This is a genomic window from Bowmanella denitrificans (assembly GCF_039522935.1).
In the GTDB taxonomy this organism is placed as follows: Bacteria; Pseudomonadota; Gammaproteobacteria; order Enterobacterales; family Alteromonadaceae; genus Bowmanella; species Bowmanella denitrificans.
In genome coordinates this window covers 1-51258 of record NZ_BAAAEI010000030.1, presented here as the reverse complement: position 1 = coordinate 51258, position 51258 = coordinate 1, and the positions used below count along the sequence as shown (strand labels likewise).

General features: G+C 51.4%; 44 protein-coding genes. 19 read left to right on the top strand and 25 right to left on the bottom strand.

Going from position 1 to position 51258, the window contains the following annotated elements; genetic code table 11:
- The first annotated feature begins 423 nt into the window (after positions 1–423).
- From ABD028_RS21265 to ABD028_RS21255, 3 genes are all read left to right on the top strand, one after another.
- Positions 424–1593 (top strand): Fic family protein, encoded by a 1170-nt coding sequence (locus tag ABD028_RS21265; RefSeq protein WP_343847389.1) that lies wholly within the window; start codon positions 424–426, stop codon positions 1591–1593.
- 330 nt (positions 1594–1923) lie between these two features.
- Positions 1924–2481, top strand: a complete 558-nt coding sequence (locus ABD028_RS21260) for a hypothetical protein (RefSeq protein ID WP_343847388.1) — start codon at positions 1924–1926, stop codon at positions 2479–2481.
- A 48-nt stretch (positions 2482–2529) separates the two neighbouring features.
- Positions 2530–2883, top strand: a complete 354-nt coding sequence (locus tag ABD028_RS21255; RefSeq protein ID WP_343847387.1) for a hypothetical protein — start codon at positions 2530–2532, stop codon at positions 2881–2883.
- Positions 2884–3197: 314 nt separating this feature from the next.
- On the opposite strand, the gene ABD028_RS21250 is transcribed toward ABD028_RS21255, so the two are convergent.
- Positions 3198–6125: a DEAD/DEAH box helicase family protein gene (locus ABD028_RS21250; protein ID WP_343847386.1), complete on the bottom strand. Its 2928-nt coding sequence runs from the start codon at positions 6123–6125 to the stop codon at positions 3198–3200.
- A gap of 3 nt (positions 6126–6128) precedes the next feature.
- Positions 6129–6710 (bottom strand): class I SAM-dependent methyltransferase, encoded by a 582-nt coding sequence (locus tag ABD028_RS21245; protein ID WP_343847385.1) that lies wholly within the window; start codon positions 6708–6710, stop codon positions 6129–6131.
- Positions 6711–6898: 188 nt separating this feature from the next.
- Between ABD028_RS21245 and ABD028_RS21240 the strand changes: the two genes are divergently transcribed.
- The 4 genes from ABD028_RS21240 to ABD028_RS21225 are packed head-to-tail and all read left to right on the top strand — an operon-like array spanning position 6899 to position 14062.
- Positions 6899–8374, top strand: a complete 1476-nt coding sequence (locus ABD028_RS21240; protein WP_343847384.1) for an ATP-binding protein — start codon at positions 6899–6901, stop codon at positions 8372–8374.
- A complete protein-coding gene (locus ABD028_RS21235; RefSeq protein WP_343847383.1) occupies positions 8371–11031 on the top strand; it encodes a Z1 domain-containing protein in 2661 nt (886 codons plus the stop codon). Before ABD028_RS21240 ends, ABD028_RS21235 begins: the two co-directional genes overlap by 4 nt.
- Positions 11021–11995: a PD-(D/E)XK motif protein gene (locus ABD028_RS21230; protein ID WP_343847382.1), complete on the top strand. Its 975-nt coding sequence runs from the start codon at positions 11021–11023 to the stop codon at positions 11993–11995. The genes ABD028_RS21235 and ABD028_RS21230 overlap by 11 nt, the downstream gene beginning before the upstream one ends.
- The gene (locus ABD028_RS21225; RefSeq protein WP_343847381.1) at positions 11996–14062 is read left to right on the top strand and encodes an AIPR family protein; all 2067 of its coding nucleotides are present in this window, start codon (positions 11996–11998) and stop codon (positions 14060–14062) included.
- A 12-nt stretch (positions 14063–14074) separates the two neighbouring features.
- On the opposite strand, the gene ABD028_RS21220 is transcribed toward ABD028_RS21225, so the two are convergent.
- On the bottom strand, positions 14075–14494 hold the full coding sequence (locus tag ABD028_RS21220) for a very short patch repair endonuclease (protein ID WP_343847390.1): 420 nt from the start codon (positions 14492–14494) through the stop codon (positions 14075–14077).
- A gap of 134 nt (positions 14495–14628) precedes the next feature.
- Here ABD028_RS21220 and ABD028_RS21215 point away from each other — a divergent pair, with 134 nt between their 5' ends.
- Together ABD028_RS21215 and ABD028_RS21210 are read left to right on the top strand one after the other, a co-directional pair.
- Positions 14629–16677 carry a DNA cytosine methyltransferase gene (locus ABD028_RS21215; protein ID WP_343847380.1) on the top strand — a complete coding sequence of 683 codons (2049 nt, stop codon included), beginning with the start codon at positions 14629–14631 and terminating at the stop codon, positions 16675–16677.
- A gap of 455 nt (positions 16678–17132) precedes the next feature.
- Positions 17133–17966 (top strand): nuclease-related domain-containing protein, encoded by an 834-nt coding sequence (locus tag ABD028_RS21210; protein WP_343847379.1) that lies wholly within the window; start codon positions 17133–17135, stop codon positions 17964–17966.
- 204 nt (positions 17967–18170) lie between these two features.
- On the opposite strand, the gene ABD028_RS21205 is transcribed toward ABD028_RS21210, so the two are convergent.
- The 10 genes from ABD028_RS21205 to ABD028_RS21160 form a co-directional block, all read right to left on the bottom strand.
- Positions 18171–18707: an RES family NAD+ phosphorylase gene (locus ABD028_RS21205; protein WP_343847378.1), complete on the bottom strand. Its 537-nt coding sequence runs from the start codon at positions 18705–18707 to the stop codon at positions 18171–18173.
- The gene (locus ABD028_RS21200; protein WP_343847377.1) at positions 18704–19081 is read right to left on the bottom strand and encodes a hypothetical protein; all 378 of its coding nucleotides are present in this window, start codon (positions 19079–19081) and stop codon (positions 18704–18706) included. Before ABD028_RS21200 ends, ABD028_RS21205 begins: the two co-directional genes overlap by 4 nt.
- 554 nt (positions 19082–19635) lie before the next feature.
- Positions 19636–20178: a DUF1569 domain-containing protein gene (locus ABD028_RS21195; protein WP_343847376.1), complete on the bottom strand. Its 543-nt coding sequence runs from the start codon at positions 20176–20178 to the stop codon at positions 19636–19638.
- 6 nt (positions 20179–20184) lie between these two features.
- Positions 20185–20841 carry a GntR family transcriptional regulator gene (locus ABD028_RS21190; protein ID WP_343847375.1) on the bottom strand — a complete coding sequence of 219 codons (657 nt, stop codon included), beginning with the start codon at positions 20839–20841 and terminating at the stop codon, positions 20185–20187.
- A 470-nt stretch (positions 20842–21311) separates the two neighbouring features.
- On the bottom strand, positions 21312–22766 hold the full coding sequence (locus ABD028_RS21185; protein ID WP_343847374.1) for an aldehyde dehydrogenase family protein: 1455 nt from the start codon (positions 22764–22766) through the stop codon (positions 21312–21314).
- A gap of 1 nt (position 22767) precedes the next feature.
- On the bottom strand, positions 22768–24393 hold the full coding sequence (locus ABD028_RS21180) for a thiamine pyrophosphate-binding protein (protein ID WP_343847373.1): 1626 nt from the start codon (positions 24391–24393) through the stop codon (positions 22768–22770).
- A gap of 23 nt (positions 24394–24416) precedes the next feature.
- Positions 24417–25238: an alpha/beta fold hydrolase gene (locus ABD028_RS21175; protein ID WP_343847372.1), complete on the bottom strand. Its 822-nt coding sequence runs from the start codon at positions 25236–25238 to the stop codon at positions 24417–24419.
- A gap of 12 nt (positions 25239–25250) precedes the next feature.
- Complete coding sequence (locus ABD028_RS21170) at positions 25251–25787, bottom strand: VOC family protein (protein ID WP_343847371.1); 537 nt, start codon at positions 25785–25787, stop codon at positions 25251–25253.
- A 16-nt stretch (positions 25788–25803) separates the two neighbouring features.
- On the bottom strand, positions 25804–26742 hold the full coding sequence (locus ABD028_RS21165; protein ID WP_343847370.1) for a fumarylacetoacetate hydrolase family protein: 939 nt from the start codon (positions 26740–26742) through the stop codon (positions 25804–25806).
- A gap of 161 nt (positions 26743–26903) precedes the next feature.
- Positions 26904–27728 carry a sulfite exporter TauE/SafE family protein gene (locus tag ABD028_RS21160; protein ID WP_343847369.1) on the bottom strand — a complete coding sequence of 275 codons (825 nt, stop codon included), beginning with the start codon at positions 27726–27728 and terminating at the stop codon, positions 26904–26906.
- A 112-nt stretch (positions 27729–27840) separates the two neighbouring features.
- Between ABD028_RS21160 and ABD028_RS21155 the strand changes: the two genes are divergently transcribed.
- Positions 27841–28512 carry a malonic semialdehyde reductase gene (locus tag ABD028_RS21155; protein ID WP_343847368.1) on the top strand — a complete coding sequence of 224 codons (672 nt, stop codon included), beginning with the start codon at positions 27841–27843 and terminating at the stop codon, positions 28510–28512.
- A gap of 49 nt (positions 28513–28561) precedes the next feature.
- Here the strand turns inward: ABD028_RS21155 and ABD028_RS21150 are convergent, their stop codons facing one another.
- The gene (locus ABD028_RS21150) at positions 28562–29341 is read right to left on the bottom strand and encodes a glutathione S-transferase family protein (protein WP_343847367.1); all 780 of its coding nucleotides are present in this window, start codon (positions 29339–29341) and stop codon (positions 28562–28564) included.
- A 181-nt stretch (positions 29342–29522) separates the two neighbouring features.
- Between ABD028_RS21150 and ABD028_RS21145 the strand changes: the two genes are divergently transcribed.
- Positions 29523–32177, top strand: coding sequence for a TonB-dependent receptor plug domain-containing protein (locus ABD028_RS21145; protein WP_343847366.1), 2655 nt, complete (start codon positions 29523–29525; stop codon positions 32175–32177).
- 47 nt (positions 32178–32224) lie between these two features.
- Here the strand turns inward: ABD028_RS21145 and ABD028_RS21140 are convergent, their stop codons facing one another.
- From ABD028_RS21140 to ABD028_RS21105, 8 genes are all read right to left on the bottom strand, one after another.
- Complete coding sequence (locus ABD028_RS21140; RefSeq protein WP_343847365.1) at positions 32225–32893, bottom strand: DUF4097 family beta strand repeat-containing protein; 669 nt, start codon at positions 32891–32893, stop codon at positions 32225–32227.
- A 298-nt stretch (positions 32894–33191) separates the two neighbouring features.
- A complete protein-coding gene (locus ABD028_RS21135) occupies positions 33192–34937 on the bottom strand; it encodes an LVIVD repeat-containing protein (RefSeq protein WP_343847364.1) in 1746 nt (581 codons plus the stop codon).
- 14 nt (positions 34938–34951) lie between these two features.
- Positions 34952–35947 carry an amidohydrolase family protein gene (locus tag ABD028_RS21130; RefSeq protein WP_343847363.1) on the bottom strand — a complete coding sequence of 332 codons (996 nt, stop codon included), beginning with the start codon at positions 35945–35947 and terminating at the stop codon, positions 34952–34954.
- 9 nt (positions 35948–35956) lie between these two features.
- Positions 35957–36472, bottom strand: a complete 516-nt coding sequence (locus tag ABD028_RS21125; protein WP_102797693.1) for a 3-hydroxyanthranilate 3,4-dioxygenase — start codon at positions 36470–36472, stop codon at positions 35957–35959.
- Position 36473: 1 nt separating this feature from the next.
- A complete protein-coding gene (locus ABD028_RS21120; RefSeq protein ID WP_343847362.1) occupies positions 36474–36917 on the bottom strand; it encodes a RidA family protein in 444 nt (147 codons plus the stop codon).
- Between the two features lies 1 nt (position 36918).
- Positions 36919–37701, bottom strand: coding sequence for a 2-keto-4-pentenoate hydratase (locus tag ABD028_RS21115; protein WP_343847361.1), 783 nt, complete (start codon positions 37699–37701; stop codon positions 36919–36921).
- Positions 37702–37710: 9 nt separating this feature from the next.
- Positions 37711–38508, bottom strand: coding sequence for a 2-keto-4-pentenoate hydratase (gene mhpD / locus ABD028_RS21110; protein ID WP_343847360.1), 798 nt, complete (start codon positions 38506–38508; stop codon positions 37711–37713).
- A 9-nt stretch (positions 38509–38517) separates the two neighbouring features.
- Complete coding sequence (locus tag ABD028_RS21105; RefSeq protein ID WP_102797696.1) at positions 38518–39978, bottom strand: 2-hydroxymuconic semialdehyde dehydrogenase; 1461 nt, start codon at positions 39976–39978, stop codon at positions 38518–38520.
- Positions 39979–40280: 302 nt separating this feature from the next.
- Between ABD028_RS21105 and ABD028_RS21100 the strand changes: the two genes are divergently transcribed.
- A complete protein-coding gene (locus ABD028_RS21100; protein ID WP_343847359.1) occupies positions 40281–41228 on the top strand; it encodes a LysR family transcriptional regulator in 948 nt (315 codons plus the stop codon).
- A 512-nt stretch (positions 41229–41740) separates the two neighbouring features.
- On the opposite strand, the gene ABD028_RS21095 is transcribed toward ABD028_RS21100, so the two are convergent.
- On the bottom strand, positions 41741–43972 hold the full coding sequence (locus tag ABD028_RS21095; protein ID WP_343847358.1) for a TonB-dependent receptor domain-containing protein: 2232 nt from the start codon (positions 43970–43972) through the stop codon (positions 41741–41743).
- Positions 43973–44162: 190 nt separating this feature from the next.
- On the opposite strand from ABD028_RS21095, the gene ABD028_RS21090 reads away from it, so the two are divergent.
- Positions 44163–45029, top strand: a complete 867-nt coding sequence (locus ABD028_RS21090; protein ID WP_343847357.1) for a kinase — start codon at positions 44163–44165, stop codon at positions 45027–45029.
- On the top strand, positions 45013–45666 hold the full coding sequence (locus ABD028_RS21085) for a UPF0149 family protein (protein ID WP_343847356.1): 654 nt from the start codon (positions 45013–45015) through the stop codon (positions 45664–45666). The genes ABD028_RS21090 and ABD028_RS21085 overlap by 17 nt, the downstream gene beginning before the upstream one ends.
- Here ABD028_RS21085 and ABD028_RS21080 read toward each other — a convergent pair.
- Positions 45638–46273, bottom strand: a complete 636-nt coding sequence (locus ABD028_RS21080; protein WP_102797701.1) for a response regulator transcription factor — start codon at positions 46271–46273, stop codon at positions 45638–45640. The genes ABD028_RS21085 and ABD028_RS21080 overlap by 29 nt on opposite strands.
- A 2-nt stretch (positions 46274–46275) precedes the next feature.
- Positions 46276–47412 carry a sensor histidine kinase gene (locus ABD028_RS21075; RefSeq protein WP_343847355.1) on the bottom strand — a complete coding sequence of 379 codons (1137 nt, stop codon included), beginning with the start codon at positions 47410–47412 and terminating at the stop codon, positions 46276–46278.
- 147 nt (positions 47413–47559) lie between these two features.
- Between ABD028_RS21075 and ABD028_RS21070 the strand changes: the two genes are divergently transcribed.
- The 5 genes from ABD028_RS21070 (at position 47560) to ABD028_RS21050 (ending at position 50936) form a co-directional block, all read left to right on the top strand.
- The gene (locus tag ABD028_RS21070) at positions 47560–48336 is read left to right on the top strand and encodes a MipA/OmpV family protein (protein WP_343847354.1); all 777 of its coding nucleotides are present in this window, start codon (positions 47560–47562) and stop codon (positions 48334–48336) included.
- Positions 48337–48338: 2 nt separating this feature from the next.
- A complete protein-coding gene (locus ABD028_RS21065) occupies positions 48339–48989 on the top strand; it encodes a hypothetical protein (RefSeq protein WP_343847353.1) in 651 nt (216 codons plus the stop codon).
- Positions 48990–49049: 60 nt separating this feature from the next.
- Positions 49050–49685, top strand: a complete 636-nt coding sequence (locus ABD028_RS21060) for a TonB family protein (protein WP_343847352.1) — start codon at positions 49050–49052, stop codon at positions 49683–49685.
- Positions 49686–49813: 128 nt separating this feature from the next.
- Positions 49814–50371: an RNA polymerase sigma factor gene (locus ABD028_RS21055; RefSeq protein ID WP_343847351.1), complete on the top strand. Its 558-nt coding sequence runs from the start codon at positions 49814–49816 to the stop codon at positions 50369–50371.
- A complete protein-coding gene (locus tag ABD028_RS21050) occupies positions 50361–50936 on the top strand; it encodes a hypothetical protein (RefSeq protein WP_343847350.1) in 576 nt (191 codons plus the stop codon). Before ABD028_RS21055 ends, ABD028_RS21050 begins: the two co-directional genes overlap by 11 nt.
- The last annotated feature ends 322 nt before the right edge of the window (positions 50937–51258 follow it).

The following is a 51258-nucleotide window of genomic DNA, read 5'->3' as shown; positions in this document are numbered from 1 at the left end:
AAACGAGTCAGAACGAAGATACTGGCGTAACTATAAACCTGTGGCCAATATGACTTGACCACTACACAATGCCACTACACCCACTCTGTGCTCTCCGTGCCTCTGTGGTTATTTGTATTCTGAATTAACGTTTTCACGGCAGAGCCGGTGAGGGAGGTTAGGTCTGATTCTGTAGCGGTTAGACTGGCTGTCTGTTATGAGCCGAATAAAACGATTATTCGGCTCACGATTTGGATATTGAAAGAGATGTAATTTACACCGCCTGACTCTATCCAGCATGACCACAAACACCTAAACCACTAATTTAAAGCATCTTTTCAACCACCTCACCCAATACAGCATAAAAATCCCACACACTGGCGCATGAGCCGAATATCCAGCATAATCGGCTCATAGCATTATCATTCGGATTTGGAGGCGGCAATGTATATCTGGGAGCAAGCCGACTGGCCTGATTTCCGCTGGGACAGCTCGGTTCTGAAACCGCTGCTGGATGAGGCTCGCTTGCTGCAAGGCAGATTAATCGGCCGCACCGAATCCGGCCCTGCCGGTATTTCACTTGAAGTAGAACTGGATGCACTCATTCAGAATGCTATTCGCACCAGCGAAATAGAAGGCGAACTGCTGGATACCGGCTCTGTACGCTCGTCCGTGGCGCGGCAGCTTGGGCTTGAACAGGCTGGTGTATCGGCTGGCGCCACTCCCGAATCCGAATCCCTGGTGGCATTGCTGCTGGAAGCCACCCATCAACCTGACCAACCATTGTCTGAAGAACTGTTGTGTCATTGGCAATCGCTGTTATTCCCCAACGGCGCAGGGTTGTTTGCCAACGTCCTGGTCGGCGAATTACGTGGCCAGCACCCCATGCAAGTCATCTCTGGTCGGCTGGACAAGCCACGAGTACATTTTCAGGCCCCTTCCCGGCAGGGATTGGAGGCTGAGCTGAGCGCCTTTATGCACTGGTTTAATCATCCACCAGCCACCTTAGACCCGTTACTCAGAGCTGGCATTGCACATCTGTGGCTACTCACCCTGCATCCCTTTGATGATGGTAACGGGCGGGTAACCCGCGCGGTTACCGACAGAGCGCTGGCCCAAGCTGAAGCGCAATCGATACGCTTTTACTCCCTAAGCGAAGCCATAATGGCCAAACGCAGTCAGTACTATGAACAACTGGAACAAACTCAACGCGGCGACCTGGACATCACAAACTGGCTGGTGTGGTTTATGCAAACCCTCAACCAGGCCATGCAACAGGCATTGCACAGAATAAGAAGAGTGGTTAACAAAGCGCATTTCTGGAAACGGCATGCCGCTGAACATTTGAATGCCAGACAAATCAAAGTACTGAACCGCCTATTGGACAGTACAGGTGAAGCGTTCGAGCATGGCATTAACGCCAGCAAATATAAGGCAATCACTAAAGTGAGCAAAGCCACCGCTACACGCGACTTGGCTGAGCTACTGGAAAAAGGCTGCCTGCAAAAACTGCCCGAAGGCGGGCGCAGCACCCGCTATATTCTTACCGACAGCGCCGTGGACGATACATTCACCGCCGAACCGTCGAGGATGCAGAGAAAGACGGGAGACTGATCAATACCCACCACGAACTCCACGAAAAACACTAAAATCCATTCTTCTCGCAGAGCCGCTAAGGCGCAAAGAAAAGCTCGCGGAGAGGTAACAGCACCTTACCTACTCTGTGCCTCTGTGGTTATCTATAATTTTGTTCAGATCATTTTCACCGCAGAGTCGCAGAGGGCACGGAGAAAAGCAGGAGATCATGAATCCAGGGCCTTGAAAACTCAGCGTTCTCTGCGCCTCGGCGGTGAAAAATAAATGACATCACACTGATACGATAGGGGCGCTGAGGTGAATAATGGTTTCGGGGCAATTTGTTTATTCGGATAGGGATACGTCAGAATGAAAAGAGCGATACTAACGTTACTATTGTTGGCCAGTTACTCTGCAATAACGTCCTGCCAAGCCATAGAAAGCTGGGAAGAAAGTAAAAATGAAGCGCTCCGTTCAGTTAATTCCGGTGATTGCGCCACTGCCTGGAATATTATTTGGCCATGGGCTCGTGATGGTAAAACTGAGGCGCGATCACTTCTTGCTACTGGTATATATTCTGCGGGAATCACCCCACCGGGCAGTAAAGATGCAATAACCTTGCTAAGACATACGTTTATCTTATCGGTGCATGGTTCTGTGAATGGCGATGCAGCAACACTTGAACTGCTGCACTCGCTGTTAAATACCGAGTTATTGGCTGATATGGGCGGCAAACCTCTGCAGCGCTGCCTGAGTACAAACAGACAACCAGGTGATTGCATCGCTGACGCCGTGAATGCTGGCTTAGTACCTGATTTTCAAGATTATGCTCTTGAAATAGATGCGCTTTCCAAAGTGCTGTCGCCAGTGTCTTCATGCCGAACCTCAGGAAGTGCCAGTTCAGAATCATTACCGATAAAAAAATAAGCCAGTAGCGACCGCCAAAACCACAAGCTCAGTTTCGGAGTCCTGACCATGATTGCAAAAGCAGGCTACTTTCTAATCGCAGTATTGCAGCTGCTCATACTTGGCGCTTGTACTGCCACAGAAGCGAATATCTTTGGTGAATGGAAGCTGCAGGCGGTGACATACGTAGATGGCTCAGTCAATCAAGTGGAGGACGGCAACCAGGTCATTATTCATGAGAATGAGATTATCGAGCAAATCAAAGGGCATAGCCGCCGCAACTACCCATACACCCGAAGAGGTTTAGTACTGATGCTCGAGCCAGCAGGTGAGCAAGTTGAATGGCAAATTCTGAAGGCCGAAGCTAACACAATGGAAATACTCACCCCAATCGGCACCTACAATCTGCACCGTATTCAGTAAGCTTCAATCACCATTTCACTGCTTGGTATCAGTGGCCTCCCGCAGGGGGCGCTGGGGCGCAAAGAAAAGCTTGCAGTGACTAAACCTTCAGATCCTCTGTGCTCTCCGTGCCTCTGTGGTTATTTATAATTTTGTTCAGATCATTTTTTACCGCAGAGTCGCAGAGGGCACGGAGAAAAGCAGGAGATCATGAATCCAGGGCCTTGGAAACTCAGCTTTCTCTGCGTCTCGGCGGTGAATAAATCAATGTCTCTCGCAGCGTGACAACTCCTGCAATCACTATGTGCCCCTATGGTTACTTATTGCTGAGCTGACTAGCGCAATACCGCTTTTAAACGGGCGAAGGTGCGCATGCTTTCTGTGGCGGCAAGGTCGGGGTAATCCGGGTTATGGGCATGCAGCAGGTAACTGCCATCAGGGGATTTCCGAATCACCCTTAGTAGGTACTGGCTATCACCGGTTTCATCCTGGCGCTCTATAGCCAGGGTTTGGTCGGTAATAGAACCGGCATGTTCGGGAGTAATCCATTCCAGTAACAGCAAATCACCGTCTTCAATTGCTTGTTTTCCGCCGTTCATGGAATTGCCACTGGCCCTGGCCAAAAAATGACGCTCGGGATCAAGCTGGCCGCTATAACCTTCAACCTGTTGCATCTCTACTTCATCAGCACGACCAGTCTTAAAATGACCACAGGCAATTTTCAGGTTGGGGAAATAGGGAACCTCGTTTGCCGCTTCCTGAAAATCAAGTGGGGCAAAACTAGCTGGAACGGCCACTTCTTTTAAGCGGCCGCTGCTTTCCAGTTTTGCTATCCGCTGTTCTAACCCCTTGCTACGACGATATTCTGCAAGACGCAGATCGATCAGTTCCTGCATCATGCCATGCAGCGTTTCAGCATGTTCCGGAGGGACAATTTTGGCTTTGAAACAGTTATTCTCAACCTCAAACCAATAGTTATCAAGGTTACCGCTGCTACCTTCGGTGGAATGTCTAATAGGGTTTTGCTTCCAGTATTTTAGCCAGTCCGCCGAATCGGCGGCAAACGCCTTTTGTTTGTCTGCCAAGTCCAGCGCCAGTAAGTCGGGGTGGCGTTCCAGTACAAGGCGCGATTCTTTGGCCAGAGCTGAAAGGGCCGGAGGATTGCGCAAACCATCCAAGTTTAAAAAAGCTTGCAGTAAGATAAATTTAAAACACTTGGTTTTCCCTGCGGTTTCAATTGCTCCCAACAGAAATTCCCTATGTTGGGTAAAAACCATCGCTTCCTGTTCATTCAAATCCCGCTGACCGTGCACCAATGCAAACCAGCTACCGTGTTGCTTTCTCAGCTTGGAAAAATCAACACCATAATGAAAGATCTGAGCAGCGCTGGGGCGGTAGCCCAATTGCTCTTTAAGTGTCCGATAATCGTCCTCTACACGAACCCGAATGCCAGCCTTTAATTTCTCCAGCAGCGGCACCAACTCCGGTTCCAGATTAACAAAGCAACCTTCAGGCAGCTTGCCCATTTCACCTTTTCCGCTGCCATTTCCGCCACTCAACAGGCTTTGCAGCAGATAGGGCTTGGAAAGGCAGGCCTTATGATTTCCTACCAGGTCGATGGCGACCAGATGAGTTTTGCCCGGATGCAGGCGCAGTCCACGACCAAGTTGCTGTAAAAATACAATCCGGGACTCCGTTGGACGCAGCATCAGTACGGTGTCGATGGCGGGCAGGTCAGTCCCCTCATTAAACAGGTCAACCGAAAAGATCACCTGCAGATCGCCCTCATCCAATTGCTGCAAGGCGGCGTTGCGGGCCATGGCGGAACCGGCATAAACCGCCACCGCCTTAACACCTGCCTTGCTGAAAAACTCAGCCATAAATTCTGCATGTTTTATGGAGATACAAAATGCCAGAGTGCGCTGCCCGGCATGTTGCCGCCATTTTTGCAAAGCATGTTCTGCCCGTTTCCGGCTGGCAAAGGCATGGTCCAACGCCTCAGGATCAAAGCGGCCGTTTCGCCAGGGAATTTCGTCGTAGTTAATATTCTCATCATAAATCCCCTGGTACAGCAGAGGCACCAAATACCCGGCAACAATACCTTCGCGCAGGCCAGTTTCGAAGACCAGATTATCGTCACACAATGCGAGAATATCAGCCTGATCGGTTCGCTCCGGCGTGGCCGTGATCCCCAGCAGAAAACGTGGGCGGAAATAATCCAATATCCGCCGGTAGGTGGGTGACGCGGCGTGGTGAAATTCATCCACCACGATATAGTCGAAGTCTGTGGCTTTGAATCGGGTCAGGTGCTCTGCTCTGGCAAGGGTTTGCACCGAGGCAAACAGCCAGTTAGCTTCTTGTTGTATTTCACCAGTATACAGGCCGGTATGCGCATCAGGTTCAAGACGCTGGAATGTCGCTTCTGCCTGGCGCAAAATCTCTTCACGGTGCGCCACAAAAAGCAGGCTGGAAGCCTTCATGGCCCGGGCGTCGAATGCTGACAGCCAGGTTTTCCCCAGACCTGTGGCCATCACAACCAAACCGCGCTTAAAACCCTGTGCCCGGCTCTGCTGCAACGCATCCAATGCCTGAATCTGAATCATATTGGGTTGGGGCGGGAATGGTTCATCGGCAAGCGTATCACCGCTTATCTGTCTTAATAGTGGCCCAGCACTCTTTCGGTAACGCTGGCCATAGGCATCGATCCACGAATGGGTTAGTTCCACCATCCTTGGGTCTGCAGCCAGACAGGCGATCTGTTGCTGCAGCTCTACTATGCTCCGCCTGGCTTCCGGTGAAGATTGCGGCGTAACCTTCAAACACCAGTTCCATTCCAACGATTGGGTAAGCGCTGCCCGCGACAGATTACTGGAGCCGACAAAAGCCGTGGCCTGAAAAGAAGCAAGGTCATCCTCACGCAGACACAGAAAAGACTTTAGATGAAACCCGGCATTGTTCTGGCTCTGGTAAATTTTCACCATGGCACCACGTTCGGCAAACAACATCAGGCGACGCAGCGCCACGGGTTCAGTAACGTCAAGATAATCCGATGTCAGTACCTGCAACGCCACACCACGCTCTTGAGCTTCAGTCAGGGCGGCGTCTAACAGTGCCAAACCACTTTGGCGAATAAAGGCCACGCACAAAAAAATATGTCCGCCTGGCGGTACTGTATTGATCGCTTCCAGCAAAGCCGTCAGCAAAGGCTGGTGGAAACTCGGGTCATTCTGGCTACCGCCGGTAAGCAACTGCAACTGCGTCACAACTTAATCCTTATTTACAAGAATGGCGTTTAACCATTGTTCCTGCTCACGACCGGGCCTTAGGTCGCTTGTTTTCCAGCATTCGCGAATACTCACCGATGTTTCCCGTAGCACATCCGCCAGACCCGTTTCGGTTAAATCGGTAAAACGTCGGTTACCGCGCAGAACTTCGCCTTCACCATATTTAAACGAGCAATATATCAGCCCGTTTTCAGCCAACTGCGCAGCCAAATGGCTAAAGGTGTCAGGCAAATCGGTCAGAGGCACATGCAATAGCGACGCACAGGCCCAAACAGCATCAACAGGGGAAACCGCATGGAAATCCATAAAGCGGCAGTGCCGCACATTCAGCCCGGTATATTCCCGCGCCAGTGCCACCAACTCAGCACAGGCATCAAAAGCAGACACCACAAAACCCTGCTCTGCAAAATACCGCGCATCCCGCCCCGAACCACAGCCAGCATCTACGATATGCCCACCCGGTCTAAGCAACGGCAAAACCCGCTGATACAAAGGCCCCATATCCACCGCCTGGGTATCCTGAAAAAACTGCGCAGCGTGCTCTTGATAGTAATCTGATGGCATTTTTTGTTGGAAAAATCCTGTATGGTCAGTACATTAGCAGAATATAGCTTTTTGTTCTGTGGGTATCTCACATTGACAGGATGAATTTCGGTGACTTGGGTTATCAGAACAATTGAACTGTGAAACCTTAAGTTGCAGTTTCATTCCATGTCTACGAAAGAAACTTCTAGCTAGATTAGGGAAAAATAGTGGCTCGTGAACAAACACATCCTCCTAGTGCAGCCTGTTTGTCGGCTTCCATGAGAGATCTCGGCTATTCACTGGAGACAGCGATTGCGGATCTGATTGACAATAGTATTTCTGCGTTCGCAAGCACAATAGAGGTCATTTTCGATGTCTCAGGTGAAAAACCAGTAGTTGTTATAACTGATAATGGAAAAGGAATGCTGGAAGCTGAACTACTGGATGCAATGAAGCATGGTACAACCAATCCTAGACAGGTGAGAGCCCCCGGGGATTTAGGCAGGTTCGGCTTGGGCCTTAAGACAGCTTCATTCTCTCAATGTCGATCGCTGACAGTTGTCAGTAAAAAAAACGGAAAGCTTTGTGGGGCCGAATGGAATCTTGATCGTATTGACGCCGTTGACGAGTGGATTCTTTCTATTCTGGATGAATCGGACATCCAGAATTTACCTTACCTAGATCAGTTAGAGGATAATGGCACTTCAGTAATATGGCGGGAACTTGACCGGCTGGTAGAAGACGAAACCGGAACTCGCAGGGACGAAGTCGTCAACGAGAAACTGGACGCTCTGGAGAGGCATCTAGCCTTGGTTTTTCATCGTTTTCTTGCTGGAGAAATCAAGGGAAGTCCTAAGATATCTATTACTGTTAACGGCCATTCGGTCGTTGCTTTCGATCCTTTCTGCAGAAAAAATCCGGCCACTCAAGTTCTGCCGGAGGAAATTGTCCATGTCGGTGACGTTGTTGTTCGTCTTCAACCATATGTGTTGCCACATCACTCAAGACTGACTGCCAGTGAGTATGATTTCTACCAGAATCGAAGTGACTTCATCTCAAACCAAGGCGCATATATTTATCGTAATGGCCGGCTCATGGCCTGGGGTGATTGGTTCCGGCTGATCCCGAAAGGTGAGGCTACCAAGCTGGCTCGGGTGCAGATCGACTTCCCCAATAGCTTGGATGAATCTTGGACCATAGATATCAAAAAATCACGCGCACGGCCTCCTCGCCCGGTGCGTGAGCGGCTTCGCCAAATCATTTCACAAGTTACGGGACGCAGCACCATCGTGCATCGAGGTCGTGGACAGCGTCTCTTCCAAGATGTGGCGGCACCTATATGGGATAGGTATTCCAACCATGGTGGAATCCGCTATTCAATCAATGGTTCTCATCCGCTGATTCAGCGACTTGCGGAGCGACTTGACCAGGACGGGGAGATACATCTGAATGTCCTGCTGGCATCGATCTCAGCGTCATTGCCTGTAGAGATGATCTATTCCGATTATTCAACTCATCCACAGGAGGTGAGTCAAGTTCCTGCGGAACATGATGTAATTGAGAGACTTCGTGCACTGCGTGCGGCACTTTGGGGGAACGCAATAGGGGATGCGAATGCCTTCCGTGAAATAGTCAGATCGACAAGGATGTTTGAACGACATATGGAAATCGTTAACAAATATATCGACCAGGATTTTGCATGACTTTCAATCAGAAAGAGAAGGAAAAGGGGCTAGTAAGAGCTCTCATCACCGCTTTCGAGGGCCTTGAAGAGGTACCGAAGAAGGCTGATATTGAAGCGAGGGCAATGCAGCTTGCTCCTCTCCTCGGTTACGACGGTGACCTGCGTGTTGCTGTAGAAGAAGCGATGATTGCGATCGATACATGGATGGGTGCCGGCGTCTCCTTGGTCGATAACGAGGCATATCATGATGAAGAATGGGTTTACAAACGCGATATCGAGTGGACCTATTCAGATGCATATGAAGGGTACCTGAAGAACGAGAAGTGGCAGCCCAGCCTCGTGCAAAAGCTTAGCGACGTTGGAAGCAAGATTCTGGGGCAGTTGCAAGATCCAACCAGTGAAGGCTCTTGGAACCGTCGAGGACTGGTGATTGGACATGTCCAGTCAGGGAAAACTGCGAACTACATGGGTGTCATTGCGAAAGCTGCTGACGCAGGTTACAAGTTCATCATTGTCATTGCGGGCATTCACAACAATCTACGTAAGCAGACCCAAGAACGGATAGATGAAGGATTTATCGGACGATCCAGTGACCCGGAAAACCGGGTAGCTATCGGGGTTGGGAGAAATCGTGATTACCCCTATCCAGCCACTCTCACCAATATCAACGAGGATTTCAGCAAAAATACTGCAGCCAAGAGCGGCTGGAAAATAAATGATTTCGGTAAGCCTATCATTCTTGTCATCAAGAAGAATGTTCGCACGCTCGAGGCTTTGCATAATTGGCTAAAAGAGCTCAATGCTCAGGGAGATGGACGTATATCGGACGTCCCTATGCTGTTGATTGATGACGAGGCTGACAATGCATCGATCAATACGAACAAGGAGGATATCAGTCCAACCCGCACCAATGCGATGATTCGTCGGATTCTTGGACTGTTTGCGAAATCTTGCTATGTTGGCTACACTGCTACCCCTTTCGCAAATATCTTCATCAACCCTGATGCCTATGACGATGATGCACGGGATGAGCTGTTTCCCAGGGATTTCATTTACTCGCTAGACGCGCCGAATACCTACTTTGGGCCGGAAAAGGTCTTTCTCGACGAGGACTTCAGTCCAGATGTGCTCGAGGACATCACTGATTGTGAAGATTATCTACCCTTCTCGCACAAGAAAGTTGACACTGTTGTCGAACTTCCCCCAAGTCTATACAAGGCGCTGGACCAGTTCATCGTGGCGCGCACTATCCGAAATCTGCGTGGACATTCCTCAAAGCATTGTTCAATGATGATCAATGTTTCCCGCTTTGTTTCTATACAGCAGGAAGTCAGGAACTTTATCAGCATCCGAGAGAGAAGAATTAGGGAGGCTGTCAAGGCAAACTACATGATGCCCGAGGAAGTATCCTCCCGGAATCAATACATGGCGGCATTGCGTTATGTGTTCGAGAGTGAATACTCAGGTTGTGGGTTCGAATGGGATCAAATCAAGGCTTCTCTCATTGGGGTATTCGACAATCTCCGTATCTTCGTTGTCAACAGCAAGAGCGACGAGGTACTCGATTTCAAAAAATATGAAAGGGATGGTGTCGGGCTTACCGCCATTGCCATTGGTGGACTAAGTCTTTCTCGTGGATTGACTATAGAGGGGCTCACTGTCAGCTACATGTACCGCAATACCCGCATGTATGACACGCTCATGCAGATGGGACGTTGGTTCGGTTATCGCCCAGGTTTTGAAGACCTTTGCCGTGTCCACCTTTCCGAGGACTCGATCAATTGGTACTCACATATCGCCAATGCATCCGAGGAGTTGCGGGAACAGATTAGACGTATGCGTCGTGATGGTATGAGTCCAAAGCAGTTCGGACTTTATGTCCAATCGCATCCAGACAGGCTTCTCATCACGGCTGCCAACAAGATGCGCACTGGTGAGAAAGTTGTGTTCAACCAAAACTTCACTGGCACGATTAAGGAATGCACTCTTCTCCCAGTAGATTCGAAGGTCAATACCGAGAACGAAACTCTCATTCAGGAATTCTGGCGGTCCGGCTTTGGTAGGAACACTATAGAAACACGCAAGGGATGGTTCATTCCCGATGTAGACATAGACCGAATATCTGCCTTTGTGACGCAATTCAAGGTGCATGCCGCCTCTGATTCTCTGCGATCATCCGTATTGGACTACCTCCATGCTATATCGGAACGTTTTCCGCTTGGCGATGTTCTCCTGATCTCCAAAGGAGATGGAAATTCAAGTGAGTTCAGGCTTGGTGCTCAGCAACGCTCCGCCAAGGATGCCAAGGCGAGAGGTTGGCAGTTGTCGCGTTATCGCCTTGCCAGCCGAGGTGATGAAAAACTTGGGTTGTCAGATGAACAGATCGCCCAAGCGTATGAGGTGGCGGAGAACGACAGGAACAGCAAAGGTAAGGAACCATCGGATTTTCATTATCGTATCGTCAGGAATAAACCGCTTCTGATGATTCATATCCTCGAACCTAAAGAAACAGCTCTTGAAGAACTGAGGGGACAGCGAGTCCCGGCGTTTGGTGTCAGCTTCCCCAATGGTCTTTTCGACACAGAAATCGAAGTGGTTGCCAATCGAGTGTGGGTGGAGCAAATGTATGGTTCGTTCGATGATGATCCGGACACGGAGGATGACTATGACGAGTAGGACAACACCATGGGAACAGATCGCCGAACCTCGCATCGATTATAATGTTAGACGGGTTGCGGACACGACCGGAATACCATTCTACTGGGGCAAGGATACAACGGGACAGTGTCTCTTCATCATTGAGCTTGAAGGGGACCACACTTCCCAATATCGTCGTGACATAACCCGGCTGAAAGGAATCAGTGTCGATCTCCGCAATGGTGAAAATGTAAGCCAACAGCGTCTAGTTCTGACGCTTGAACGAAATGTCGATAGCGACCTTTTCCTGGGGCTGTGTGAAACATTGATCTCCAGTCTTGCGACTGTGACGGATTCCTCCGTAGCCTTGGCAGTTACCCTTCAACACTTGAAGCGATGGAAGGCCTTTCTCGCGGGTAAAAAGGCGAGAATTCTGACGAATGAAGAGATTCGTGGTCTGTTTGCAGAACTCTATGTTCTTCGTCAACTGTACTTGCGCCGAATGACGCAGGACCAGGCTGTAGATGCATGGTGCGGACCCAACGACTCACACCAAGACTTCATTTTCGGTAACGTTGCCATCGAAGTGAAGTCCCTCTCAGGTAGAGAAAGAAACAGTGTCCGCATATCTTCCGAGGATCAACTTGAAGCACTGGTGGACAACCTGTTTCTGATGACGTTGCACCTAATAGATATGCCAGACGAAGAAACGGCGCGTTCACTGAATGACTTGGTTGCACTGATTGAACAGGAGCTTGTTACAGCCGAGGCTATTGAACTGTTCTCCGAAAAGATCGCCGGTTGTGGGTACACAGCTCTGGCAGACTATGACAGGCTGCGGTTCACTGTTGGCAGTACCAATGCATACGCGGTAACAGATCAGTTTCCCAGGCTTATCCGATCCCAGATATCGCAGGGACTATTCCATGTGTCCTATGACATACAATTGGAGGCCATTGCTCCATTTGTTTGTGAGGATAATGAAATATTCGGGAGGCCCTGATTGGAAATCACAACCGCAGAATTCTTTCACAATTTCCGCCAGGAGCTTCTGGTCGGTGCAGAGGCGAAAGGTAGCTTCCAGCTTTTTGAGTTCATGGAGACTGTTGCAAATGAACTTGTCGAAACAGGAGTAACAGAAGGCTTTGAAATCTGCCATTTTCGTGCGCAACGTGGAATTCGGGTTGATGGATATTGGTTTGACGATGAAGGTGTTTTGGATCTTTTTATAGCAGACTTTGAATCCCGTAACGAGCTGAAATCCCTAACCAAAACAGATGTCGATGCTGCTTTCAAGCGTGTTGTCAATTTCTTTGAAGCTAGTATCAACAAAGGGTTGGCAGCAGAGTTGGAGATCACATCTCCCGAATATGGGCTTGCTAGGCAAATTACCGATCGAAAAGGAGCAATTCGTAGACTCAGATTTACTCTTTTTTCCGAACGCTTGTTGAGCGAAAGGATTAATGAGCTTTCCGACTCGGAGGTGGCAGGTATTACTGCCAGCTATCAGATCTGGGATATATCTCGCCTTCATCGCCAGAGAAGCTCGCGCAACCACAAGGAACCTCTCGATCTCGATTTTGAACAGATGTTCGGATCTGGTATCTCATGTCTTCCTGCTCATTTAGGAGCTGAAGCTTATCAGTCCTACCTGATTGTTATGCCAGCCGAAGTTCTCGCATCTCTTTATGAAAAGTTTGGTGCGCGACTTCTCGAACAGAATGTGAGGACATTCCTTCAGGCCCGGGGCAATGTGAACAAGGGCATAAGGGCTACGATACTGAATGAACCGGGAATGTTCTTTGCCTACAACAACGGGATCACGGCAACTGCACAGGAAGTCGAAACCAAGATGACAGATGCCGGGCTGGCAATAACAAGAATCATCGACCTACAGATAGTCAATGGTGGCCAGACAACAGCTTCGCTTTTCCATACACTAAGACGCGACAAAGCAGATCTGTCACATATATTCGTACAGATGAAGTTGTCCGTTATCGACAGTCAGGATAGTGAATCTGTAGTCCCGAGAATTTCCGAGTATGCAAATACTCAAAACCGAGTGAATGCAGCGGACTTCTTTTCCAACCACCCCTTTCACGTCCGAATGGAAGGCTTTTCCAGACGCCTATGGGCGCCAGCACAAGAAGGGGCACAACGTGAAACCAAATGGTTCTATGAACGAGCACGTGGTCAATACGCAGATGCGCAATCGAAGCTATCTCCCAGTGAGCAACGCCGCTTCAAAGCAGAGCACCCCAAATCCCAAATGTTTACAAAAACAGATTTAGCAAAATTTGAAAATGTTTGGGATGACCATCCGAGGTGGGTGAATTTGGGAGCACAAAAGAACTTTGCTCAATTTGCTAAACGTATTGGAAGAGAGTGGGAAAAGTCGCCTGAGTTCTTCAGTGAATTCTATTTTAAGCGTGCTGTAGCAAGAGCTTTGATCTTCAGAAGTGCTGAAAGAATCGTCTCATCTCAGCATTGGTATAATGGCGGATATAGAGCTAATGTCGTTGTTTATACTTTAGCCATTATCGGTGAAATTCTTAAAGAAAAAAATAAATCAATAAATTACATGGCTATCTGGGGCACTCAGAAAGTACCTGTTATTTTAGAAGAGATTATTGCAATAATTGCACAGAGTGTGCACATGGATATTATGTCTCCTCCGCAAGGTATATCAAACATATCTGAATGGTGTAAAAAAGAACAGTGTTGGATAAACCTTAAAGAAAAGAAGAAGCTATTTCTTGAATCTATACCAATTAGATTTTTTGATGATTTTATCTCTACTATTGAAGAAACGGAATTATCTAGAACGGCAAAGAAAAGCCAAAAAATGGATGATGGAATTGAGGCTCAAAGGAGAGTATTAAATGTCGGACCAGATAGATGGAATTTAGCGCTATCAAAACTGCAAGAGAAAGGTAAGATTACCCTAAAGGAAAAAAGTGTTTTAAACGTTGCCATGCAGATTCCCAATAAAATACCAAGCGAAAAGCAAAGTATCGTACTAATTAGTCTTTTAGAAAGAGCTGATATGAAACTTGAGGTTGAAGAATAAGTTAATCTACGTCTATGGAATTTCTTTATATGGGATATTTCCAATTAAAAATTCAGATACATCTGAAAGTAGCTGTTGGCTTTCAATACGGCACTCCCATATTATCAGAACATGCCAGCCCAATTCTCGGAGCTTGTCTTGGACAGCCATATCTCTCTGACGGTTTGATAATAGTTTAGTTTTCCACCAATGCGTTCTTGTCGACGGCCATTTAAATAGCTCACATTCATGAGCATGCCAGAAGCAGCCATGTACAAATATAACAGTTTTATATTTCGGCAAAACAATGTCTGGCTTACCAGGAAGAGTTGTTACGTTTAGTCGGTATCGATATCCAGCGGAATAAAGTAACTTACGAAGGCGCAATTCAGGCTGCGTACTCGTGTTGCGTATTGCAGCCATATTCTTACTTCTTATTTTTTTGCTATGCACATCCACTATTTAAAGCCCCGATTTAGCTTGACTATAAGTTCAACATACTCTGTTTTCGGTCTTCTTGTGTTGTTAGATGCTGACTTTCCTGGTAATGTTCGCTAAGTTTTCATGGATCTAAATACAGTACAATAATGCATCAGAGCATTCCGGTAGCAGATGTCTTCGCCGGGCCCGGGGGCCTGAGCGAGGGCTTCTCAGCGTTCAAGCTGTCGAATAGTGCAGATTACCCCTATCAGGTAATACTTTCTGCGGAAAAAGACGAACACGCAATCCAAACTTTACGGCTAAGGGCGTTTGCTCGTTGGTTTATTTTTATTCAGAAATATAATGAGCTTCCCCCTGTTTATGTTGACTATGTTATTGCAAAAAACAAAGGGGTAAAAACCTCTGCGAGCCTTTTTCTACATCAACTTCTGAACGATGGGGCATTGGAAAAGTTGTTTTCTGAGCTTGATTTTTCTGCAAAAGAAAAGACAGAAGCTACTATTCTCAATTATGCATTTGCCAGCCCGTCACTTAGCGAGGCATTCTTCAGTAAGTATAGAGAGAAACTGCCGGAGATTTTTCAGGCTGTAAGCTTCGCTAGAAGTGAAGCTTTACATGTTGAGCTAGGTGGACAGAATGACTGTTTCGAACTTCGCCTGAAGCAGGCAATGCAAACATATGCCAGAGATTATTCGGCCTGTCCATTTGTACTAATTGGTGGTCCCCCCTGCCAAGCTTATTCGAATGCGGGAAGAGCGCGAAGAAAAGGTAACGTCACTCAACATACAGATGAAAGCGGCCAATATAGTCAGGATATGGACCCTCGTAGTTGGTTGTATAGGGAATACCTGAAAATACTTGCACATAGCCAACCAGCTATATTTGTAATGGAGAATGTACCCGGCATGCTTTCTGCTGAGCTTACTGATAGTAAGAAGGGAAAAGTTAAAGCTTGGGAACTTATAATCAGAGATCTACATTCACCAACTCAGGCGTTGGCCAAACTGGAAGTCAGTGAGACTGAAAGAGAAAACGCAAAGTACGTTATCTTTTCGCTCGAAGATAGCGATTATTTTTTCGACGGCTCAGAAGAAAGTATTTCAAATATAAGAAAGAGACCCCGTAAGCTTGTTGTCAACGCAGCTTCTCACGGAATACCACAGGCAAGAGAAAGGGTAATTCTGCTGGGAATTAGACAAGATCTCATAATCAAAAAAGACAAGGCTATAGAGAAGCTACAAAGCCTGATAAGCCTGGAAAATTTTGAAGAGAGAAAAGCTACAGTTCATGACGCCATTTCAGATCTCCCCAGAAGGTTAAGTTCACTATCTAGTATTTTTCAGGAGGGGAAAAAGAGACCTCGGACTGTTAAGCAAGACGAGGAAAACACTATTAAGTGGAAAGCAACACTTGAAGAATTTATTCCGAAGCTTTTGGATAGCCTACCCAGGAAAAAGCAATGTATAACTCAATTTGGTGCTACCAAAGGGTTAGTGGTAGCGGAATTATATAATGAGGTTCGCACACTATTAGGTCAGGTTGATCAACTAATCAATCCTTCCCTTTCCCCCAACAGTCTGAAGCAGCTAGACATAGAATTAGACAATTGGATTGGAGAACCAGAAACCAAAGGCTCCCCAAAACTGACTGCATGGATTAATGCATTCTGGAATAAAGATATAGTTCTCAACCACTATCCTCGTGGGCATATGGACACCGACCTTGCTCGTTATCTTTATGCATCATGTTTTGCAATAGCGAGCAGAAGGATTAGAAACAAGTATCCAGATGTTACTGGGCTAAAAGAACAGATTGATTTGAACGAACTTGAGAAAGTCAATCCTGGCTTTCTGTTACCAGCTCATGACAATCAGAGTTCCTTTGTTGATCGCTTTAAAGTCCAGAGAGCCGAGCACCCTTCAAACACAATTACCAGCCATATTTCGAAGGATGGACACTATTTTATCCACCCAGACCCTGGTCAATGTCGGAGCTTCACGGTAAGAGAAGCTGCTCGCGTTCAGACTTTCCCTGATAATTACTTCTTTGAGGGAGCAAGAACAAACCAGTTTGTTCAGGTTGGGAATGCCGTTCCCCCTCTGCTGGCACGACAGATTGCCAAAGTTGTGTTTAATCTTTGGCAGGAACTGATTCTCGATAAAAAGGAAGAGAAGTCAGAAACGCAGGTGGCATAACTACCACATTCACCATCTGCGCTTCACCATTGTCGAATGAATTCCCCCAAGCGGCCCAAGCCGCTTTGCCCCGCTTAAAAATTCCCGGTCAGTTCAGGGTGCTGCTAAAAGGCGGGCAGTTTGCTGGGAGCAAATTGAGTGGAAGACGCGTCTGGAACGTCGTTTTCACGACCGCCTTTTAGTAGTGGCCTGGGCTGATGTTGTTGGGATCCAGCGGCGTGTTTCTTTTGGTTACTTTTCTTATACACGAGTAAAGAAAAGTAACTGGCGCGCAAGGGACCGCGTGTCATATCAAACATGGAGGTTTATCCGTTCGGGGTGTTTAACCTATTCACTTTGGAGCGAGTTCACTTGCACAACGGGCATCGCCAGTTAGGATAAGAACCAGGAACAGTGCAGGAATGGATACCATGTCAGAACTTTGGTCTTTTTCGATTAGCGTTGGCGTAGTGATTGTGGCATTGAGTGCCACGTTAGCTCCAATGTATATATTGATTAGACAACGTGAGAAAAACCTTCGCCTTCCAATAGATAGGGAACAGCTGCTACGACTCCCTGGTTATGGCTTGCAAGAGGAACTTCGAGACAAGCAGTTTGCGATACTTGGTTATCTGGTGTTCGGCTTGTATATAGTTCTTAGCCCTTTTGCTTTCGTCTCGATTCAAACACATATCAAAGCAGGTAACTTTCCTTACTTGTTGTGTATTACAGCAATAAGTGGCTTGCTTTTCGTCGCATTCAAAACTGTTCGGAATTTTAATCAACTAACCAAACTACGCCTGGGCCATGCCGCAGAGCTGGCCACCGCTGCAGAGCTGATGCTTCTCCAAGCGCAGGGCTATCAAATCTTTCATGATATTCAGGCAGATAAATTTAATATCGATCACTTGGCCATTGGGCCTAACGGCGTATTTGCCATAGAAACTAAGGGCAGACATAAGCGCACGGAAGATAGCAAAGAGAGCCATAAAATGGCGTTTAAAGACGGCAAGCTGGTGTTTCCATCCTGGACAGAATCAGACCCCATCGATCAGGCCGTTCGCCAAGCGAAATGGGCAACACAGTGGCTGTCAAAAGCCAGTGGGGTAAACATTACCGCTGTACCTGTGTTGGTTTTTCCTGGTTGGTATATCAATCTGCAATCCCGTCCACCCTTCCCTATTCTCAACCATAAGCAGTTGGCAACCACCTTGCCACGTTCTGGCAATACCCAACTAAGCCAGGAGCAAATCAATGCCATTTGCTATCAAGTCGCCCAACGTTCCGTACAGGGACCGCCCCCCAAATAGCCCTTATCGCCTTTCTTGCTTCGTGGTTTTCGTGCCCTTCGTGGTCAATAACTTTTCAAAATCAGCCCGTATCACCACGAAGAAGATACTTTTCACCGCAGAGCCGCAGAGGTCACGGAGAAGAGCAGGAGATCTCTTAATCCAGGGCCTTGAAATCTCAGCGTTCTCTGCGTCTCGGCGGTGAATATTAGAAGGCTTTTCGCTCTACTCCAAGGTAAATCTGTCGCCAAAGATTTTCTTCAGGCGGCCATCCGGATCATAGAGCCTGACCTGGCTGGCATCCCATCGGTAAATCACCAGGTTGACGCCAGATTTCATGGTATAAGATGGCACCAGAATGCCGTTGGCCAGGTTTTCTTCCACAACCATACGGGCCAACAACTGCCCCCGGGATTGCAGCTTCTTTACCTGCAGAATGCGCCAGTTCTGTTTAAAAAACTCATCATCTTGTGAAAAATCCAATACCCGGGGCAGCTCAACCTGATAGCTACATAGCGTAAAAGGCTCTATCAAGCCGGAGGCCGTGGGTTTAACCACTTCGCTGTAGGCCGTCATCAGGTCACAGGCGGTATAAAACGCGTCCAGGCCTTTGGGATTAAAACGCCCACCGGTTAAGGCGGCACCTGCTGTACTAAGGGGGCTGAATGACCACAGCGGATTGTGGACACGAAACACCACCTGTTTACATGGTTTGGCGGGGAGCTTGCTGTTTAACAGTTTCCTTACTGCCGGGATTGTCATTCAAAGCCGCCAAGTTCCTTGGAGGTAATAAAGTCCTGCACTGCAGATACGCCGTCATTTCCATACAGCTTAATGGTCTCGGCGGCGGTCAGGCCATCTAATGATGGAATGGGTTTGCCGACATACCAGGCCCAGGCCTCCAGGTCGGAATCAAACCATGGGCGCACTCTGGTCAGAATGGCTTTAACGTCTACTAAGCGGGTTTGTACTTTCGGACTGCTTAACCTGACTTGCTTGGTTAGCGACTGCATGGGGATATCCATATACCTGGACAATTGCTCAACCGTAACACCAATCCCCTCAGCCAGGGCTCTGGGATTCACCAAACCCGCTGAACTCACTGCAGCCGTATTGCTTGTTGAATCTGCATGCATCAGTATCGACCTGTTTTTGACTGGCTATTAGGTCATATATTAGTCTTTTCTGTGCTTTTATCCACAGATTCTGTGCAATCGCCTTTCACGCTGTATAGCCCCTGGATATTTACCACAGAGGCACAGAGGGCACGAAGAAAGACAGGAGCGCGATAAAGACCAACCACGAAAGTCCGTTCCTCTCGCAAAGACGCAGTGACTAAACCTTCAGATCCTCAGTGCTCTCCGTGCCTCTGTGGTTATCTATAATTTTTGTTCAGATCAATTTCACCACAGAGGCACAAAGGGCACAGAGAAAAGCAGGAGATTCCTCATCTATGTCCTTGAAAAAATAAGAATTCTGTAGCGCAGTGACGGTGAATATTGCCTTTTACCCCTTCGTGTTCTTCGTGACCTTCGTGGTCAATAGCATTTCAAAGAAAACAGCTCATATCACCACGAAGAAAAGAAGCATCACGAAGAGAAAACTTCTCGCAGTAAAACCTTTAACCACTCCGTGATCTCTGTGTCTCTGTGGTTATTGGTATTTTGAATTAATACGTTTTCACCACAGACTAAGCACCAGCGCCCTGCACTTCTTCCAGGTGATTATAAAAGTGCATAACATGCGCCACTTCGTAATCCGCCTTACTCAGTTCGCCATAAGCAAAATGCGGCGCCAGCGGCCCCTGGTGGGCCTGAAACGTCAGCATGGCCTGGCGGAAGCGGCGAATGGCGCTGTTTACCTCGCCTTGCGCGGCAATGGTCGGCGCACCGGGAATAGGTTCACTCAGGCTGTGGGCCATTTCGCCCCTGGCGCTAAATACCGCAAAGGCGGCTTTACCCAGGGTATGTTTAAACACCGGGGATTTATGTTCTGGAAAACCGCTAAGGGAATATTCAATGCTTTGCGCACAGTGGCTGAAGATTTGAAACAGGTTCCAGTCACCCGTCGCAGATAACTGCTGGGGTTGCAGGCTGTCCAGTTTGGCCAGCGCCAGTTCCATACTCAGTTGCTCACGGCTAACCTGCTCTGAGCTTAACCAAAGGCCGCCACCCGCGGCAGCCAGGGCACCAGTGCCAAGCAGGGAACGCTGAATAAATTGCCGACGGTTCATACTAGATCACAGCGGCTTCTGGCTCATCAGATAATCGATAGTGCCCAGGCTGGTATTGGAAATATGGTTGCGCATGGCGTCGAAGGCTTTGTCGCGGTCGCCGGCGATAATGGCTTCAACCAGTTCGCCATGTTCACGGAAGGATGCTTCCAGACGATTACGTTTTTCAAATAACCAGGGCTGGCGATACAGGCTTAAACGCTTACGCAGCTTGGCAATGGTTTCCAGCAGGGTTTTATTACGTGAGCCTTGATGAATGGCGGTATGGATTTGGTTATTGAGTTCGGCAAAGCGCTCCACATCTTCGCTGTGTACCGCTTCTTCCGACAACTGATGCATACGCTGAATTTGCTTGCGTTCCACGGCGGTCATACGCTCGGCACTCAGGCGTGCGCATAAGGCTTCCAGCTCTTGCAGGGCTTCGTACATATCGCTGAGCTGATCAATATCCAGCTCAATCACTGTGACCCCTTTATGGGCTTTGCTTTCCACCAGGCCGCTGGTGTGCAGCAGGCGAAAGGCTTCGCGAATCGGGGTGCGGGATACGCCGAATTGATTGGCAATTTCCTGCTCTTCCAACTTTTGTCCGGGTTTGATCTCGCCGGAGATGATTTGCGCAGACAGTTGGTTATAAATTTTGTCAGAGATAGTCAGAGTGGACATTCCTATTGCTTCAAACGCAGCCAAACTGCGGCCAGTTTAAAAGATATCCCTTAAGTTTCAAGCGATATATACACAGACATTTTATTGTGTACACGCCCTCTTATCATTGAACACAGAAAGCCCTCTCGCAAAGCCGCCGAGTACGCAAAGAAAAGCTCGCAGAGGAATAATATCTTCAATCTCTCCATGCCCTTTGTCCTCTGCGCTCTCCGCGAGAAAAGACACAAGCCCTCTCGCAAAGGCGCCGAGTGCGCAAAGAAAAGCTCGCAGAGGAATAACCTTTCAATCTCTCCGTGCCCTTTGTCCTCTGCGCTCTCCGCGAGAAAAGACACAAGCCCTCTCGCAAAAGCCGCCGAGTGCGCAAAGAAAAGCTCGCAGAGGAATAACCTTTCAATCTCTCCGTGCCCTCTGTCCTCTGCGCCCTCTGCGAGAGTATTCCGTATTTTTCGTGTCTTTCGTGGTTAAGCCCTTTAATCAAGGTCGAGTTGCATGCACATGACTTTGGTCTGGCTCATTTCCCGTACCGCGAATTTCACCCCCTCGCGCCCCAGGCTGCCGCGCTTGGCCCCACCAAAAGGCATCGCATCCAAGCGGTAATCGGTGGAATCGTTAACCATCACACCGGCCACATCCAGTTCGCGGCTGACTTTCATGGCGGTATTTAAATTACTGGTAAACACCGCGCCATGAATAGAAAACTCAGCACTGTTAGCCTGGGCCAGAGCCTGGTCCAAATCATCAAAGGCAAACAAACTCACCACCGGGCCAAAGGCTTCCTGACACACCAGCCGGTCGGTGTCTTTGAGGTTATCCAAGGCGGTGGGATAGTAACAGGCACCATCGCGCTTGCCGCCCACCAGCAAATTGGCACCGTTGGCCACCGCCTGTTCAACCCATTGCTCAATGCGTATGGCTTCGCGCTCGTTGATCATGGGGCCAATATCGGTGTCATCCAACAGCTGGCTACCCACTTTCAGCCTGGCGGTTTGTTCGACAAAGGCCTGTTTAAAGGCCCCGTATAGACTGCGCTGAATATAAATGCGCTGCACGCCGATGCAGTTTTGCCCCACCGCCCAGTAAGCGCCAGACACGCAGGCTTCCACAGCCTTTTGCAGATTGCAGTCATCCATTACCAACACCGGGCTGTTAGCCCCCAGTTCCATGGCCAGCTTTTTAATCCCGGCGTTTTTGGCAATGATTTCTGCCGAGGCTTCGCCGCCGGTGTAGGTCACCATCGCCACATCTTTATGGCCCACCAGGGCCTGGGCGAATTCCCGTGCATAGCCGGTCAGCACATTCACCTGGCCTGGCGGCAGACCACTTTCGAGCAGGGCCTGCACCAGCATTAATGCCGATAAGGGGGCCTGCTGCGACGGTTTCAGCACCACCGCATTGCCAGCGGCCAGGGCCGGGCCCAATTTGTGGGCGGCCAGGTTTAACGGGTCATTAAAGGGCGTAATGGCGGCAATCACCCCCAATGGCACTTGGTCGTAATAACCAATGCGCTGTTCGCCACCGGCAAAACTGTCGAAACGCAGGGTCTCGCCGCATAGCCTGGTGGCTTCCTCGGCCGACAGATTCAGGGTATTGACGCAGCGGCGCACTTCCTTACGGGCGGCCTGTATCGGTTTGCCGGTTTCCAGCGCGATAGTCCGGGCAAAATCCTCCAGCCGCTGCTGCACCAGATTAGCCGCGCCTTTTAACCAGGCGGCGCGCTCGGCACTGGGCACAAAGCGGTGTTTCTCAAACGCCTGTCTGGCACTTTTCACCGCCTGCAGCACATGGCGGTCGTCAGCACAGGACACTTCGCTAATCACCTCGTTATTAAAGGGATTGTGGATCTGCATACTGGCGCTACTGGCCAGCCACTGACCGTTGATCAGCAAGCTGGCCGCGGCACTTGGGTACTTGATGGCGGCCTGCATATCAGGGTTTGTCCTTACGCAGTACCAGGCCGTCGTACTCTCGGGAATTTAAGATGGCCTCAACAATCACCGGCCCCTGCATGGCAAAGGCTTTTTCCAGCGCCTGGGCGTATTCCTGTTTATCAAAGGCTTTTAGCACCGGCGCACCAAAGATATTGTCACCACCTATGGTGCCACGCTCACGAATTGGCGTGCCGTAAATGGGGTTGTGCTTCTTCTCCTGCTTAATGCGGATCAGTGCCAGGTCATTGTCGGTAAACAGCACATAAACAATATTCAGCTTTTCCCTGACGGCCACCGCCAGTTCGCCAGCGGTCATTAAAAAGCCGCCGTCACCCACCACTGAACAGACCGGGGTGTCGGGTTTACATAGCTTGGCAGCAATAGCCGACGGAATAGCAAAGCCCATGGCTGACCAACCGTTGGTCATAATTTGCAGACCGGCTTTAGGCGTGGGCCACTTTTGCCCAATCAGGTGAATATGCGCGCCCACATCGCAGGTCATAATGCCGTGTTGCGGGAACTTGTCGCGTAAAATGTCCAGCGCCGCACAAGGGCCGAAGGCGTCATTGGCTGGCGACATACGGGCAAACATCTCGGCCTTGCGCTGGGCCAGTGCATTCAGATCCCAGTTTTTCGCAGCGCAGTCACTGGCCAGCAGATATTCCACCGAATGCTTAATATTGCCCAGCACGTCACAGGCCAGAGTATATTTGCTGGTGTCCAGGTCGGTGGCAGCAATATCCAGGCTGACCAGCGGCGCGTTGGGGATCCAGTCTTCGTAGTTAAACTCCACTTCGTCGTAGCCAATGCTGACCACCAAATCGGCCTGCTGATGGGTTTGCCCCACCACATCACTCAGGGCATGGAACAGCACCCCGGCATAGCATGGATGGGATTCGGCCAGCATGCCTTTGGCCATAGGGTTTAATACCACTGGCACCTGGAATTTTTCGGCCAGGGCGATGACCTGCTCCTGCACGCCGCTGGTGATGGCGCGCATGCCCAGTGCAATCACGGGTTTGTCGGCCTGCACAAACAATTCGCGCATTTTGTCCAGCAGCACCTGGGCGGCGGGCTCGGCAATTTTCACCGGAATCGGCTTGGCACTTTCGGCCACCGCTGGCAGGGCACTCATCCCCACAGGCAGGCCAATATGCACCGGCCCTGGTACACCAGACATGGCTACATGGGCTGCATCAAAGATGATTTCGCGCACCCGCTCGGCTTCCAGGCGGGTGGTTTTTTTGGTGATGGGGGCAAACAGCGCCTGATGATCAATGGCCATTTGCACTATGCGGCCGCGTTTGGCGGCAGGCATTTCGTCGGTCAGGGCAATCATTGGCGAGCGGTCCAGATAGGCACTGCCCACGCCGGTGGCCAGGTTAGTCGCGCCCGGCCCGAAAGTGCCGAAACACACCCCAGGTACGCCGGTAATACGGCCACAAACATCTGCCATAAAGGCGGCCCCCCCCTCATGGGTGGCCAGCACAAATTCAATGCCGTCTGTGGTGCGCAGGGCTTCCATGTAGTCGACCCAGCCCCCGCTGGGTACGCCGAAGACATGTTTGACGCCCAGCTCCTTGAGCGCATCGACGACCTGTTGAGCTACGGTTTTATTAGTCATAATAGGGTACCCGTTAATAGTGATTATGCATGAATATAGCCCGCGCTGTTGCTATGCGCAGCGGCACTGGGGGCGAGCCCGGCCATCTGCAGAAAGCTCAGCAGGCTGTCGTTAAATTCCACCGGCTTTTCAAAAAAGGCCGAGTGGCCGCAGGCGTCAAACTCCACCAGAAAGGAACCTTCCACCTGCTCCTGCACCAGACGAATGGCCTCAATGGGGAACAAAATATCGTCCTGCCCGGCCAGAAACATCACGGCAAAACCCAGCTTGCCCAAGGTGGCCGGATCCACTTTTGTGGCGGCATATTCACCGCCAAGGTTACTGCGATCGGTGCGGTTAAAACTGTTGAATTGCCGGTATAGCAAGCTTTGCTCGGGATTGGCCTGGCGAAAGGCATTGCCCAGTACCCGTTGCAACTGGTCCAGATCGGCGGTGTCGGCGCGGGCTTTGTCCATAATGGCGGCGACCTCGGGGCTTTCCTGTAAAGCATGCAGGGAGTCGGCTATCACCAGCCCGGCGACCCGCTCGGGATACTGGCTGGCAAACTGAATGGCGGTGCCGCCGCCCATGGACTGGCCAACCAGGGCAACTTTGTGCAGTTGCAGATGGTTAAGCAAGGCCAGCAGGTCGCTGACAAAACCGCTACGCCCCAGTTTGGCCTTATCGCTGGAATTGCCAAAACCACGATGGTCAAAGGTGATCACCTGATAGGCTTTGGCCAATACCGCCACCTGCATGTACCAACTGGCATGGTTGCCGCCCAAGCCATGGGCCAGCACCACAGGCTCGCCCTGACCATGGACTTCGTAATAAAAGTTGTCTTGTGCAATCTGAATAAAGGGCATGGTGCGTCTCCTTTATTGGTCTTTGTTGATAATGGCCTTGATCCGCGCAGGCGGCTCAACCACAAAATTTTCCAGGCTCCACTGGTCAAAGGTGCCCATTTCTGAGCCGGGCCACACCGATGCGGTATAAGGCGCCTGCTCTGAGATTTGCAGCATGTCGGAATAAAACTCCACATTGTTGCCGTCCGGGTCCTTAAACACGATAAAGGTATTGTCGCCGGGGCCATGGCGGCCTATACCACGGTCAATTTCGATGCCACGGTCTAACAGCATCTGCGTGATTTTTTTAATTTCTTCAATGCTTTCAACATGATAAGAAAAGTGCTCAACACGGGACTGGGCCGGATCCTGCCTATCAATCTGGTCGGCAGGCAACTGCAGTAAGGCCAGATCATGATGGTCCTGCCCGGCACGCAGAAACACCATACGGTCGTCTATCCAGTCCGATACGGTCAGGCCGACCACGTCCTGATAAAACTGCACCGAGCGTTGAATATCCTGCACTTTGAGCACCAGATGGCCCAGTTTGGTTGGCTTGGGTTGGTACATGTTGCCCTCCTGTGGGTCAGAGCACTTCGGCTCTGACGGTATTTTTAATACTGCCCACGCCCGCGGCGCTGGCTTCCAATACGTCGCCCGGCTTCAGGAACAAACCGATGCCCTTGCCCACTCCGGCTGGGGTGCCGGTCATAATCAAGTCGCCGGGGCGTAGGGTTAAAATGCCGGACAGGTATTCAATCTGTTCAAATACGTTCCAGATCAGCTCGCTGGTATTGCCGTCCTGCATTTGCTTACCGTTCAAAAACAGCGACAGCTTGACCTGATGTGGGTCGGTAATAGCTTGCTTAGGCACAAACACCGGCCCCATGGGGCAGAAGGTGTCCCAGCTTTTGCCGCGAAACCAGTCGTGCTTAAAGGGGTAGTCGCTGCGACGATTCAGATCGCGGGCAGAAATATCATTCACCACGGTATAACCGGCAATATAGTCCAGCGCGTCGGCCGCCTTTACCCGGCGGGCGGTTTTACCTATCACCACACCCAGTTCCACTTCCCAGTCCAGTTGCTGGGTTTCCGGTGGCAGAATTACATCACTGTGCGTACCGGTCACCGAGGTGGTGGCCTTCATAAACACATAGGGCGAACTGTCCGGCTTGGCAGCCAGAATGGTGTTCATCTCGGCGGCATGCTCGTGATAGTTAGACGCCGTACCAAAAATGGTGGTGGGACGAAACGGCGCCAACAGCTGAATATCGTCGGCCAGCGCTGCCAGTTTGCCTTGCTCGGCCAGACTATCTACCTGCTCGGCCAGATCCTGCAACTCTGTGCGGGTTTGCTGCCAATGGCAAATGGCTTCGGTGGTACTTTGCAACCACAGTGGTTTGCTCTGCTGGCCCGGGTGCACGGCGTCGAAACAGGCGGCCAGGTCGAAAAATTGACCGCGAATCTGCAGCGCTGCGCGCTCTGCCCCTTGTTGTTGGTATGTAGCTAATGCAAATGTTGTCATGTTCTGTTCTCTTATTCTGGCCCGTCACAGGCGGGCGATGAAACTTGTTGCGCCCACTTTGCTGCGCTTAGCAGTGAATTTCGACTAATTAAATTGCCGCCAGCTATATATAAAAACTTATATCTACACCAGCACACCTAGGCCTTTTGGTTATGGCTGGGTCAGGCCAACAGGGTGCGATACAGCATGCGACCCGCCACCAGTAACAGGAAGAAACCAAACAACATGCTTAAATGGCGTTTGGCCAACCTGTGCGCGAGCCTGGCGCCAAAGGGCGCCACCACTACAGTGACCGGCGCAATCAAAGCCACGCCGATTAAATTGATATAACCGAGGCTGGCTGGCGGCAGCCGGCTGTCGCCCCAGCCGGAAATGGCAAAGCCCACCGCGCCCGGCAAGCTGATCAGCAAGCCAAACAGCGCAGCCGTACCCACAGCCCGGTGAATGGGCTGACTCATCAGAGTTAACACCGGCACACTAAGCGTTCCGCCACCTATGCCCATCATGCTGGACAAACCGCCAATGGCCAGCGGCGGAAATGGCGCAGCCAGTCCTCTGGGTACATCGCGGCTAAGGGTCAGGCCATCCAGGGGCAGCAGCATTTTCAGCGCCACGATAAGCGCCACCACCCCGAACAGCGCAGCCAATACCTGGCTGTCCACATAGGCCGCGCCCACTGCCCCCAGCAGTGACCCCATTAGCACTCCCGGCCCCCAGACCTTGGCCAAAGCCAGATCCACCGCCCCTTTGGCGTGGTGAGCACGGGTGGACGAAACAGAAGTGAAAATAATGCAGGTCAGCGACGTGGCGACGGCCACATGCATGCGAATGGCCGGGTCGATGCCGTATATCCCCAGCGCTGTATCCAACACAGGCACAATCACAATACCGCCGCCCACACCCAGCAAACCGGCCAGCAGTCCGGCAACCACACCTGTGGCCAGCATCATGGCGGCCAGTGGCAGTAAAGCGTCAATTATCTCCATAGCATCAGATCTCTAAATTCAACTTGGTATACTTTGATATAGTTATTGTATACATTAAATCTAGATTGCACTCAGATCTAGTAATTTTTTTCATCAAGCCAAAGGACAACCTATGAATTCTGCTTCTTTCAGCCCCGCACAAAAACAAGCCATTCAGCAGGCCCAGGCCGCTGCAGACAAGTTACGTGCAGAGTTTGAGCCCCTCAGCCAGAAGGCGCTGGACCAGATTTTGTGTCAGGCACGCAGCCACAATGGCTGGCTGGACAAAGCCGTTGCCGAGCCAACCCTGAGACAGCTGTATGAGATTGTGAAAATGGGCTCCACCAGTATGAACAGTTGCCCGGCCCGTTTTGTGTTTGTGCAGACCGAGGCTGGCAAAGAAAAACTCAGAGGCTGCCTGGCCCCGCTGAATGTGGACAAAGTGCTGAGCGCGCCGGTCACGGTGATAATTGGCCAGGATCTGGCGTTTTATCAGAAGATGGATAAGTTGTTTGCCCACAATCCCGGGGCCAGGCAAATGCTGGCAGATAACCCCAAGGTCGCCGAAACCACCGCGTTCAGAAACGCCACCTTGCAGGGCGCCTACCTGATGATTGCTGCCCGCGCGCTGGGACTGGACGTTGGCCCGATGTCCGGCTTTAATAATCAGGCCTGCGACCAGGCATTTTTTGCCGGCACCAGCATTCGCAGCAACTTTCTTTGTAGTCTGGGCTATGGCGACAGCAGCAAGCTTTTCCAGCGCTTGCCGCGTCTGGACTTTGACGAGGCCTGCCAGTTACTCTGACAGGGCTCGCCAACGGCGGCGTGCTACAGCAACAGACCAGGCCGCTGGACTAAAGCCCTTGTTGCGCCAGCAGGCTACCCAGTTTAGCCAGGTCTTCGGCGCGCGGCGCTGGCATGCGGAACTGCGCCGGACAGGCCGCCAGGCTGAATGTCGGGCGCGCCCTGACCCGCTCAATCCACCCGGCCAGTGCTGGCTTGTTGCGCCAGATAAAGTCAAACCCCAGTCTGTCGATTCTGTCCAGCAGCGCCATACTGGCGATATCCGCCAAAGAAAAACCGTTACCTGCCAGCCATAAGGTTTGCTGTAATCTTTGCTCCATTAAGGCCGCGACTTCATACAGCTTTTCGATGCTGGTCAGTACCGCCTGATAGTCCACCGGCGTGTCCACCAGGTTCTGAAACGCCTGTGCCCTGGCCGGTTGTGGATGATGGCGAATCAGCGCCTGCACATCCTGCTGACTCATGCCCATAAAGCGCTGCCTGATCATCAGTTGAAATGACGCCACCCGCAATGTTGGGTGAATCACCTCATCAAAGTAACCACACCAGCTACGCATACTGTCCCTTAGCTCTATCCGCTCTGATACCAGACTGGGTTGAAAGGCCTGATCAAGGTACTCGTTGATATGGCTGGACTCGCAAATAACCTGTTGGTTATGCACCAGTGTGGGTACCACACCGGCAGGATTTAACGCCAGATAGGCCGGGCGCAGATGTTCAAAGTCTCTGAGCGACACCCGACGGCTCTGCCATGCCAACTGTTTTTCTGCCAGGCAGGCCCTGACCTTAAACGACATCAGTGAATCCCACTCGTGATAGAGCGCCAGCATAAGCTTCCCCTTGTTGAACTGGTTGTAGATAACAAGCCACATTGTATACATACAAATATTAATGTATTTATTTTGATCTAAAATATATACAAATAATTAACATTGAATTATATGTAAAAAAGGTGAACACAAAACAAACAGTCTCAAACAACCACACTGCAACGAGAACGAGGAGACGGGAATGACACGACACACCACCAACATAGGCTTCTGCACCGGTTGCCTGCTGTCAGGGCTGACCAGCCAAGGCCTGATGGCACAGGACGCACCAGTTGCACAGGACAGGAAAGTCGAACAAATTGTCGTCACAGGGTCTTTTATCAAAGGCAGGGAACAAGGTAACAGCGCTTCCCCGATTGCCATTATTGGCGAAGATGATTTAACCAATATCGGTGCCACCAGCGTATCGGATCTGGTCAACACCCTGACGGTGAACACCGGGGCACAGGTATACTCCGACAGTTTCGAACAGGCCCGCTCGGCGGGTACCACCAATATCAATCTGCGAGGCTTAGGCGTCACTTCCACCCTGGTGCTGTTAAATGGCCAGCGCCACACCCTGTCACCGGCGGTGACCGAAGCCGGCGACCAGTTTGTCGACCTGAGTACCCTGGTCCCTGCCATTGCGGTGGAGCGGGTGGAAATACTTAAAGACGGTGCATCATCTTTGTATGGCTCAGACGCGGTAGCCGGGGTGGTGAACTTTATTACCCGTTCCAGCTTTGAAGGCTTTGAGCTGGACGCCAATTACCAACACAACAAATACGGTTCGGATGAAGTAAGTCTGGGCGCCATTGTGGGCGCGGCCGGTGACCGCAGCAATGTGATGCTGGCGGTAAACTATCTGACCCGCAGCAACGTGCCCAATGCTGCGCGACGGGATGACTATGCCGACAACCAGGACTCCTGGAGTGGCTATGGTTTTCCCGGCAAGGTGATTGCGTTTGATGGCCCGCCCGGACCGCCGATTAAGTTAATTGACCCCAGTTGCCTGGACGGCAGTGCCTTTGCAAAATACCCAGGTCTGGTGCGCCGCAATCCGGACGGTGCCGTGCCCAGCGACGGGGCCTGTGAGCTGAACTATGGCTACTACGGCGACATTATTGCTGCCGCCGAGCAAACCCAGGCCATGGCACAGGCCAGCTTTGACCTGACAGACAACACGCAGCTATTCAGTGAAGTGGCGGTGGCCCGCAATAAAACCACCATTAACTCCGTCCCCAGTCAGCCACAGTTGGATGAAGTGCGGGTTCCGGCCTTTCACCCGGATGCCATTGAGGTGGGTGGCACAAACCCCTTCCCCGGCAGCGCGTCGAACAGCGGCGTGCTGTTTATTCGCCCGCTTGGCGCCGGCTCTGAGCCCAATGTGGACGACAAACTCTATCAAAGCTGGCGCTACCAGTTAGGTATCAAAGGCGATCTGGCTAACTACTGGAGCTGGAAAGCCACCTGGAGTAAAAGCGTGAATGAGGCCGAAAATGCCCGCAAGGACGTGATTACCGATAATCTGCAGGCGGCGCTTAATGGCCAGGGTGGCCCAGACGGTGATGCCTTCTATTATTGGTTGTCCAGCAGTCAGGATAAAAATAGCGCAGAAATGTATGACTTTATCTTCGGCGAATTCGGCTATCAGGCTGAATCCAGCCAGACGGTATTTGATGCCCATGTGACCGGTGATTTGTTCGAACTGTCGGCCGGTGCGGTGGGAGCCGCCTTTGGTGTACAACACCGCACAGACAAACTGACATACGACTTTAATGAGCTGTCTAACGATCTGGTGTTTAACTTTTTCGGCGGCGGCGAAGACTTCAGCGGTGAACAGAAAGTGTGGGCGGTATTTGCCGAGTTCTCTATTCCTCTGACTTATGATCTGACCATGCAAACCGCACTGCGCTATGAGAATTTTGACATTGCCAGTACCACGGACCCGAAAGTCGCGCTGCTATGGACACCCAGCCAGGATTTCAGCCTGCGGGCCAGCTATGGCACCTCGTTCAGGGTGGCCACCGTGTTTCAGAACGACTCACAGTTTATTACCCCGCAGACCGCTAATGACCCGTTGGCCGGCGGCAACGAGGTGAGCTTTATTTCCCTGCTGACCGGTGACCCGGACCGTCCGCTGAAGCCGCAAGAATCTGAGGCGGTGAACTTAGGGCTGAGCTGGACCATGGCCGACAATCTGACCCTGAATCTGGATTACTGGCGCTTTGACTATAAAAACTTTATCACCCCCGAATCCGCAGCGGCACTGCTGGCGGTGGACCCCACCAATAGCCAGATAGAACGCGGTCCGGGCGGTGAAGCAGTGAAGATCACCACCTACTACCGCAATGCCGGGTCGGTAAAAACCGATGGTGTGGACTTCAGCCTGTTTACCGATGTGGATCTTGGTGACTGGGGCAATCTGCGCCCGGTATTAGATGGCACTTATCTGCTTAGCTACGATTTGGATGACCCGCTACTTGGCCCTATTGATGGCCTGGGTAATGTAAATGATGAGAACTTTGGTGTGTCTACCGTGGAACTGCGCGCCAATCTGGGCTTGCTGTGGAGTCACGGCAAGCACAGCGGCAATCTGTATCTTCGCCATATCGGCGACTACCAGAATGACAACGAAGACAACGCCAAAGTGGCCAGCTGGACCAAGGTAGATCTGCAATACAGCTACCAGATGGACCCGCTGTTTGACCAGGATCAGGGCCCGCGTTTAACGCTGGGCGCCCTTAATTTGTTTGACCGCGCTGCGCCTACGGTGCGCAATTCACTGGGGTATGACGCCACAGTGCATGATCCACGCGGGCAAATGTTGTATTTGAATATTAAACAACACTTCTGATCCAGGCTGTTGTTGTCTGCTTGGCGGGCCTGGCCCGCCTTTTTTGCCTATTTATCGTTGTAGCGGCGCTCGACTTTGTCTTGCATTGCCGGGTTTTCCAGCTTCAGGCGTACCGGTTTTTCCAGAATAATACGACCGTCAATGCGTACCGCTTTTTCCACCAGCAGGGTGGGTTCTTCGTCACTGTTCCAGTCCCAGCCCTGGTCACGACGGCGTTCAAACACCACATCACCTTTAATATAGGTGTCGCCACGTAACTTAATATCGCCGTTTAAGGTTTGCAGGTCCTTGCCCACTTCAGCGTCAAGTAACAGGATATCGCCATTCACGGTACTGATGTCGCCGCCCACCCGAGCGCCTTTTTGCAGCTCAATGCGGCCATTTACCGTTTGTAAATCGTCATGGGCCTGCAGGTTATGACCGGCAGTGATGCTGCCATTCACCGTTTCCGCTTCTTCAATCACCACATTGTCGCCAAGCTCAATGCCGCCATTAACGGTACTGACATCACCGGCCTGGCTGCGATGGCCAATATCGATACCGCCATTGACGGTGCTTAAGTCGCCTACCTGACGATCATTGCCAATATCGATACCACCAAATACCGTGCTGGCATTGCCATGTTCATCGGCATCGCCGCCGACATGAATAATACAGCCGGACAGTAAGCTGACACTGAACAGGGGTACAAGCAGAGCGAGGGTGTGTTTTTTCATTTTGGTTATCCGTATTTGCAGTAATAACGACTAGCAGCAAAAACCTGGCCAGTAAGTTAACTTATTGTTTTAAATTGATAATATTTTTATTGGTGAGATTTTGTGCTGCGCATCGCACCACTTTTTAGTGAGTTTGGCAATCTGCCCGGGTTCGTTCCTTTGCTGGGCTAACGTTGCTAATCCCTACTCTGACAGGCTGCCACCGTCGGACTCAAGTCCGACCCACTGCGAGGCTCTAACAACAGAATACAATTTTTTGTCTACTTAGAAAAAAGGGAGCCCAGCGGCTCCCTTAAGATTAATTACCCTTAGGCGGCCAGGCCTGCTTCGGTGGGGCAAAGCTGGGTTCACCCAAAAGTGGGCTGGACAGGGCATAGAAGCCATGGTTGGTAAACAGCCAGAACAGGTTGCGGTCGTATTCCACATACACAGCGTGGGACAAGTTGCCCATGGCATAGCTGGCGACCTGATCTTCCTTAAAGGGGGGGACAAAGTAAGCGGCAATTTCCGGTTTGTCCGGGTTGCTTACGTCAAACACCTGTAACCCTGCGTTGTAGAAGTTAAACGGCAAGATACCGGCTTTGTGACTTCCCGGCTGATGGTAGGCACCTGTGCGCTTCGGGCCAAAGCTGCCACGACGCTGACAAAAGTCGGTGAAGGCGGCGTCGGCTGGCGGCTTGGGACGAGGCATCACGCCTTTCACTTTGGGATTAGCCGGGTCAGAGACATCAATGATATGGATATCTTTATAGGGCTCATAACAGTCTTCGTTGAGTGGGTAGCCGCTGAAATACACCAGACCGGTTTCCTCTACCTGAGAAACATCCACATAGTCTCCTTCGGTGCCAGCGATATTGGCCGGGAACTTAAGGTTGCTGACCACTTTCATATTGGACGGATCGCTGATATCCACCACCACAAAACCTAACCCGCCCATGGCACCATAACCATATTTGCCGCCTTGAGAAGCCGGTTTGGGAATAAACAACGGCATACGAGAGCCCATCCAGGAGGTACGGTTGCCGGCACGGGGATCGGCTTTAAATACCGCTTCGTGTTCGGGGTCGCCGACGATTTGGCCGGGCAGACCCAGCATATCCAGGAATCTGGGGTTGGTCGGGTCTGACATATCCCAGGCCTGGTACCCGGCGCTGTACAAATCATTTGGGTACTCGGTCAGGCCCCAGCGCTTATCCGGCGCAGCTGACACAAACATAATATCGTCACCAAAATAGGCCGGAATATCCCGCACACCTGAGCCTTGCTGCTGGCCGATGGGGGCATCCGGATGCAGGATGTCGGTGCTGCGCTGGGCAATCAGTTTCCAGTCTTTGGGCAATGGCCCGTTCATTTCATAGACCTTAAAGCCTTTGAGATGATTGGCGTGGCGAATGGCCTCGACTTTGTCCGGCTGGCGGTATTTATCGCGCAGCAAACCAAAGCGACGAATTTCAAAGGACTGCACCATCACATACTTACCCAGCTTTTTGCTCCACTGGATGCTGGCGGCGCCCATCATATCGTCTTCAGGATAGGGATTTTGCGCTTCAGCGTCCGGGCCGTTGGCGCCCCAGGTATGGCCCCGGGTCAGTAACAGTTCGACTTTTTTGGGGTTGGTGATGTCGAAAATCTTCAAGTCGCGGCGTACATACTGATACAGGTAACGACGGCCGTCGAAATCGACAATATTCTGCCAGGTATGAAAAGGCTCTACCGTAATAGGGTAGTAAGCTTCCACCTTCATATTCTTGATGTAACTGTTGGGATCCCAGTAATCCAGTTGCCCTTTAAAAGGAAAGGCATCATGGGATTCCGGCGTGGCTTTGGGGTGTACAAAGCTGCCATCGGCCTGCATCCCATAGCTTTCTGGTGCGGGATTGGCCGGGGTGCGGTCGCCCCCCAGCTCGGCCTGGCGTTTAACGATGGGGTCCTGAATATTAATCGGTGTATCCTTGCTGATATCCCAGGGGCTGGCCAGCAAACCCGAGCTGAATATCAGCGCGGCGGCGATAGCACTCAGCGGGAGCCTTGTGTAGTTGTGCATGTCGCTCTCCGTTATTAATTAAGGTTAAAAAACTCAGCGGCGTTGTCCGCCAAAATACGTTGCTTGGTGTGCTGGCCCAGGCCATCGTGGCTTTTTACCAGCTCGCCGATGACCTGTTCACCCAGCGGAAAGGGGTAGTCAGAGCCCAGCATCACCCGCTCTTCGCCCATGGTTTTCACCAGCAGGGCCAGGGCGTCAGGGTGAAATACCGCAGAGTCCACATAGAATCTGTCCATATAGCTGGAGGGCAGATTGGGGCAGTCTTCACGCACGATGTCGCGGTGCTTCCAGGCGTTGTCCACCCGGCCGATCAGATAGGGGAAACTGCCGCCACCATGGGCAAAGCAGATTTTCAGGCTGCGGGGCAGACGCTCAAAGGCACCGGATAAGATCAGGGACAGAATCGACAGTTGCGTTTCGGCCGGCATGGCCACCAGCCAGGGCAGCATATATTTGGGCATGCGTTCCGGCGCCATCATATCCCAGGGGTGAATCAACACCGGTGCGCCGATATCGGCACAGTGGTGCAGGAAGGTGACAATACCTTCATCATCCAGATTCTTCAGGCCCACATGGTTACCGATTTGTACGCCCACATGACCATTGGCCATACAGCGTGACACTTCGGCGCAGGCGGCATCAATATCCTGCATGGGTACCTGACACAGGGCTTTTAAGCGCTGGTTGTCCGGGGTGCAAAGCTCCAGCGCCTGATCGTTCAGCCAGGCCGCCAGTGCCAGTGCCTGTTCCACCGGCCGGTGATAAGCAAAAAGGACCGGGGTAGCACACATAAGCTGCGTGTCGATACCCAGTGTGTCCATATCGGCCAGACGCTTATGGCTGTCCCAGCAGGCATGGGTAATTGGCCGGAACAGCTTACCGTCAATCAGAATATCGGCCTGTTCGGCATTTTTATGCACCACTTGTGGCCAGCCCGGACTGTTATAACGTGCGGCAAAATCCGGCAGACTGGCCGGAAAAAAATGCGCGTGCATATCGATTAACTTCATGGCCAACTCCTATTTGCCGGGGTGCAATTCGCCACAGGCACTGCAGGTGCGTAATTGCGCATTTTCCTGAAAGGCTTTAAACAGCGGGGGCAAGTCTTTAACGATGGACTTCAGCTCGACCTGCACTTCATGCAGCAGATGGTTGCAACTCAGACAATACCAGCGGAACGCATCTTTCTTTCCATCGGGACGTTTGGGTTCAATCACCAGGCACAGGCTGCCAGCTTCCGGGCGCTGCGGAGAATGGGGCACATAAGGCGGTAACAGAAATACATCACCTTCTTTGAGCTCAAGCCGGTATGGGCCGTCGTCGCCCATAATGTTGAGATAGGCATTGCCTTTCATCTGGTAAAAGAACTCTTCCACCGGATCGACATGGTAATCAAAACGCTGGTTTGGCCCGCCCACCACGGTGCACATCAGGTCTGCGTCTTCCCAGATCAGTGCGTTATTGACCGGCGGCTGCAGCTTGTCTTGATTGTCATCCAGCCACTTTTGGAAGTTGAAAGCTTTAAGTTGCGTCATGTTAATTCTCCTTGATGGTGGCTGACTCTGTCAGTGGCTTATACGCCACCGCCTTGATTTCAATCAGCAGATGCGGATGAGGTAACTGATGCACCGCCACCGTAGTACGGGTCGGACCGTTAGCATCGAAATATTCGCTGTACACCTGATTGTAAGGACCAAAATCGTTCATATTGACCAGAAAGGTGCTGATTTCCACCAAATCTGCCAATGACGCCCCTTCAGCGGCCAGAATATCGCCGATGTTGTCGATAACCGCCCGGGTCTGGGCACGGATATCCAGATTGGTGGTGCCCATGGCGTCCACCTCGGCCCCAACGATACTGTTGTCAGGCAGGCGGGAGCTGGTGCCAGACACAAACAAAAAGTCGCCTGCCCGTTTAATATGCGGGAATTTGCCCCGCGGTGTGGCTTTACCGCTGACTAGGGTTGCACGCTTGGTCATATTATTCTCCTGCCTGTAAGTGCACCTGGCCCATGCTGCTGGTATGCAAACAAACATGGTCAGCGACATTCAACGGGTGTGCTGCGGTGGCCGCGCCGGCCAGCACGATCCAGCCCGCTTCCAGACAAATATCGGATTCTGCTGCCAGGCGCGCCGCTTCCACCAGCGAGCGCCAGGGATTACCGAGAATGGCTGAGGATGAGCCGATTTGCACCGGTTTACCGTTGATTTCCATCACCATGGCCTGGTTGCTGATATCCAGTTTGGGAGAACACCACTGGCCCAGCACAAAGCCTGACGACGAGGAGTTATCCGCCACCACATCGGCCAGTGAAAACTTAAAATTGGCGTAACGTGAGTCAATAATTTCCAGCGCCGGGGCCACCGCGTCTACCGCACTCATGGCTTCCAACAGGCTAACTTTGCCTTTCAGGGTTTTATTCAGACGAAAAGCGATTTCCGGCTCAATTCTGGGGTGAATAAAGCGCTGCATCGACACGCTGTCGCCTTCCACCAGTTGCATGCTGCTGGTCAAACGGCCCCAAATCAGGTCGTCTACCCCCATCTGCAGCATTTTGGCACGGCTGGTAAAACCCATTTTAATGCCTAGCAGCTTTTCACTGCGACTCATGCGCTTTTCAATGCCAGCCGCCTGAATCTGATAGGCCTGCTTCAGGCCGATTTCAGGATAATCCAGACTAAGCTGAGGCGTGGCCTGACTATTGAGCATGGCCTTATCCAGAATATCGGCCATTTGCCCGGTTTGATGTTGTTTGCTGTCCACAGGCGCTCCTTAATTGGTACCGAAACTGGCACGTACCGAGCCCAGTCCGCTAATTTCACAATCAAATACATCCCCGGCCTGCACTGGCACCATGGGCCCCAGCGCGCCGGTTAAAATGGTATCGCCGGCGCGCAGCGGCTGGCCATGGCGCACCATGGTTTTTGCCAGCCACAAGGCCGCACTTAATGGATGGCCAAGACAGGCCACCCCGGCTCCGGTGGACACCGGTTCGCCGCGACGGCTTAACGTCATACCACAGAGTTTCAGGTCAACCTGGCTGAGCAAGGTTGGTTTTCCCCCCAACACATATAAACCGCTTGAGGCGTTGTCGGCCACAGTATCCACAATGCGAATGTCCCAATTGGCAACCCGGCTGCCAACCACTTCCAGGGCTGGCAGGGCAAAAGCGGTGGCGCGTAGCAAATCCGCCAGGGTGGGCTGTTCCATGGCCAGGTCCTGTTCCAGTACCAGTGCCACTTCGGCTTCTATTTTTGGCTGCAATACCGCAGCAAAAGGGATTTCTTCGCCTTCGGCGATGGCCATATCGGCAAACAAGGCGCCAAAGTCCGGCTGGTCTACCCCAAGTTGGGTTTGCACTACCTTGGAGGTCAGACCGATTTTACGCCCCACCAGGCGGCGGCCCTGCTCCTGCCAATATTGGCTGTTGAGCTGTTGTACCCGATAGGCGCTGTCCAGATCACTGTCTGCCAGTAAGGTTCTGACCGGGGCGCAGGGCTGGCCGGATTGATGGGCCTGGCGCAACTGCAAGGCAGCACGTAGTTCAGCGTCAGTGGCTTGTGATTGCATAATGTCCTCTTACAGCTTGATACAGATATTGCTGGGTTCGGCATAGAAATTCAGGGAATGCTGGCCGCCTTCACGACCAATACCTGACATCTTGACCCCACCAAAGGGGGTGCGCAGATCGCGCAGATACCAGGTATTTACCCAGATCATGCCGGCTTCCATTTGCTTGGCGACCCGGTGACCACGGCTGATATCCCGGGTCCAGATTGCGGCTGCCAGGCCGTAGCGACTGTTATTGGCAAGCGCAATGGCCTGCTCTTCAGTATCAAAGGGGCAAATATGTGCAATCGGGCCGAAAATCTCTTCTTTTACGCAGCGTGCCTCTTCGCTAAGGCCGGTAATAAGAGTGGGTTGTACCCAGGCGCCCTGATCGCGTTCATCGCCAAATTCAGGCACACCACCGCCGGTGACAAAGCTGGCCCCTTCTTCGGCCGCCAGTTTGTAATAAGACAGCACCTTGTTGCGGTGCTCAAAGGAGATCAGCGGCCCCATGTCGGTGTCGGCATCCGTGGGCCAGCCAATTTTCATGGCTTCGGCTTTTTGCTTTAGTGCTGCGACAAAGCGTTCGAAGATAGGGCGCTGCACATAGACCCGCTCGGTACAGAGGCAAACCTGGCCACCGTTGGTGAAAACAGAACGGGCCGTACCTTGCACTGCGGCATCAAAATCGGCGTCGTCAAAAATAATCGCCGCATTCTTGCCACCCAGTTCAAAAGACAGGGGTTTAACATGTTCTGCCGCTGCGCGCATAATGGCGCTGCCGGTACGGGATTCACCGGTAAAGGTAATAGCGTCAATGTGTGCATGGCTGGTGAGATATTCGCCTGCTGAATTAGGGCCAAAGCCATGGATCAGGTTGAATACCCCAGGCGGGATACCCGCTTCATGCATCACTTCTGCCAGTAAGGTCGCGCTGGACGGCGTCTCTTCCGACGGTTTGGCGACGATACAGTTGCCCGCCGCCAGTGCCGGTGCCAGCTTCCAGGTCAGCAGTAATAGCGGCAGATTCCAGGGTGCGATAACCGCCACCACGCCCAGGGGTTTAGGCAGGCTGTAGTTCAGTGCCCCTTTACCATCCGGTGTGTCGGTATGAAAACACTCACTACCGGCGGTTTTAACCATATCGGCAAACACCCGAAAATTGGCTGCTCCGCGCGGGATATCAATACTGGAGGCCTGTTGCAGGGATTTACCGGTATCGCGCATTTCAGCGGCCACAAACTCATCAAAGCGCTCTTCAATACCGTCGGCGACTTTGTGTAACAGGGCGGCGCGCTGCTGCACCGACATGTTGCCCCAGGGACCCTGCAAGGCCGCTTTGGCCGCCATAACGGCCTGATTGACCTGCTTCTTATCGGCTTCGGCCACCTGACAAATACGCTGGCCGTTAACCGGATTGATATTGTCAAAACGCTTGCTGCTGTCGACAAATTCGCCGGCGATATAGTGATGCAAAATACTCGATGTCATTCCTGATTCTCTGGTGGCTGCAAGACGCAGAGCTGAGACTTGGAATGACTTTACAGGCCGTTAACATAATACAAAAATAGAATTTACCGACTTGGATATAAGATAAAAGTTATACCTCCTGGCCCGCTGGCGCAGGCAGGGGTGTAACAGAGAAGAATCATCAGGAATTGAAATTGAGTATTTCTTATCCAGCTAAAACTGTGGTAAGACATAATAAAAGGGTTGGCAAATTCACATTGTTATAGCTTTTCACTGATAACAAATACGCACCGCTGATCGTAAAAATCACTGAGATCCTGAACATGACACCAGAAAAACTGCAACGCGATATGGTTGCCCGCATGAAGCTCAAACACCTGAAACTACTGGTAACGGTGGGCGAGCAGTGCAATATTTTTAAGGCCGCACAGCTGATGAATATGGCTCAGCCTGCCGCCACCAAGATTATCCGAGACATAGAATCGGCTTATGAACTGACCTTATTCGAGCGTTCGTCCCGCGGTGTGGTGCCCACCCTGTACGGCGAGGTACTGATCAAACATGCCAAACTGGTACTGTCGCAAATCAAACATGTCAGCGAGGAGCTTACCTCTTTGCAAGGCGGGTTGTCCGGCCATGTCACGGTAGGCACCTTGATCACCGCCAGTTTAACCCTGCTACCCAAGGCATTGGTGCGACTGCGCGCCGAGCGACCCAATATTTCCGTGACGGTGGTGGAAGGTACCCAGGATGTGCTGTTGCCCAATCTGGTACAGGGCGATCTGGATCTGGTGGTGGGCAGGATCCCGGAGCACCAGGACTATGACGGCTTAACCTCCATCGAACTGTATGAAGAACCCACCATGATCGTGGCGCGGGCCGGTCACCCGCTGAGTAATCGCGGGATACTGAGCCTGGAAGACCTGTTACAGGAAGACTGGATCCTGCCGTCACCACAGACCTACCTGCGCCGCGAACTGGATCAGAACTTCCGGGATCAGGGCCTGCCCTCGCCTGCACCGGTGGTAGAGTCGGTATCGGTGCTGACCAACCGTACCCTGCTGCGTGAAACCGATATGATCGCCGCGATGCCTTATCAGATCTTTCGTACTTACGAGCAGCTCGGCGAATTATGCCGTTTACCGGTGCCGGCCCTGGCGCGCAAAGGGCCGGTGGGCATTACCATGCGTACCGAAGGCGGTCTGACGCCGGCGGCGGCCTGCTTGGTCGACGATCTGAAACTGGTGGCTGCCGAGATCACAGAAAGCTGAGCTTGCTGGCAAAGTAATTGAATTGCCTGGCTTTTAGCCAGATCCGCCAGGATCCTTATGGCCGGTAAGGATCTTATCATCATGGCTATTGATCTTATAATTCAACCACATGCGAAATACTGAGCAGCCTTGGCCACTTACCTGTGGATTATTTTTTGATTTAATGGATTAAAACTTAAGCACTGTCACCAGATTGAATCTTTCGGCTCGCCGTTAATGCCGCAAAACTATCTGAAATCCCCGGATATAACGGCTGTTCACTTTGTTTTATTGTGCAAAAAGCATGTTATTCAGGTACAAAAGTTATGCACCGTTTTGCACAATGCCTGTGGAAAAAACTGTGTTTTATTTTGAAGAAAATGCTTAAAGCACCGTAAAAGCCGTGATTGCAATCAGTGCCAGACAGGTCTTAATACCTTGATCCTGAGGGATCCTTAACGCAGATCAGGATCGCAAAAACAATAAGGGATCCACTTGGGATCCCTTACAAAACATCAGCTTCAGGAGCTTGCTTAGAAACGTCCTTTCACCCCAAAGCGCACAGAACGACCTGGCAGCGGGGCAACGTCCTTAAGGAAAGACGAATGCACCCTGGCTTCTTCATCGGTGAGGTTGTCGCCTTTCAGGAACAGGGTGATATCGGCCAGATCCGTGGGCAGATAGTAATTGACGCTGGCAGACACCAAAGTGTAGCCGTCGGTTGCGGTTTCATAGTTGGCGTATTTGTCTTGCTTGCTGTAACGGGTTGCACCGGCTTCTGCATGCCACCTGTCGTATTCAAAGTGCAGGGCCGCACCAACACGCAGGGGCGGAATGCGCGGCACGTTAGTACCGTCATCCAATTTAGCCCTTGTGTAATCGGTAAAGGCATCTACCCGCCAGTTATCGGCAAAGTGCCAGTCCACCTCGGCTTCAAAGCCATACAGCTTGGCATCCTGCTGTGCAAACAGGAACACCGGCAGGTCATCACCATGCTCATGTTCGTGCTCATCATGGGTTTCTTCGCCAGCAGGCTCGTCATCATGATGGTGCAGATGGCCGTCGCTGATCACCAGACCGGTATCCTGCTGGAAGATGTAGTTGTCTACATGGTTGTAGAACAGGCTGACCGACGCATGCCACTGCTCGGCATGATAGCGGTAGCTGACATCCAGGTTATTGGACACTTCTTTGTCCATTTTGGCCTCGGCCTGTTCCAGAATATGCTCATCGTCATGCTCGTGGATAGCAAAACCGCCGCCGACCTCATAGGTGCCGGTGCCGATATGCGGGCCATTGGCGAAAATTTCCGAAGCAGACGGAGCGCGCTGGGAAAACGCATAGTTAAACGCCAGCGACTGATGCTCATCCAGGGTCCAAACCACGCCGGCTGACGCACTCAGGCTGGTATAGCGCTGCTGGTCAAAATGAATCTCGTGGTGTTGTTCTTCGCCTTCATCATCATGTTCTTCGTGCTCGTGAGCCAGGGCATCAAAGAAGCGGTTGTCGGCCTGATGACGCACCTTTTCCAAGCGTAAGCCAAGTTGCCACAACAGATCACCGCTGCGTTTCTCTTCCAGCACAAACATGGCCAGGCTCTGGCTGTCGGTTGGTGGGGTAAAGGCTTCCTCACCGGTGGCCGAAAACTCACCATCGTTGTAGTGCAATCCCACGACCCCTTCCCAACCAAACAGCGGCTGATGTTCGGCCCACAGGCGTGATTCCAGCGTATCGTTTTTAAAGGTGGTACCGACCTGCCCGTCTTCTATTTCGCTGTGCTGATAGTCGGTATAACCACTGTGCCAATGCACCGCCTGGAACGGGCCCGATAAATTCATCCAATCGGCCACAGCCTGGAATCTGTCCTGCTTAAGGCTGGCATACACGGATTCTTCGTTGTGGTTGGCTTCTTCGTGCTCGCCTTCCTCATGTTCATGCTCATGGGAATGACCAGGTACGCCATAGTCGGATTCCAAACGACCATAAGACAGAGCCAGGCGGAAATCGTCGGTAATCCAGCCGCTGCCCAGGGTAAAGCCCTGGGCATCTATGGCTGAATTTTGCAGGTAGCCGCTGGGCTCTTCATGTTCTTCTTGCTGGCCGTCGCCGTCATGATGCAATTCGGCCTCGCCGGGGATCTCAAAATTGTCGGTTTTGCGACTAAAGGCATCCAGGTGCCAGGCGAAGTTGCCAGCCCCACCATTCAGATCGGTAGAGACGCTTTTCTCGTTGGACACCGTGTCATAAAAACCCATCACTTCGCCGCTCAGGCCGTCCTGGGTTTGCTGCGGCAAGCGGTTGTCCACGACGTTGACCACGCCACCAATGGCACCGCTGCCATATAGTAAAGTAGCTGGGCCGCGTAACACCTCAATCTGAGTGGCGGTAGAGGCTTCGGTGGCGACTGCGTGATCAGGCCCCACCCTTGAAGCATCTGACGCATCCAGGCCATTTTGCACTACTTTAATCCTCGGGCCATCCAGGCCACGAATAATCGGGCTGCTGGACACCGGACCAAAGTACGAGCTGTTTACCCCAGGGGTATTTTTCAGGGTTTCACCCAGGGTGGCCGCCTGATTTTGATCCAGCTCTTCGCCACTTAGAATAGATACCGGTGTGGCCGACTCCAATACCGTACGTTTAATCGGTGAAGCATTGATAATAAGTGTTTCAATATCATGTTCATCCTTCTGGGTGGGCTTGTCATCAGCCCAGCCGAATACCGGGAGAAGCGCTAAAAGAACAGGGGATAGGCGTAATTTCATGAGCAAACTGCTTAGACCAAAAACTGGTGACAGTATAACATCTCCAACAACATTCTGGTCAAGGCTGGACCGATGGATACCGTTTAATCTGCGACCAGCGCAACCTTCAGTGGCATTTAATCCCGTCTTCGTTATTACTACACAGAGCAATTTCTGTTGTAATAGATATAAGCGTGTTTCGGATGCCACTATGTTACCCAGCAGCCTTGCTCAACTGACTCAATTACTGGATTTATCCCCACAGGCCTTGCAGCTATTGCATCGTCAATGGTGGCCACTTGCCAGCAGTCTGGCAGTGCGCAATGCCCCGAAAGTACTGGGCATCAATGGCGCACAGGGCAGTGGTAAATCCACCCTGGTGAAATACCTGCAAGCTGTTGTCGCCCAGGAGTTTGGTCTGCAGGTGGCCATTTTATCGCTGGATGACCTGTATTATCCCAAGCCTCACCGCCGCTGGCTGGCCGCCCAGGTGCACCCCTTACTGGCCACCCGCGGGGTACCCGGCACCCATGATATTAATCTGGGTATGGAGATTATTCGCCGTTTTCGTGCCGGGCTGGAGCTTAATCTGCCGCGCTTTGACAAAGCTACAGATGACCGGGCACTGGAAGGCCACTGGCTGCAGGGACCGGTGGATATTCTAATCCTGGAGGGTTGGTGTCTGGGGGCCTTACCGCAGTCACAAGCGCAGCTAAAGACACCAGTGAATGAGCTGGAGGAAAATGAAGACAGCGACGGCAGTTGGCGTCAATACGTCAATACACAACTGGCCGGGGAATATCAGCGCTTGTTTGCCCAGTTGGATAAACTATTGGTGCTGCAAGCACCAGACTGGCAAAGCGTGCAAAGATGGCGTGCCGAACAAGAGCAAAAGCTCATCGCGCGCCGTGGTCAGGGTATGAGTAAACAGGCGCTTGCACGCTTTATGCAGCATTATCAGCGCCTGACCTGCCACCAGCTGCATGCACCGCCGCCAAACGCCCAGCTTTATCTGCTGGATCCTGCGCGTCAGGTGCAAAACCAACCAGGACAACCAAGCTATGACTGGCAAATCTGAGTCTCAGCATCGCGCCCTGCTGCAATTGTGTGAGGATTTGCCGCAGCACTTACGGGCCGCACACGAAGTGGAGGGACTGATTTTCGCCGTTTGTGCCGCCCCGCAAATTCCCCCGCCTCAGCAATGGATGCCCTGGGTATTGATCAGCGCTGAAGATCTGCAGCCCAACCAGGCAGAACAGTTAACCCAGGTATTAATGGACAGCTTTAAACATGGGCTTGGCAAGATGCGCGATGAAGGACCATTGTTGCCGGATATTTGCCGTTATCATCAGGGCCTGACCATAGAAGACCCGTTAAGCCAATGGATGAGTGGCTGTCTGCTGGGCCACCAACACCTGCATAGCACCTGGCAACAGGCCTGGACAGCGATGCAAAAGCAGAATCAGCAGTATGCGCCGCAAGCCGCCAGCGAACTGAGCCACCTGCTCAGGCTGTTCAGTACTTTTGCCAATGTACCGCTGGCCCTGCAACAGGCTGCCGATAAGGGTAATAGCGGACTGGCAGAGCAGTTGGACGCCATAGCGCAAACTCTGCCCCGCGCGCTGAGTCAATATGTGGCACTGGCCGGTAAGTTAGCTGACTATCTTCCCAATCAGTTTGAAACCTTTATATCAGGCCAAGATCCAGCGCCTTAAGCACGGCACGGGTTCTGTCCCTGACCTCCAGTTTGGCCAGTATCGACGACACCTGATTACGGATAGTGCCTACCGACTTATACAGCGCATCGGCGATTTCATGGTTGGAATAACCGGCCGCCACCAATCGCAGCACTTGCACTTCTATGTCGGTTAACTGTTCAATCAATGCAGTGGGTGAATCTTCGCTGTCTCTGGCTTTCTCCACCCGGCAGGTCACCGCAGGTTGCAACCAGCTTTTGCCCTGGGCCAGATTGAGTATGGCGTTGGTTAGCACCTCAAAGCTGACATCTTTGCGCAAATAGCCTTTGGCCCCCAGCTTAATGCAATCCAATACCAGATCATGGTCATCAAAGGTGGTCAGAATGAGCACCGGCACATGAATGCCTGCGGATTTAAATTGCTGCAGCACATCCAGGCCGGTCACCCTGGGCATACGGATATCCAGTAACAGCACATCGGGTTGGTGCTGGCGCACCAGTGTTTCTGCTGCACTGCCATCATCCGCTTCGGCGACAACATTCAGACCGGGTTTAAGTTGCAGCAGGCTCTTGATGCCTTCACGAACCAGATTCTGGTCGTCTATCAATACTATCCTGACATTCATACTTAGCTATCCGGTACGCTGGCTATCAGACAAAAGCCTGACCCACTATTTTCAAACTGCAGATCGCCATCCAACTTGTTTAAACGCTCACGCATGCCGGACAGACCATGGCCCGCAACCACTTGTTTGTTATTACTGCCATTGTCTGCCACCAGTAACTTTACCACGCCCTGATGTTTGTCCAAGCGCAACCGACAATGGTTGGCATCGCTGTGTTTGAGCACATTAGTGATAGCCTCCTGAGCACAACGAAACAAGGCTTCAGCCACCCTGGCATCGGTAATCACTAAGTCGTCGGCTACTTCCAGTGCAATATCCAGACTGTTCAAATCCTGAATCAGGGTTTGGATGGCAGACGCGATATCCAATTGATTGCTGCGGCGAATATCCGCCACCGCCTCACGCACGTCAGACAGCAATAACTTAGCCAGCTCTTGGGCTCGCTGAATATGTTTTTGTGCCGTATCGCGGCTCAACTGATTCGCCACTTCCAGTTGTATGCTCAGTGCGGTCAAGTGATGACCAAGCACGTCATGCAGATCGCGGGCGATACGTAAGCGCTCATCCCGCCTGGTTGTGGTATGCAGCAAGCTTTGGGTGGCGCGAAGTTCCCGCAATAAATGTGCATTGGCTTCCTTGGCGCGCCGCTCTGCCTCCAGGCGGGTAGAAACCAACAAGGCGAACAGATTCAGGGTGATAAACAATGCGGTATTTACCAATCCATATTCCATTGGCGACCATAAAAAATTTATGGCGGGAATAATCAGACAGATAAGCACACAGATCCAAGGCTTAACAAACAATTCCCCCAAATGCGCCACCAACATAATGCCAAGCACCAGCACCAGTCCATTAGGGAACAGCCACATCAGTGCGAGTAAGCATAAAAACTGCACAAGCGGCCCGATCCACAGAGCGCGTCGCCCTAACAGGCGCTCAAGATATCCAGCCAGAAACAACACCAACAGCAGACAAACAAATGCAATGGCCATGGGATTGGGGGCAAGATAAGACTGAAAATTTGCATCACCGTGCAACCAAAAGTACAAGGTCACGAAGCTGATCACCGTCCAAGTCAGCAGTCCAAGACCAAGCTCAAGCCCGATCACTTTGTATTTTAGTCTGTTGGTTCTTTTCATATTGTCAGTATCGCATACCGCTTGAAGGGCCCGAATAGGGCAAATGTCACGATTCCACCACGAACACTGAGCGCATGACATTTGTCACATGCTGGCATCCATCCGCAAAGCTAACCTGCTCACAATTCAATCATGGAGAGTCTGGCGATGAAAAACTATTTATTCTGGATCACGGTGTTCTTATACCTGGTAAGCGGAGGTTGGGTAAAGGCCGACAACTGGACTTTGTCCGTAGGTGGCGGTGCTATTGTGCATGAGACCCCATGGAAAGATATGCCGGTACAGTATGCCGTATTGCCATACATTGATGCGGAATACGGCCGCTGGCATTTTGGTATGCAAAGCGGCATTTTTCAGTATCGCTTGTCGGATGAACAATGGCCGGTGGCGCTGTCAGCAGGCCTGGATTACCGGGATGAAGGCTATGACAGCATGTTCAACTTTAATGATGACTTGTCAGACGACCCGGTATTTGACGGCTACCATGCACCAGACGGCGAAGTGGCTGCCAGACTGGATATGAACTGGCAGCATCTGAGTGCCACGGTCAGTCAGGATGTGTCTGACAAGTCCAAAGGTACCTCTGCAAGCCTGATCTACATGTATCCGGTATACCAGGGTAATCGTGGTGTGCAGGTAAAACTGGGCGGCGGTTTTCGTTGGTTAAGTGACAAGTATGCCGATTATCTGTACGGCATTAATGGCGACAATATTAATCCGGCGCAGGGCCGTTTTGCCTATCAGGCCGACGCCGCTACCAACTATCAGGCGTCAGTCCAGCTTATCTACCCATTCGCGGCTCAATGGGCGGTAAATGCCCAGCTTACTCATGAACGGCTGGATGACAGCATCAAGCAGAGTCCCTTAGTGGATGTCACCTCTACCACGCAATTTATGTTGTTTGTTACCTACAGGAAATTTTAAGCATGAGAACAATCCTTCTTGCTTCAGCTATGCTGACACTCGGTGCCTGTTCTAGCGAAGATATCGAAACCGCTAACTTTGGCAGCGACTATTACAAAAGCGATTATCAATTAATAAATGCCACCGACCTGGAACTGGACTTCTATATGGCCAATTCCGAGTTGGATGGCGATGAACGCGACCCGTTCAAAGATAAGTACAAGGTAGCTCATCTGGCCAGACTGGAAGAAATCAAGCAGATAAGCCATGAACATAACGTTGAGCGGGAAGTGAGCTTCTATGTACATGCTCCTTACGCCAGTAAAGCCAGCTACAAGGAAGCTCACAAGGTCAAACGTGATCGCCATTATCAGTGGCTGGCCTGGAAATCTGGGGATGCCTTGTCGCATAGCCTGTTTGAGAAGCATGAATCCAATAAGGAAGGCGTGATTAGAGTCAGGCTGTTTGCCACCCAGGCGGATTTGCACGCCAGTCAGAATGACAATCAGCTCACCCTCACCGCAGGCAAAGTATCGGATTTTCAGTCTGTGCAGCAATGTAACGGTGGCCTGAAAATCAATCAGATACCGGTCAACTTATGTGATGCCTCTTTTGGTCGCAGTTACCTGCTAGTGGTTGGTGATCAGGGGCGAATTGCCCTGGCACTGGAATAAATTAACCCTTTTTGCGTCAGTCGGGCGTTTTACTGTTGAAACCACAACGGAGAACACGCCATGCAAAACCGCATAGAACACCAGCCAATGGTTAGCGCCCTGCCTAGGGCGCTAACCATCACGCTGCTGGCCAGCCTGATGACCTTTTCCTTATTTGTGTTAATGGACCAACTGACCCGGGTGGACCAACAGGCCGTGGCCGATACGCCCCCCACAGTAGTGATTGATGCGGTGTTTGAGCCAGAGCCACAGGTGACACATACGAAAAAGGTGCTCCCCCCGCCACCTGAGCCAAGAGTAAAACCCGAAACCCCGCCACTGGCACCGATAGTAGAGAATTTGGATCCGGGTATTAACGAGTTCGTACCGCAACTGGCGCTGAATACAAGAATAAGTGATATGCCAACGCTGGGCATGACAGAAGGGCAAGCAACACCAATGGTACGCTATGATCCTGATTACCCGCTGGAAGCGCTTCGCGACGGTACAGAGGGCTGGGTAAAACTGATGTTTGATATTGACCCTACAGGCCGGGTCGTCAATGTACGGATTGTACAGGCCGAGCCAGCCCGGGTATTTGACCGTGAGGCCAAGCGGGCACTGCTGCGCTGGAAATACAAACCGCAGATTCATAACGGCCAGGCCATCACGCAAGCTGATCAAATTGTACTGTTGTCTTTTAATTTGAGCGAATAGACTGAGGTAAGGGGCTGTTTATCTTGCACCTAAGGTTTTGCCGTTTATCAACCCGTTTGGCAAAACAATGTGACGATTAAACACCCCCTTGGCCGTTTGGTAAAACGGCCATAGCAACAGGGAGCCGTATGTCATTAAGTATTGCGATTAAATCCTTTCTGCACCTTGAGCTGAGCAATGAAGAGCTGATGGGGCGCTATGTACAAAGTGGTGATGCCGCTTTGCTCGCCAGGCTATACGACAATTGTGCCAATGACCTTTATCACTATCTGCTAACTAATTCAGACCCTGAGATGGCCGGGGAGATTGCCCAGCGAGCCTGGTTAAGAGTGATGGAAAAACGTCACTTGTACCACAGCAATGGCCAGTTTAAGGCCTGGTTGTTTACCCTGGCGCGTAATCTGCTAATGGACGAATACCGGCGCATTAAGCGTCAGCCGTTGATGGAAAGCACGGACTTATCTGGCACTTCGACAGGTTACCAGGGTGATATTCAACTGGCATTTAACCAGGCCCTGGCAACCTTGCCTTTTTTACAACGCGAAGCTTTTGTGTTGCAGCAGGAAGGTTTTGGCCTGCAGGACATTGCTGCGATTACTGGCGATAGTCAGGAAGCGATTAAGAGTCGTCTGCGCTATGCCAAAAACCATCTACGCCAACAGCTTGGAGATCACAGTGAAGAATGATCCTTCTCTGGACGCTTTGTACAACAAACGCAAACAAAGCGTCAAAGCGCCAGCCAGCACTCGCAGCTTTATTCTGGCCAAGGCGAAATCAACGCAAGTTCGGGCAAGCTTTAACTTGTGGAACTGGACGTTGGGTGTCAGTCTGTGTGCCGCACTTTTGGTGTTATTTCAATATGTCGGTCTTAGCCACCGGCAGATTCAACCACAATATAATGTCATTCAGGTCCATCGTCTGTATGAAGAAAGTCAGCCGTTAGAGCTGGCCCGCCAGGCCGCCCAGCAAACCCGTATCCAACATGCAGATAATTACGCCAGGTATATGCAAAGCCAGCAGGTACTGGCCACCCATCACAAGCTTAATGCCGAGTTAGTGGAAACCGCGAATGGCTGGGGCCTGCAGACATGCGACCGGGAGTTGGTGCTGCTGACCACGCAATTGGTCAATCAATTACGTAATAATCACCGATTGGAAGCGCAGTTGAAAAAAGGGGATCAGGTGGAGATTGCCTTTGATGCACAGGGCCGTATCCTGACCATAAAACCCACCAGCAAGTTAAACTGCTGATGTGCAATGCCCTGCAGGCGTTGCTGGAAGACTTTGCAAACACCATACATCTGGGCGGTCAAACCAAACCCTCTCGCAAAGACGCTGGGGCGCAGAGAAAACCTCGCAGAAGAACAACACCTTCAACCACTCCGTGCTCTCTGTGGTTTTTGTATTCTGGAAAGATAAGATTTCACCACAGAGACACAGAGGTCACGGAGGAAAGCCGGAGACTTTTTAATCTATGCTCTTGTCAACCAGCCGTTTTCTGCCCCTAGTGTAGTGGCATAGTTAATTTGGCCACCTAATTAGAGCTGCTATGATGCAGTCAGAACTTCATTAG

Coding starts and splice junctions, on each gene's coding strand:
- ABD028_RS21265 (WP_343847389.1), top strand. CDS start 424: ATGTATATCTGGGAGCAAGCCGACTGGCCTGATTTCCGCTGGGACAGC.
- ABD028_RS21260 (WP_343847388.1), top strand. CDS start 1,924: ATGAAAAGAGCGATACTAACGTTACTATTGTTGGCCAGTTACTCTGCA.
- ABD028_RS21255 (WP_343847387.1), top strand. CDS start 2,530: ATGATTGCAAAAGCAGGCTACTTTCTAATCGCAGTATTGCAGCTGCTC.
- ABD028_RS21245 (WP_343847385.1), bottom strand. CDS start 6,710: ATGCCATCAGATTACTATCAAGAGCACGCTGCGCAGTTTTTTCAGGAT.
- ABD028_RS21235 (WP_343847383.1), top strand. CDS start 8,371: ATGACTTTCAATCAGAAAGAGAAGGAAAAGGGGCTAGTAAGAGCTCTC.
- ABD028_RS21230 (WP_343847382.1), top strand. CDS start 11,021: ATGACGAGTAGGACAACACCATGGGAACAGATCGCCGAACCTCGCATC.
- ABD028_RS21215 (WP_343847380.1), top strand. CDS start 14,629: ATGCATCAGAGCATTCCGGTAGCAGATGTCTTCGCCGGGCCCGGGGGC.
- ABD028_RS21205 (WP_343847378.1), bottom strand. CDS start 18,707: ATGACAATCCCGGCAGTAAGGAAACTGTTAAACAGCAAGCTCCCCGCC.
- ABD028_RS21200 (WP_343847377.1), bottom strand. CDS start 19,081: ATGCATGCAGATTCAACAAGCAATACGGCTGCAGTGAGTTCAGCGGGT.
- ABD028_RS21195 (WP_343847376.1), bottom strand. CDS start 20,178: ATGAACCGTCGGCAATTTATTCAGCGTTCCCTGCTTGGCACTGGTGCC.
- ABD028_RS21190 (WP_343847375.1), bottom strand. CDS start 20,841: ATGTCCACTCTGACTATCTCTGACAAAATTTATAACCAACTGTCTGCG.
- ABD028_RS21185 (WP_343847374.1), bottom strand. CDS start 22,766: ATGCAGGCCGCCATCAAGTACCCAAGTGCCGCGGCCAGCTTGCTGATC.
- ABD028_RS21180 (WP_343847373.1), bottom strand. CDS start 24,393: ATGACTAATAAAACCGTAGCTCAACAGGTCGTCGATGCGCTCAAGGAG.
- ABD028_RS21175 (WP_343847372.1), bottom strand. CDS start 25,238: ATGCCCTTTATTCAGATTGCACAAGACAACTTTTATTACGAAGTCCAT.
- ABD028_RS21170 (WP_343847371.1), bottom strand. CDS start 25,787: ATGTACCAACCCAAGCCAACCAAACTGGGCCATCTGGTGCTCAAAGTG.
- ABD028_RS21165 (WP_343847370.1), bottom strand. CDS start 26,742: ATGACAACATTTGCATTAGCTACATACCAACAACAAGGGGCAGAGCGC.
- ABD028_RS21160 (WP_343847369.1), bottom strand. CDS start 27,728: ATGGAGATAATTGACGCTTTACTGCCACTGGCCGCCATGATGCTGGCC.
- ABD028_RS21155 (WP_343847368.1), top strand. CDS start 27,841: ATGAATTCTGCTTCTTTCAGCCCCGCACAAAAACAAGCCATTCAGCAG.
- ABD028_RS21150 (WP_343847367.1), bottom strand. CDS start 29,341: ATGCTGGCGCTCTATCACGAGTGGGATTCACTGATGTCGTTTAAGGTC.
- ABD028_RS21145 (WP_343847366.1), top strand. CDS start 29,523: ATGACACGACACACCACCAACATAGGCTTCTGCACCGGTTGCCTGCTG.
- ABD028_RS21140 (WP_343847365.1), bottom strand. CDS start 32,893: ATGAAAAAACACACCCTCGCTCTGCTTGTACCCCTGTTCAGTGTCAGC.
- ABD028_RS21135 (WP_343847364.1), bottom strand. CDS start 34,937: ATGCACAACTACACAAGGCTCCCGCTGAGTGCTATCGCCGCCGCGCTG.
- ABD028_RS21130 (WP_343847363.1), bottom strand. CDS start 35,947: ATGAAGTTAATCGATATGCACGCGCATTTTTTTCCGGCCAGTCTGCCG.
- ABD028_RS21125 (WP_102797693.1), bottom strand. CDS start 36,472: ATGACGCAACTTAAAGCTTTCAACTTCCAAAAGTGGCTGGATGACAAT.
- ABD028_RS21120 (WP_343847362.1), bottom strand. CDS start 36,917: ATGACCAAGCGTGCAACCCTAGTCAGCGGTAAAGCCACACCGCGGGGC.
- mhpD (WP_343847360.1), bottom strand. CDS start 38,508: ATGCAATCACAAGCCACTGACGCTGAACTACGTGCTGCCTTGCAGTTG.
- ABD028_RS21105 (WP_102797696.1), bottom strand. CDS start 39,978: ATGACATCGAGTATTTTGCATCACTATATCGCCGGCGAATTTGTCGAC.
- ABD028_RS21100 (WP_343847359.1), top strand. CDS start 40,281: ATGACACCAGAAAAACTGCAACGCGATATGGTTGCCCGCATGAAGCTC.
- ABD028_RS21095 (WP_343847358.1), bottom strand. CDS start 43,972: ATGAAATTACGCCTATCCCCTGTTCTTTTAGCGCTTCTCCCGGTATTC.
- ABD028_RS21090 (WP_343847357.1), top strand. CDS start 44,163: ATGTTACCCAGCAGCCTTGCTCAACTGACTCAATTACTGGATTTATCC.
- ABD028_RS21085 (WP_343847356.1), top strand. CDS start 45,013: ATGACTGGCAAATCTGAGTCTCAGCATCGCGCCCTGCTGCAATTGTGT.
- ABD028_RS21080 (WP_102797701.1), bottom strand. CDS start 46,273: ATGAATGTCAGGATAGTATTGATAGACGACCAGAATCTGGTTCGTGAA.
- ABD028_RS21075 (WP_343847355.1), bottom strand. CDS start 47,412: ATGAAAAGAACCAACAGACTAAAATACAAAGTGATCGGGCTTGAGCTT.
- ABD028_RS21070 (WP_343847354.1), top strand. CDS start 47,560: ATGAAAAACTATTTATTCTGGATCACGGTGTTCTTATACCTGGTAAGC.
- ABD028_RS21065 (WP_343847353.1), top strand. CDS start 48,339: ATGAGAACAATCCTTCTTGCTTCAGCTATGCTGACACTCGGTGCCTGT.
- ABD028_RS21060 (WP_343847352.1), top strand. CDS start 49,050: ATGCAAAACCGCATAGAACACCAGCCAATGGTTAGCGCCCTGCCTAGG.
- ABD028_RS21055 (WP_343847351.1), top strand. CDS start 49,814: ATGTCATTAAGTATTGCGATTAAATCCTTTCTGCACCTTGAGCTGAGC.